At 37.2% G+C, this 57,671-nt stretch carries 48 protein-coding genes and 2 tRNA genes (1 of these 50 running past the window's edge); 26 read left to right on the plus strand and 24 right to left on the minus strand.

Annotation, left to right across the window (positions count from 1 at the left end):
* The first annotated feature begins 196 nt into the window (after nt 1-196).
* Nucleotides 197-2,653, plus strand: coding sequence for a helix-turn-helix domain-containing protein (locus G525_RS0115840; RefSeq protein ID WP_027127026.1), 2,457 nt, complete (start codon nt 197-199; stop codon nt 2,651-2,653).
* Between the two features lie 70 nt (nt 2,654-2,723).
* Here the strand turns inward: G525_RS0115840 and G525_RS0115845 are convergent, their stop codons facing one another.
* Nucleotides 2,724-3,866 carry an acyl-CoA dehydrogenase gene (locus tag G525_RS0115845; protein WP_027127027.1) on the minus strand — a complete coding sequence of 381 codons (1,143 nt, stop codon included), beginning with the start codon at nt 3,864-3,866 and terminating at the stop codon, nt 2,724-2,726.
* Nucleotides 3,867-3,957: 91 nt separating this feature from the next.
* On the opposite strand from G525_RS0115845, the gene G525_RS0115850 reads away from it, so the two are divergent.
* From G525_RS0115850 to G525_RS21225, 8 genes are all read left to right on the plus strand, one after another.
* Nucleotides 3,958-5,022 (plus strand): anhydro-N-acetylmuramic acid kinase, encoded by a 1,065-nt coding sequence (locus G525_RS0115850; protein WP_027127028.1) that lies wholly within the window; start codon nt 3,958-3,960, stop codon nt 5,020-5,022.
* Between the two features lie 206 nt (nt 5,023-5,228).
* Nucleotides 5,229-5,924 (plus strand): MotA/TolQ/ExbB proton channel family protein, encoded by a 696-nt coding sequence (locus G525_RS0115855; protein ID WP_027127029.1) that lies wholly within the window; start codon nt 5,229-5,231, stop codon nt 5,922-5,924.
* Nucleotides 5,925-6,057: 133 nt separating this feature from the next.
* Nucleotides 6,058-6,450, plus strand: a complete 393-nt coding sequence (locus tag G525_RS0115860) for an ExbD/TolR family protein (RefSeq protein WP_027127030.1) — start codon at nt 6,058-6,060, stop codon at nt 6,448-6,450.
* Nucleotides 6,451-6,495: 45 nt separating this feature from the next.
* Nucleotides 6,496-7,377, plus strand: a complete 882-nt coding sequence (locus G525_RS0115865; RefSeq protein WP_027127031.1) for an energy transducer TonB family protein — start codon at nt 6,496-6,498, stop codon at nt 7,375-7,377.
* The gene (locus G525_RS0115870) at nt 7,378-8,598 is read left to right on the plus strand and encodes a bifunctional folylpolyglutamate synthase/dihydrofolate synthase (protein ID WP_027127032.1); all 1,221 of its coding nucleotides are present in this window, start codon (nt 7,378-7,380) and stop codon (nt 8,596-8,598) included. It begins immediately after the preceding gene.
* 60 nt (nt 8,599-8,658) lie between these two features.
* A tRNA-Val gene (locus G525_RS0115875) sits at nt 8,659-8,733 on the plus strand.
* 41 nt (nt 8,734-8,774) lie between these two features.
* Nucleotides 8,775-8,849: transfer RNA gene (locus G525_RS0115880), tRNA-Val, on the plus strand.
* A gap of 203 nt (nt 8,850-9,052) precedes the next feature.
* Nucleotides 9,053-9,745 (plus strand): phage integrase SAM-like domain and Arm DNA-binding domain-containing protein, encoded by a 693-nt coding sequence (locus tag G525_RS21225; RefSeq protein ID WP_035479941.1) that lies wholly within the window; start codon nt 9,053-9,055, stop codon nt 9,743-9,745.
* 83 nt (nt 9,746-9,828) lie between these two features.
* Here G525_RS21225 and istB read toward each other — a convergent pair whose 3' ends face one another.
* From istB to G525_RS0115915, 6 genes are all read right to left on the minus strand, one after another.
* Nucleotides 9,829-10,560: an IS21-like element helper ATPase IstB gene (istB, locus tag G525_RS0115890; RefSeq protein WP_027127033.1), complete on the minus strand. Its 732-nt coding sequence runs from the start codon at nt 10,558-10,560 to the stop codon at nt 9,829-9,831.
* Between the two features lie 11 nt (nt 10,561-10,571).
* Complete coding sequence (istA, locus tag G525_RS0115895; RefSeq protein ID WP_027127034.1) at nt 10,572-12,116, minus strand: IS21 family transposase; 1,545 nt, start codon at nt 12,114-12,116, stop codon at nt 10,572-10,574.
* A gap of 155 nt (nt 12,117-12,271) precedes the next feature.
* Nucleotides 12,272-13,120: an endonuclease/exonuclease/phosphatase family protein gene (locus G525_RS21230; RefSeq protein WP_211222942.1), complete on the minus strand. Its 849-nt coding sequence runs from the start codon at nt 13,118-13,120 to the stop codon at nt 12,272-12,274.
* A gap of 21 nt (nt 13,121-13,141) precedes the next feature.
* Nucleotides 13,142-13,996, minus strand: a complete 855-nt coding sequence (locus G525_RS0115905) for an endonuclease/exonuclease/phosphatase family protein (RefSeq protein ID WP_027127035.1) — start codon at nt 13,994-13,996, stop codon at nt 13,142-13,144.
* Nucleotides 13,996-15,735 (minus strand): RagB/SusD family nutrient uptake outer membrane protein, encoded by a 1,740-nt coding sequence (locus G525_RS0115910; protein WP_027127036.1) that lies wholly within the window; start codon nt 15,733-15,735, stop codon nt 13,996-13,998. The genes G525_RS0115905 and G525_RS0115910 overlap by 1 nt, the downstream gene beginning before the upstream one ends.
* An 11-nt stretch (nt 15,736-15,746) precedes the next feature.
* Complete coding sequence (locus tag G525_RS0115915; RefSeq protein ID WP_245577810.1) at nt 15,747-19,010, minus strand: SusC/RagA family TonB-linked outer membrane protein; 3,264 nt, start codon at nt 19,008-19,010, stop codon at nt 15,747-15,749.
* A 431-nt stretch (nt 19,011-19,441) separates the two neighbouring features.
* On the opposite strand from G525_RS0115915, the gene G525_RS0115920 reads away from it, so the two are divergent.
* Nucleotides 19,442-19,660, plus strand: coding sequence for a hypothetical protein (locus tag G525_RS0115920; protein ID WP_027127038.1), 219 nt, complete (start codon nt 19,442-19,444; stop codon nt 19,658-19,660).
* A gap of 429 nt (nt 19,661-20,089) precedes the next feature.
* Nucleotides 20,090-20,236, plus strand: coding sequence for a hypothetical protein (locus G525_RS22415; protein ID WP_169514454.1), 147 nt, complete (start codon nt 20,090-20,092; stop codon nt 20,234-20,236).
* Between the two features lie 97 nt (nt 20,237-20,333).
* On the opposite strand, the gene G525_RS0115935 is transcribed toward G525_RS22415, so the two are convergent.
* Both G525_RS0115935 and gldJ read right to left on the minus strand, forming a co-directional pair.
* Nucleotides 20,334-21,620 (minus strand): UDP-N-acetylmuramoyl-tripeptide--D-alanyl-D-alanine ligase, encoded by a 1,287-nt coding sequence (locus G525_RS0115935; RefSeq protein ID WP_027127040.1) that lies wholly within the window; start codon nt 21,618-21,620, stop codon nt 20,334-20,336.
* A gap of 64 nt (nt 21,621-21,684) precedes the next feature.
* Nucleotides 21,685-23,361: a gliding motility lipoprotein GldJ gene (gldJ, locus tag G525_RS0115940; protein ID WP_035479926.1), complete on the minus strand. Its 1,677-nt coding sequence runs from the start codon at nt 23,359-23,361 to the stop codon at nt 21,685-21,687.
* A 326-nt stretch (nt 23,362-23,687) separates the two neighbouring features.
* On the opposite strand from gldJ, the gene porU reads away from it, so the two are divergent.
* The 8 genes from porU to G525_RS0115980 all read left to right on the plus strand — a co-directional run bounded on the left by porU (nt 23,688) and on the right by G525_RS0115980 (nt 34,753).
* A complete protein-coding gene (gene porU, locus G525_RS0115945) occupies nt 23,688-27,548 on the plus strand; it encodes a type IX secretion system sortase PorU (protein ID WP_027127042.1) in 3,861 nt (1,286 codons plus the stop codon).
* A gap of 62 nt (nt 27,549-27,610) precedes the next feature.
* A complete protein-coding gene (porV, locus tag G525_RS0115950; RefSeq protein ID WP_027127043.1) occupies nt 27,611-28,813 on the plus strand; it encodes a type IX secretion system outer membrane channel protein PorV in 1,203 nt (400 codons plus the stop codon).
* 98 nt (nt 28,814-28,911) lie between these two features.
* Nucleotides 28,912-29,394 (plus strand): cytidine deaminase, encoded by a 483-nt coding sequence (gene cdd / locus G525_RS0115955; RefSeq protein ID WP_027127044.1) that lies wholly within the window; start codon nt 28,912-28,914, stop codon nt 29,392-29,394.
* 202 nt (nt 29,395-29,596) lie between these two features.
* Nucleotides 29,597-30,595, plus strand: coding sequence for a pyruvate dehydrogenase (acetyl-transferring) E1 component subunit alpha (gene pdhA, locus G525_RS0115960; RefSeq protein WP_027127045.1), 999 nt, complete (start codon nt 29,597-29,599; stop codon nt 30,593-30,595).
* 3 nt (nt 30,596-30,598) lie between these two features.
* Nucleotides 30,599-32,287 (plus strand): pyruvate dehydrogenase complex dihydrolipoamide acetyltransferase, encoded by a 1,689-nt coding sequence (locus tag G525_RS0115965; protein WP_027127046.1) that lies wholly within the window; start codon nt 30,599-30,601, stop codon nt 32,285-32,287.
* Between the two features lie 150 nt (nt 32,288-32,437).
* The gene (locus G525_RS0115970) at nt 32,438-33,436 is read left to right on the plus strand and encodes a M28 family metallopeptidase (protein WP_027127047.1); all 999 of its coding nucleotides are present in this window, start codon (nt 32,438-32,440) and stop codon (nt 33,434-33,436) included.
* Nucleotides 33,429-34,112 carry an SDR family NAD(P)-dependent oxidoreductase gene (locus tag G525_RS0115975; RefSeq protein ID WP_027127048.1) on the plus strand — a complete coding sequence of 228 codons (684 nt, stop codon included), beginning with the start codon at nt 33,429-33,431 and terminating at the stop codon, nt 34,110-34,112. Before G525_RS0115970 ends, G525_RS0115975 begins: the two co-directional genes overlap by 8 nt.
* Entirely contained in the window at nt 34,112-34,753 is a 642-nt protein-coding gene (locus G525_RS0115980; protein WP_245577811.1) for an HAD family hydrolase, read from the plus strand. Before G525_RS0115975 ends, G525_RS0115980 begins: the two co-directional genes overlap by 1 nt.
* 33 nt (nt 34,754-34,786) lie before the next feature.
* Here the strand turns inward: G525_RS0115980 and G525_RS22715 are convergent, their stop codons facing one another.
* The 6 genes from G525_RS22715 to G525_RS0116010 all read right to left on the minus strand — a co-directional run bounded on the left by G525_RS22715 (nt 34,787) and on the right by G525_RS0116010 (nt 39,361).
* Nucleotides 34,787-34,918, minus strand: a complete 132-nt coding sequence (locus G525_RS22715) for a hypervirulence associated TUDOR domain-containing protein (protein ID WP_245577812.1) — start codon at nt 34,916-34,918, stop codon at nt 34,787-34,789.
* A 206-nt stretch (nt 34,919-35,124) separates the two neighbouring features.
* Nucleotides 35,125-35,709, minus strand: a complete 585-nt coding sequence (locus G525_RS0115990; RefSeq protein WP_027127050.1) for a YceI family protein — start codon at nt 35,707-35,709, stop codon at nt 35,125-35,127.
* Between the two features lie 109 nt (nt 35,710-35,818).
* Complete coding sequence (locus tag G525_RS0115995) at nt 35,819-37,087, minus strand: hypothetical protein (RefSeq protein ID WP_027127051.1); 1,269 nt, start codon at nt 37,085-37,087, stop codon at nt 35,819-35,821.
* Nucleotides 37,088-37,119: 32 nt separating this feature from the next.
* Nucleotides 37,120-37,707 carry a YceI family protein gene (locus G525_RS0116000; protein WP_027127052.1) on the minus strand — a complete coding sequence of 196 codons (588 nt, stop codon included), beginning with the start codon at nt 37,705-37,707 and terminating at the stop codon, nt 37,120-37,122.
* Between the two features lie 455 nt (nt 37,708-38,162).
* On the minus strand, nt 38,163-38,456 hold the full coding sequence (locus tag G525_RS0116005) for a chaperone modulator CbpM (RefSeq protein ID WP_027127053.1): 294 nt from the start codon (nt 38,454-38,456) through the stop codon (nt 38,163-38,165).
* Nucleotides 38,453-39,361, minus strand: a complete 909-nt coding sequence (locus G525_RS0116010; RefSeq protein ID WP_027127054.1) for a DnaJ C-terminal domain-containing protein — start codon at nt 39,359-39,361, stop codon at nt 38,453-38,455. The genes G525_RS0116005 and G525_RS0116010 overlap by 4 nt, the downstream gene beginning before the upstream one ends.
* A 213-nt stretch (nt 39,362-39,574) precedes the next feature.
* Between G525_RS0116010 and G525_RS0116020 the strand changes: the two genes are divergently transcribed.
* From G525_RS0116020 to G525_RS0116030, 3 genes are all read left to right on the plus strand, one after another.
* The gene (locus G525_RS0116020) at nt 39,575-40,186 is read left to right on the plus strand and encodes a SprT-like domain-containing protein (protein ID WP_027127055.1); all 612 of its coding nucleotides are present in this window, start codon (nt 39,575-39,577) and stop codon (nt 40,184-40,186) included.
* A gap of 130 nt (nt 40,187-40,316) precedes the next feature.
* Nucleotides 40,317-41,396 (plus strand): mannose-1-phosphate guanylyltransferase, encoded by a 1,080-nt coding sequence (locus tag G525_RS0116025; RefSeq protein ID WP_027127056.1) that lies wholly within the window; start codon nt 40,317-40,319, stop codon nt 41,394-41,396.
* Nucleotides 41,397-41,407: 11 nt separating this feature from the next.
* The gene (locus G525_RS0116030) at nt 41,408-42,880 is read left to right on the plus strand and encodes a DUF389 domain-containing protein (protein WP_027127057.1); all 1,473 of its coding nucleotides are present in this window, start codon (nt 41,408-41,410) and stop codon (nt 42,878-42,880) included.
* A 157-nt stretch (nt 42,881-43,037) separates the two neighbouring features.
* On the opposite strand, the gene G525_RS0116035 is transcribed toward G525_RS0116030, so the two are convergent.
* A complete protein-coding gene (locus G525_RS0116035; RefSeq protein ID WP_027127058.1) occupies nt 43,038-43,805 on the minus strand; it encodes an ABC transporter ATP-binding protein in 768 nt (255 codons plus the stop codon).
* On the minus strand, nt 43,805-44,542 hold the full coding sequence (locus G525_RS0116040; protein WP_027127059.1) for an MlaE family ABC transporter permease: 738 nt from the start codon (nt 44,540-44,542) through the stop codon (nt 43,805-43,807). The genes G525_RS0116035 and G525_RS0116040 overlap by 1 nt, the downstream gene beginning before the upstream one ends.
* A 114-nt stretch (nt 44,543-44,656) precedes the next feature.
* Here G525_RS0116040 and pafA point away from each other — a divergent pair, with 114 nt between their 5' ends.
* From pafA to G525_RS0116055, 3 genes are all read left to right on the plus strand, one after another.
* Nucleotides 44,657-46,324 carry an alkaline phosphatase PafA gene (gene pafA / locus G525_RS0116045; RefSeq protein ID WP_027127060.1) on the plus strand — a complete coding sequence of 556 codons (1,668 nt, stop codon included), beginning with the start codon at nt 44,657-44,659 and terminating at the stop codon, nt 46,322-46,324.
* A gap of 28 nt (nt 46,325-46,352) precedes the next feature.
* A complete protein-coding gene (locus tag G525_RS0116050) occupies nt 46,353-47,132 on the plus strand; it encodes a DNA/RNA non-specific endonuclease (RefSeq protein ID WP_157491956.1) in 780 nt (259 codons plus the stop codon).
* Between the two features lie 68 nt (nt 47,133-47,200).
* The gene (locus G525_RS0116055) at nt 47,201-48,244 is read left to right on the plus strand and encodes a S41 family peptidase (RefSeq protein WP_027127062.1); all 1,044 of its coding nucleotides are present in this window, start codon (nt 47,201-47,203) and stop codon (nt 48,242-48,244) included.
* A gap of 99 nt (nt 48,245-48,343) precedes the next feature.
* On the opposite strand, the gene G525_RS0116060 is transcribed toward G525_RS0116055, so the two are convergent.
* The 3 genes from G525_RS0116060 to gcvP all read right to left on the minus strand — a co-directional run bounded on the left by G525_RS0116060 (nt 48,344) and on the right by gcvP (nt 53,629).
* Nucleotides 48,344-49,528: a glycosyltransferase family 4 protein gene (locus tag G525_RS0116060; RefSeq protein WP_035479935.1), complete on the minus strand. Its 1,185-nt coding sequence runs from the start codon at nt 49,526-49,528 to the stop codon at nt 48,344-48,346.
* A 1-nt stretch (nt 49,529) separates the two neighbouring features.
* A complete protein-coding gene (locus G525_RS0116065) occupies nt 49,530-50,588 on the minus strand; it encodes a 3-oxoacyl-ACP synthase III family protein (RefSeq protein ID WP_027127064.1) in 1,059 nt (352 codons plus the stop codon).
* Between the two features lie 191 nt (nt 50,589-50,779).
* Nucleotides 50,780-53,629: an aminomethyl-transferring glycine dehydrogenase gene (gene gcvP / locus G525_RS0116070; protein ID WP_027127065.1), complete on the minus strand. Its 2,850-nt coding sequence runs from the start codon at nt 53,627-53,629 to the stop codon at nt 50,780-50,782.
* A 187-nt stretch (nt 53,630-53,816) separates the two neighbouring features.
* Here gcvP and G525_RS0116075 point away from each other — a divergent pair, with 187 nt between their 5' ends.
* Nucleotides 53,817-54,647: a UbiA prenyltransferase family protein gene (locus G525_RS0116075; protein WP_027127066.1), complete on the plus strand. Its 831-nt coding sequence runs from the start codon at nt 53,817-53,819 to the stop codon at nt 54,645-54,647.
* A 239-nt stretch (nt 54,648-54,886) separates the two neighbouring features.
* On the opposite strand, the gene G525_RS0116080 is transcribed toward G525_RS0116075, so the two are convergent.
* From G525_RS0116080 to G525_RS0116090, 4 genes are all read right to left on the minus strand, one after another.
* Nucleotides 54,887-55,444, minus strand: a complete 558-nt coding sequence (locus G525_RS0116080) for a sigma-70 family RNA polymerase sigma factor (RefSeq protein ID WP_027127067.1) — start codon at nt 55,442-55,444, stop codon at nt 54,887-54,889.
* A 42-nt stretch (nt 55,445-55,486) separates the two neighbouring features.
* Complete coding sequence (locus tag G525_RS21890) at nt 55,487-55,897, minus strand: DUF1731 domain-containing protein (protein WP_051209980.1); 411 nt, start codon at nt 55,895-55,897, stop codon at nt 55,487-55,489.
* A gap of 63 nt (nt 55,898-55,960) precedes the next feature.
* The gene (locus G525_RS21895) at nt 55,961-56,212 is read right to left on the minus strand and encodes a Rossmann-fold NAD(P)-binding domain-containing protein (RefSeq protein WP_051209981.1); all 252 of its coding nucleotides are present in this window, start codon (nt 56,210-56,212) and stop codon (nt 55,961-55,963) included.
* A gap of 156 nt (nt 56,213-56,368) precedes the next feature.
* Nucleotides 56,369-57,671: the 3' portion of a M3 family metallopeptidase gene (locus G525_RS0116090; RefSeq protein WP_027127068.1), read on the minus strand. Its footprint extends 734 nt past the window's final position; 1,303 of the gene's 2,037 nt are visible here — the last part of the coding sequence; the start codon falls outside the window, past its right edge; the stop codon is at nt 56,369-56,371.

Raw genomic sequence — 57,671 nt, forward strand, 5'->3', positions numbered from 1 at the left:
GTACTGCATCTCGTGGGAGAGTAGGTCGCCGCCTTTTTTTGAGAGTCCCTTCATGGCAACATGGAGGGACTTTTTTTGTTTGTAGGGGTCAGGGGGCGTCATACACCATTTCAATAATGATTTCATTTAATCCGAAAGTACTTTAAATACACCTCAATTTTGTGTATTTTCAATGGCTGATACCAAATAGCGTAGAATGGATGAAAATAGGGATATTGAGTTAGCCTGGAATTTTGTGAACAATACCAATCAAAGTATTTTCTTGACAGGAAAAGCAGGTACAGGTAAAACTACTTTTTTACATAATTTAAAGCATAATTCTTTAAAACGTATAGTAGTTGTAGCACCAACCGGAGTGGCTGCAATCAACGCCAAAGGCGTCACCATTCATTCCTTTTTTCAATTGCCGTTTGGCCCCATCTTACCTGATGCTAATTCCAACACGTCCTCTGGTTTCAATAAGAAATTTAGTAAAACCAAGATCAATATTATAAAATCGATGGATTTATTAATTATTGATGAGATAAGTATGGTGCGCGCTGATGTATTGGACGGCATTGATAAAACCTTGAAGCGCTTTAGGAATAGAAATAAAGTTTTTGGAGGCGTACAAGTATTGATGATTGGAGATTTACAACAGCTTTCTCCCGTCATTAGAGAGAATGAATGGCAACTGCTAAAGCCCTATTATCAAACTGGTTATTTCTTTAGTAGTATTGTCTATCAGAGCTGTAATGCCATAACCATAGAACTCAGACACATCTACAGACAGGAAAATCCCAAGTTTATTGAGATTCTTAACGAAATCCGGAATAACACCTTATCACCAGCTTCTGCAGAGGAACTCAATAAAAGGTATATCAAGGATTTTAAACCCGATCCAAAGGAGGGTTATATAGCATTGACTACCCATAATAATAGAGCAGAACAGGTAAATAGTGCTGAACTAAAGTCTTTAACCACCAAATCATCTACGTATAAGGCGAAGATTTCAGGAAAGTTTCCCGATCATGCCTTTCCAAATAGCGAAGAACTAATTTTGAAAGTGGGCGCTCAGGTGATGTTTATCAAGAATGATAGCACTCCTGAAAAGCGCTATTTTAATGGGAAAATAGGGAAGGTCATTTTTTTGGATAAAGATGAAGTCGTCGTAAGATGTCCAGAAGATGAATTTAATATTAATACCACTAGAGAGGAATGGGAGAATATCAACTACTCTGTCAATGCTGAAACAAAGGCGATAACGGAAGATAAAATTGGCTCGTTTACACAAATGCCTTTACGTTTAGCTTGGGCTATTACGATCCACAAAAGCCAAGGCTTGACCTTTGAAAAGGCCATAGTGGACGCCCAAGGTGCCTTTGCGCATGGACAAACCTATGTGGCTTTAAGTAGATGTAAATCCTTAGAAGGTCTCGTGCTAAAAAGTAAAATTGATTCGAGCCAAATCATCAATGATCAACAGGTCAGTTTATTTACGCAATCCTCAGCTGAAAATCAACCCGATGAGCAAACGCTACAGTTGGCTAAAAAAGTCTTTCAACTCGAATCCATTCAGGACATATTTGATTTTTATGAATTCTTATATCCTATAAATCGTTTGTTGGACATCTATTATAAAAACCGAGGCAGCGTTCAAGGAAATGTGGAGGCTCCATTGATTTCTATAAAAAATGCGATTACTAATTTCTTAAAGCTAAGCAATAGTTTTAGTCTTCAATTGCATCAAATCTCAGATGATAAAAGTTTACCTGAAACCAATAGTTTGGTTCAAGAGCGATTTAATAAAGCCATTGCCTATTTTAAATCTGAAACTGAAAAAGGGATTGTAGAGGGTTTAAAAGCTTTCAGTTTTTCAACAGATAATAAAGGCATTGAAAATGATCTTATTAAAATTTTGGATACCATCGAAGAACTTGTTACGGTCAAACTCTCTTTTTTTAATGGTTTGGCTGAAGGTTTTTCAACGCAGAAGTTTTTGGAATTGAGGGCCAAATCAATATTCTTGACTAAGGAGAAACCAAAGAAGTCAAGAGCATCCGTAATTGATGGTACGGTTAATATTGAATTATTTGAATTGCTAAGAGAATTAAGAAATGAAATTGCGAATGAAAATGACTTGATTCACTATCAGGTCTTCACACAAAAAGCATTATATGAGATATGTGAAGTGCTTCCCGTCAATAAAAAGCAACTATTAGAAATCAATGGTTTTGGTAAAGTTAGGGTAGATAAATATGGTAGTCAGATACTCGAAGTCATAAAGGCCTATTGTGAAGAGAATGATATTGAAACTGATGAGTCTATTGTTTTGGAAAAGTCTCCAGAACCCAAAAAGAAAACGGCAAAAGTTGGATCTGATAAGATATCCTTAGAATTATTTAAATCTGGGAAAAGCGTTTCCGAAATTGCTGCAGAACGTGAGCTTGCTGAAACAACAGTTTTTGGTCATTTATCAAAATTTGTGGTGTCAGGTGAAGTCAAAGTAACGGATTTAATTTCAGAAGTACATTTTAAAGAACTGACGGAACTCATCCCAAAACAATCTTTCGAGAGTCTTTCAGAACTAAAAGGTAAACTTGATCAGAAATATAGCTATTCTGAAATAGGGTTAGTTTTAGACACTATTAGGGAGGAGGATAAGGATCTTTAGAAACTTTTCATTTATCATAAAAAAAGACCCAACCTATGTTGAGTCTTTTATTGAATTATGATTTGGAATTTTATTCTTTTATTAGATTTCTAGAAATGACAATCTTCTGTATCTCCGAGGTACCTTCATAGATCTGGGTAATCTTGGCGTCGCGCATCAAGCGTTCTACGTGATATTCCTTAACAAACCCGTTGCCTCCATGAATCTGGACTGCTTCAACTGTATGTTCCATCGCCACTTTAGAGGCAAATAATTTGGCCACAGCACTTGATACATCATAATTATTACCTTGATCTTTATCCCAAGCCGCTTTCATCACTAAATGGCGTGCAGCTTCAATATCCACATACATATCTGCTAATTTAAACGCAATGGCTTGGTGATTACAGATTTCCGTTCCAAAGGCTTTCCTCTCTTTTGAATATTTTAAGGCCAATTCATAAGCACCGGCAGCAATTCCTAAAGCTTGAGCGGCAATACCAATGCGTCCACCCGAAAGTGTTTTCATTGCAAATCTAAACCCTGCGCCATCTTCCCCAATTCGGTTTGCTTTCGGTACTTTTACATCGTTAAATTGTAAGGTATGTGTGTCACTGCCCCTAATTCCTAATTTGTCCTCTTTAGGACCAATATCAAATCCTGGAGTACCTTTTTCAACAATAAATGCATTGATACCGTGTGAGCCTTTATGCTTGTCCGTTTGTGCAATTACCAAATACACATCAGCGCGTCCACCACTGGTAATCCAGTTTTTAGTACCATTTAAAATGTAATGGTCACCTTTTTTTATTGCTGTAGTTCTTTGTGAGGTCGCATCACTTCCTGCTTCAGGTTCGCTTAGACAAAAAGCACCCAAAAATTCGCCGGTAGCCAATTTTGTGAGATACTTTTGCTTTTGTTCTTCGTTGCCAAATCTTTCTAAACCATAACATACCAATGAATTATTTACCGATACAATCACCGAAGCTGAGGCATCTATCTTAGATAATTCCTCCATGATCAGTATATAGGAAATGGTATCCATTCCACTGCCGCCATATTTTGGGTCAACCATGATTCCCAAAAAGCCCAAGTCTCCCATTTTTTTGACCAATTCTTTTGGAAACTGTTGCTTGTTGTCGCGCTCAATAACCCCAGGAAGAAGTTCCGAATCGGCGAAATCACGAGCTGCGTCGCGAATTAATTTATGTTCCTCTGTTAGCGTAAAATCCATAGTATAAGGTAATTGTTGATTTGTTAGAAAATGAATGCAAAGATAAGGTTTTACTACTATTTTTTCAATTTGAATAGCTATTTTTACACTTATGAATAAAAATCACTACAACGTTATAGGCGTGATGTCAGGTACATCCTTGGATGGGATTGACCTAGCCCATTGTTCTTTTACATACAGCAACCAATGGAATTTTGAGATATTGGAGGCAGAAACTTATGCATATTCCTCAGATTGGGTATGGAAATTGAAGAATTTGGTAACATTGACCAAGGCCGAATTAGTAGAATTGGATGAGGATTATACAATTTTTTTAGGAGAGACCATTCTTCAGTTTATTCAAAAGCATAAACTTTCCGGGTTAGATGCCATTTGCTCTCATGGGCATACAGCATTACACCAACCGGAAAATAGGCTGACCTATCAAATTGGTAATTTGCCAAATTTAGCAACCTTTTTAGATGAAACCGTAGTGTGTGATTTTAGGGTTGCTGATGTAGTTTTAGGTGGTCAAGGTGCGCCTTTAGTACCAATAGGCGATAAGTTGATGTTTTCTCAATATGAATTTTGTTTAAATTTAGGCGGGTTTGCAAATATCTCAACGGAAATTAGCGGGAAGCGAATCGCCTATGATATTTGCCCTGTGAATATTGTACTGAATCATTATGTAAGTGATTTAGGTTTAGATTATGATGATGCGGGGAAGATAGCGGCCTCCGGGACTATTGACCAAGCCTTGCTACAGGAGTTGAATGCTTTGAGCTTTTATGAAATCGCTTATCCAAAATCTTTAGGATTGGAATGGGTCAAAACAGAAATTTTCCCACTAATTGATGAACGCAATTTGGATACCAAAGATACTTTAAGAACTTTTGTCGAGCATATCACAATTCAAATTTCACAGGTCATCAATTCAAAAAATAATGCCTCAGTGCTCACGACTGGAGGAGGTGCATTTAATGATTTTTTAATGGAATGCCTGTCCGATAAAACTTCCAATGTTATTGTAATCCCCGAAAAAAAACTAATTGACAACAAAGAAGCACTCATTTTTGCATTTTTGGGCGTTTTAAAACTTCGCAATGAAAACAACTGCTTAAGTAGTGTGACAGGGGCATTAAATGATCATAGTTCAGGTAAAATTTATTATCCTTAAAATTATTGCAAATTTGATTCATAGCGATGCTTAGTTTTTTATATTTGTCACGAAAATTAAACGCGGTAACAGCGCTTTTTTGTTCTACATACAATACATCTTAAGCGCCTTACGATTAATGTCTACTAGAACACGAATAAAAAATATACTTAAGTTCAGTTTTGAACGTTTACACACTTATTAATTCAATTTTAATAAATTTTAATATGATATTACAGAGTACTATTCAAGATGGAGTGGAACTTGTTCCAGAAGCAGAATCAGTTGAAAAAACATTGTCCATAATTGAATTGATAAGTAGTGGAGGAACTGCGGGAATTATCATCATGGCCCTTTTGTTTGTGTTGTTGGTTTTTGCAATATATATTTATTTCGAAAGATTATTTGCTGTAAAGGCAGCATCTCAAATAGATTCAAATTTCATGAATCAAATAAAAGATCACGTGTCCAATGGAAAAACAGATTCTGCCCAGATTCTATGTGCCCAAGTCAATACGCCAGTATCTCGATTAATCAATAAAGGGATCAGCCGAATCGGCAAGCCTTTGGAAGACATTAGTACGGCTTTGGAAAGTGCAGGACGATTGGAAGTTTATGAATTGGAAAAAAACGTGAGTGTTCTGGCTACCATTTCGGGTGTAGCGCCAATGATTGGATTCTTAGGTACTGTTATTGGAATGATTTTATCCATCTTTGAAATTGCAAACGCGGGCGGTCAAATCGACATCAAACTTTTGGCAGACGGACTCTATACAGCAATGACTACCACTGTTGGTGGATTGATTGTAGGTATCGTCGCCTATATGGCCTATAACCATTTGGTAGTTAAAACAGATAAAGTTGTGCATCAGATGGAGGCCAACTCATTAGAGTTTTTAGACCACTTGAACGAACCGATTTAATTCAGTCTGTAGTTGATAATCTTTAGTTCTCAAATGCGGGAAGGTTAAGTTGGAAGCCTAATTTATTGGCACTTGCCTGCTGAGCAGACATGAGAAGGCATTAGAAAAATGATAATTTGAGTAATACTTAATTATGAATATAAGAGGAAGAAATAAAGTAACACCAGAGTTCAATATGTCGTCAATGACAGATATTGTTTTCTTGTTATTGATATTTTTTATGTTGGCATCTACATTGGTAACGACTAATGCTATTGACATCTTGCTACCTAAAGCTGGTGGGAAAACGGAAAATAAAAAATCGGTCGCTGTAAGTATTACCAAAGATTTAAACTATTATATCGATCAAAAGTTGGTTGGGGAAAGTGTTTTGGAACTTGAATTAAAGAATGTTCTCGCCAATCAGGAAGAACCTACCATTGTTTTAAGAGCTGAAAAATCCGTTGCTGTAGAGAATGTCGTTAAGGTAATGGACATTGCCAACAGAAATAAATTTAAGGTGATATTGGCGGTTAAGCCTAATTAAGGCCTATTTCACCTGCATTGGAATTTGTAGATTTTATAAAATGAAATGAAATATCTGAAAACCAAACATGAACGCAATTCAGCAAAACTCACCACACTTATTGTGGTTATTCTGCTGTTGCTATTATTTGTGATGGGGCCTCCCTATATGGATCCGCCATTGGAATATGGGATTGCAGTCAATTTTGGTGATTCAGAAGTAGGCAGTGGCGCTGTACAACCGCTTAAACCTGTTAAATCAGAACCCAAAGAGGTGGTCACTGAACCGGTGGTAAAGGAAACGAAAGTTGAAGAAGAAAAGACAGAACCTACAAAATCAGAACAACCAGCTGAAAAAGTATTGACGGAAGACAATTCTGAAGCTATTGCCATGAAAAAACAAAAGGAGGCTGCAGATGCCAAGGCAAAAGCGGATGCTAAAGCAAAGGTAGAGCGCGTGCAAAAAGCAAAGGAAGCTGCCGAAGCTAAAAAACGGCAGGAAGAAGCTGATAAAAAGGCTAAGTTGGATGCCTTGATTGGCGGAGTTAAAAAATCGGAGGGTAAAACCACCGGTGGCGAAGGTGATGATGCTAAACCAGGGGATAAAGGCCAATTAGACGGCGATCCATATGCTCCGAGCTATTTTGGACAACCTGGTACTGGTAGTGGGGGCAGTGGCGGTGGTTACGGATTAAACGGCCGAGGCAAACCTTCAAATAGTAAAGTCGTACCTGATTGTGATGAAGAGGGAAGGGTCGTGGTAGAAATCCACGTGAACAGAGACGGCCGGGTTGTAAATGCCATCCCTGGAAAAAAGGGAACTACAGGAAATATATGCCTCTATGAAGCCGCCCGAAAAACGGCGCTCACCTATAAATGGCCAGCCGATCCAAAGGCGCCATCTACCCAAGTAGGTTTTGTGAAAATCGATTTTAGCGTTACTCAATAAATGACCTATCAAGATACAGTCAATTGGATGTTTCGGCAGTTGCCAATGTATCAAAACCAAGGCAAGACAGCTTATAAAGCCAACTTGGATAATACTCTGCAGTTAGCTGAATATCTTAAGCATCCCGAAAATAACTTCAAAAGTATCCATGTGGCCGGTACCAATGGGAAAGGTTCGACGAGTCATATGTTGGCGTCCATTTTACAAGAATCGGGTTACAAGGTTGGCCTCTATACGTCTCCACATTTAAAAGATTTTAGGGAGCGTATTAAAATCAATGGCAATGAGATAAGTGAGGACTTTGTTGTAAAATTCATCCGCAATCACCAATCATTTTTTGAAACACATGCGTTGTCATTTTTTGAAATGACAGTCGGAATGGCTTTTGACTATTTCTCTAAAGAAAAAGTGGACATCGCTATTGTTGAAGTAGGGATGGGAGGACGGTTGGATTCTACAAATATCATTACGCCAGAGCTGTCTGTTATTACAAATATTGGGTTAGATCACACCCAGTTTTTAGGAACGACGTTAGAAGTCATCGCGTATGAAAAAGGTGGAATCATAAAGACTAATGTGCCGGTGGTTATAGGAGAAACGCAACCAGAAACAGCTCCTGTTTTTAAGAAGCTTGCTGCCCAACGTGATGCCGATATCTTTTTTGCAGATCAGATAGAAGCTTTACAAGATTATAACTCCGACTTAAAAGGCGCTTATCAGAAGAAAAATAAGGAGACAGTGCTGGCCGCAATACATATCATTCGTGAAAAGTCGTTCGAAATATCAGAGGAATCACTTAAGAACGGCTTTCAGTTTGTTATAAGGAACACAGGACTGAATGGGCGTTGGCAAATTCTGCAGGAAGAACCAAAGATTATTTGTGATACAGCGCATAACGCTGAAGGTTTAAAATATACCATGGACCAATTGTTAGAAGAGCGATATGTACAGTTGCATATGGTGTTTGGGGTTGTAAATGACAAGGATGTAACTTCCATTTTATCTTTATTGCCTAAACATGCTATCTATTATTTTTGCCGACCTAATATTCCGAGAGGATTAAATGCAGAAGAGTTACACAATATTTTTGTTGCGAACGGATTTAAAGGTGCCGCTTATGGTAGTGTTAAAGACGCGTTAAGTGCAGCAAAACAATGTTCTACAAAATTAGATGTGATATATGTAGGTGGCAGCACCTTTGTTGTAGCAGAAATAATTTAAAATTTTTATTAAAAAGCTTTTGGGATATCAAAAACTAATCTATATTTGCATCCCGTAATAGGGCGATTAGCTCAGCTGGTTCAGAGCACCTCGTTTACACCGAGGGGGTCGGGGGTTCGAACCCCTCATCGCCCACTAAAGTTCATACATTGTATGGACTTTTTTTATAAACAGCAGGTCCATTAACTCAGCTGGTTCAGAGTGTCACGTCGACAACGTGGAAGTCACTGGTTCGAATCCAGTATGGACCACTTTTATGGTATTTTTGTAAATTATAATATATGTAATTGTTTGATTTACAGGTAAATACATTTTAATAGTTGTTAAATGATTTGATTTAACATCAAAGTTTAGGTGACCTATTCGGTTAGCTCGAATTATTATCTTTTAGGTTTTAATTCTATTATACGTATGGTTTGACTTTCGTTTTTAATGAATATTTAAAAAACGAACTATGCGAACATCAAATTTATCAATTACGTTCTGGCAGAACGTATCAAAGAAGAAATCTGGCAATGCGCCATTATATGCCAGAGTCACTGCAAATGGCATACGTTTAGAGATCAGTTTGGGTAAGTCCATTCCTATTAAGTCATGGAGTAAGACTACAAAAAAAATGATTGGTAGATCAAGCGACAGCCAGCAGGTCAATGCCCATATTGACCAAGTTTACTTTAAACTTTTAGAATGCCAACGGCAATTAAACCTTGAGGGAAAGGTCATAACAGCCAGTGCGATTAAAACCTACTACTACAAGGAGGGCAACGATCAAAAAACTTTAGTTGATTTAATAAACTACCATCAAAGGATTATGGCAAACGTCATTAAGCCGAGTACTCTAAGCCATTATTTTACCACAGAAAAATATTTGCTTGAATTTTTGGAATGTTCCATGAAATCAAAAGACGTAAATTTAATTGATATATCATTTGAATTCATCAGTGAGTTTGAATGCTTTCTTAGAAAAAAAAGCAAATTGAATCATAACGGCGTTATGAAACACTTGACAAGGTTGAAGAAGCTGATAAATTTGGCTATCAAATTAGATTGGTTGGTAGGAAATCCATTTGTTAATTTTAGCATAAGATTTTTAAAGACGGAACGAGACATTCTTAACAAAAATGAATTGGCCGTCATTGATGGATAGGACGGACAAAGTGAACCACACGCAGCGGATGAAAGTGAGCATATCAAAGTAAGTGCTCAAAATCGATTCATTTGTGGTTAAATTTAGTGATTATCTTTTAATTTTTTGCGCATAGATTCTCCTTTTATATCTATTCTATGAGCTGTGTGCACAAGGCGGTCCAAAATAGCATCTGCAATGGTCTGTTCCCCAATAATTTCATGCCATGCTTCAACCGGTAATTGGGAGGCAATGATGGTACTGTGTTTACCGTGCCTGTCCTCTATAATTTCCATAAAAGAATGCCTGTTGATACTATCCAGTGCTTTAAGTCCAAAGTCATCCAAGATGAGCAGATCCTGTTTCTCTAGCTTATTGATTTGCTTTAAATAGGAACCATCGGCTTTTGATGTTTTTAGCATGGTAAAGAGTTTATTGGTATTAAAATACATCACTTTGTAGCCCAATGAACATGCTTGGTGACCAATTGCCGATGCCATATAACTTTTCCCTGCACCTGTACTTCCCGTAATGAGCAGATTCTGTTTTTGTGTTATAAAATTACAACTGGAGAAGCGTTGTATTTGATTTTTATCTAAACATCTTGAAGCATCATAATCGATAGCTTCCATAACGGCACTATATCTAAAATGTGCCGCTTTTGTCAATCGCTCTATCTTTCGGTTCTGCCGGTCATCCCATTCACTTTGGATGAGATACGCAACTAGCTCATCATTGGTATAGGTAATGTTCTGTGGTGACAAACTCCCGTCGAAGGCTCTATACATACCGTATAGCCTTAACTGTTTCATGTGCTCTAATGTCTGTGCGTTCATTGTTTATGGTTTTATTTATAATAATTACTGCCTCTAATGTTATTGTGACTGGGGATATCCGGTTGCTGTTCGACATCTTCATTTAAAGTGTCCCATCCGTTTTTAAGGATGCGTTCTATAATGTTATAGTTGTGCGCACCATAATCCAGAGCGCGTTTGCAGGCATTGTCCAGTCGTGCATTGCCCACTTTTTTTGTAAGATGCAATATGCCCAGACAGGATTTATAGGATTGCTCGGGATGTTGTTTTTTGTCGAGTATTTTAATGATGAGTTCTTTGCAGTGATCTCCTATCTGGTCAGCCCAGGCAATAAATTTCTCACTGCTCCATTCACTGACAAAACGGTGTTGAGAAGGCATGTGCTCCTTTATGGAGGTGTACCCGTATTTTTGTTTTGTTATTGAATGGACCGTGAGCAGCTCCTGCTGATGGTAGACCTCTACAGTACTATCTGAGTAAATAACCTTGACCCGCTTTCCGATATGCTGATAGGGCACGCTATAATAGTGTTTATCCTTTCCGAAGTAAATATGACTGTTTTTATGGACCGTTGCGTTTGCAGAACGTTTGATCTCATAGCATTTTGAGGGGAGTGCCTTGAGTTGGTGTTTTTCAATCTCTTCAAACAAAGAATGGCGTGAGTACTCCCGACCTCTAAATGACATGTTGTTATGTAATTTAAGCTGTTCCAGTATGGCTTTGTTGAGTTTTCGCCTATTATGGAACATCTGGTTGCGTAATGGTGCAAATACACGGGTATATATAATCCGTACAGCATTTTCAACAATGGCCTTGTCCCTCGGCATATAGGCTCTAGTGGGCAATACTGCCGTTTTGTAATACGCTGCAAAGTCGGCAAAGTCTTCATTTACCTTGGGCTCGTACCGGCTGCCCGTGGTCACAGCAGCCCTTAAATTATCAGGGACTAAAGCCTCGGGTACTCCGCCGTAAAACCAGAGTGCATTTTCAACGCAGGCCATAAAATCTTCTTTCTTTTGGCTCTCACAGGCTTCTACATACGTGTATTGACTGCTGCCCAAAACGCAGACAAAGACCTCCAGGTCTTGTATTTCTCCTGTGTGACGGTCCACAATGGAGAGCTTCTTTCCCGTAAAATCGATGAAGAGCTTGTCGCCAGCTTTATGGGAAAAGTGCATCACTGGAGACACCTCTTTCGCCCACTCCCGATACCAATATCTAAACTGGGTGATCTTGAAGCCATCTGGGTGTTTGCCATAATATTCTTGCCAGAGCAGTTCTTTGGTAACTCCAGTTTTCCGAAGCTCCTTATCAAAATAAGGGAAGTATTTTTCTAGGGTCAGTAACTGTGGGCTCTTTTCTTTTTGATCGGATTTAAAGAGGTTGTTCAGCTCTTCAAGTGTCATAGCAGACACTTCGTAATTCGTAAGCTGATAACGCTTGAAAAAGTCAATGTACTTGGTAATGGTACTACGTGAAAGTCCTGTGATTAGACTTGTCTTGCGCTTGCTGACACCTTCGCTGTAGAGTTTAAAAATCTGTTTTATTTTTCGCATATCTATTTGTGTATTTGCCATGACCTTTTTAATTAAAAAGGTCGGAAAACCTGTACAAATAGAATCGATTTTTAGTGGTTCACTTTCATCCGCTGTAGGTGGTTCACTTTGCTCCGCTGAGCTATGCTCACTTTAATCCGCTGGAGGTGGTATACTATGCCCGTTGTTTGCACTACTCACATTTTGAATAACTTATGAAATTCGAGTATTGCCAATACCGGTAAATGATCTGAAGCATAGTGCTCAGACACGACACTATGTTTTTTAATTTTAAAAGCTGTTTTGGGTTTAAAAGCTATAAAATCAATTGCTTTTGTTGGGTTGATAACAGGTATTGTAGGTAAACATAATTCACAGGTACGGGTGAATTTTTGATCAAAAACTTCAATTACCTGACTTTTTTCAACAGCATTGAAATCTCCTGCAATAATTATGGGTATTGATTCCTTCTGTGTGATTTCAATGATTTTATGAACTTGAAGCAGTCGGTTTGTATGGTCCTTCTCAGAATCAAGATGGGTGTTGGCAAACCAAATTGATTTGCCATCCGGCAACTTAATTTGAGACATCGTTAAAATACGAGGTTCGCCAGTTCTTTCGGGACTTGAAGGAAGATGATAAATCTGAGACTTCAGAATGGGAAACTTAGAAAGAATTGCTAATCCATACGCTCCATTTTGAAAATCTATTGCTTTTCCAAAAAACACGTGAAACCCTAAAGCTTCCGCAATTTGCTCAGCTTGATTTCCAAAACCTGAACGTTCTGTATTGGAATCTACTTCCTGTAGAGCTACCAGGTCTGCTTTGCTATTTTTAATTACGTTAATAATAGCAGGAAGATCAATTTTGTCTTTTATAGATGGTGGGTTTGCATGATGGATGTTATAGCTTAAAATTCGCAGTTCATTACTGATTTCAGTATTTAATGAATCCTGTGCATGTAGTTTCGAGAAATCTGAAATGAGGACCATCATAAAGACTGTCCCCACTATTAAATTTTTAACTTTTGAATTCTTTGTAATCATAGTATATTTAGAGTTTTATGTCTAATCAGAAATCTTAACTTTAGCAATGACTGGAAAATGGTCGGATATAAATTGGTCACCGCGTTGGGCATCGAGGATTTGTATGCTTAAGGGTTTTACAGCGCCTTTATAAAATATATAATCTATTCGATCTTTAGAACTTTTACCTTTTACATTCCAGCCATTGGAACTGTATTCAGGACCATATACGCGGTCCTTGTCTAGAGTGAGATAGGGATCATACAAATTATGTTCTAAAAGAATTTTAATAGGCTCACTCTTGGGTGCGCTGTTAAAATCACCAGTAACTAGAACAGGTTCTGTTTTGGCAATGCTTGTTATTTCTTCAGATAATAGCTTGGCACTTTCTATCCGGGCATTTTTACCCCGATGATCAAAATGCGTGTTGAAATGATAAAAGATTGTGCCTGTAGCTTTATCTTTAAACCAAGCCCAAGTGACAATGCGTGGCAATGCAGCATCCCAGCCTTTTGAAGCGACTTGCATTGGCGTTTTTGAAAGCCAAAATGTATTATGGTCCAGGAGTTCGAACCTCTCTTTTTTGTAAAAAATTGGAGAAAACTCTCCTTTATTACCCCCTTCACGACCAATACCAACATAACTATAAGTTGGTAAAAGTTGTTGCATATCTATAACTTGTGTATGTGTGACTTCCTGAGCACCTATAAGGTCAGAATCAAAAAAACGGATGCTATGTGTAAGCCATTCTTTGCGATTCTCCCAGACATTTATGCCGTCCTCAGCACTGTTGTATCTAACGTTAAAAGAAACTACGGTAATTTCAGTGTGCTGTTCTTGAGAAATTGCACCGCTGGTTACCAGCAGTGCAAAAATTATATAAATTAGTTTTTTCATTATTTCCAACCTGGGTTTTGTTCAAGATTTGGGTTCAACTGTAATTCTATACGAGGAATAGGATATAGGTAATCTTTATTTTCATCAAACGTTCTATTATTATAATCAGGATGTGGATCAATTAGACCATTCGCATCAAGTGTGAAATCAGAACCCAATTTATAATATTGTACACCACTTATAGGGTCTGATGGTTTCTCGCCTTCATATAAAACAACATTAAGCGTGCCATCACCTGTAAGATCGTAAGATCCTGCCCCTGGAAAATATAAACCGCGAATTGGCTGGGTCAAAGTTTGTCCAGCTCTCCAACGCACCACATCATCCCATCTAAAGTTTTCCATAAAAAGCTCAATACGTCTTTCACGTCTGATTTCTAAAATAACCCCCTTGTTTACACCTAGTACCCCCGGATATTGTGATGCCATAAAATTATCTGGTAAATTATTGGAAGCATCAAGGCTAAGATTGGGCATATTGACCCGTTGTCTCAGTAAATTAATGGATGTGTCCAAATCTTCCTGAGAAAGGCGACCTAATTCAGCTAAAGCTTCTGCATGATTTAATACGACCTCACCAAAACGATAGATAGGTAAATCAGTGATTGATTGCCCGTTTGTATCGTAAACAGGTTCTGTAACGTATTTAATAATTTGATACCCTGTAACAGTTGCTCCGAGATTTGGCGCAAGTGGTGTGTTTTGACCTTTTCTTGTATAACCTGGTGTACGAATGGTTTGAGCTAAACGGGGGTCTCTGTTTTGCACTTCTTCTGTAAATGATAATTGATTATATCCCGAAAGATCAGTAAATCTGGTGCCATCCGCATTAAGATAACTGTTTACAAGATCTTTTGGTATGCCAGGACGCCCATAGGAACTGGTAGTGGTATAATAATTAACATTGTGTCCTATATTAAGGTCCTCAGAATATGTTCGGGCTAATATAACCTCCACACCATTGGCGTCGTGAGAATTAAAAAGTTCAGCATAATCTTTATGTGGATTACCTGTAGCAAATATCATATAGGGAGAATTGTGGATTAATTCTTGCGAAGCAGCAATGGAGGCTTGCAAGTATTTCTCATAACCATCCATTCCTCTGTATTTGTTATAGGTGCCTTCATAAAGACCTACACGGGATTTTAGTGCCAGTGCAGTATACTTTGTTACTTCAAATGTGTTTTGCTCTTCTTTTAAATTTTCAATTGCCCAATCAAGATCTACCAGAATTTTATCAACTATAAACCGACGGCTATCTCGAGGTTTAGTCAAGGCTTCGATGTCATCAGCTAAAATGGGCTGATCATACCAAGGAAGCTCTCCAAAACGTTGCAGTTTATCAAAGTAAAATTGAGCTCTAAAAAAACGAGCGACACCACCATAGTGTGCTTTGGCCTCTTCGTCGTCGCACTTTTCATATTCTTGAAGAAAAAAATTAATATCCCTAAGGTATTGCCAGTTCCACCCACCACCAGAAGTTGGTACGAGACGAGTGCCACGCATTTCATCACTTAATTCGGTTTGTATAATATTATCTGTAGTGGCCTCTCCATTGTATATTGAAGTACTAGGCCACATTCTATAAAAACCATTTGTGTATAGTTGAAGATCACTAGGTGTATTGAAAAATGTTTCAGCAGTAATTTCAGATAAGGGCTGCTTATCTAAAAAATCATTACTGCAAGAATTTATGTTGAAAGCTATAAATATTCCGATAATAATATGTTTAAAATTCATTGTCTGGGTTTTTAAAATTTAAGAGAAATACCTAAAGAATAGGTTTTTGAGAACGGGTTAGTCTGGGCTGTACCTCTATTTGTTGAAGGTGATGGACTATTTAAATTTACAGATGCGCTTGCCGCTTCTGGGTCAATATATTCAGTTAAAGGAGAAAAGGTGAGCAAATTTTCACCACTAAAATAGATACGTAATTTAGTAGCAGATTTTGAAATGATTCCGTCAGGTAGGGTATAGCCTATAGTCAAATTTTTAAATCTCAAATAGGCGACACTTTGCAAATACCGGTCATTAACTTTCTCAAGAGAGCCTCCTAAGGCGATATAGCCATAATTTCTTGGGTAATACGCATCTGGGTTTTCAGGACTCCAAATTTGATTTGCTAAATCTTTTCTTATAAATGAATTATAAGGTCTGTTATAAGGTCCCCAAAATATTCTGGAATCTGAATTCGGATACCAATCCTGCTTACCAACTCCTTGGAAAAACATGGATAAATCGAAACCTTTCCATTCTGCACTAGCCAAGAAGCTATAGAGGTATTGCGGTGCGGAGTTTCCAATAATTTTGCGGTCTCCCGGATTGTTAACAGTATTTTCTCCTTCTCCTATATAGCCATCCCCGTCTAGATCGATGTATTTAACATCACCAGGTTTTAGTCCGCCACCTGCAGAGATACGGTTTGAAACAAAGCTTTGATCTGCGTGATTTGCTATTTCGTTTTCTGTTTGAAAAAGACCGTCAATCTTATAGCCCCATAATTCGCCTATTGTCATTCCTTCATAAAAATCTACTAGGCTTAGATTAGGGTTGTCAAAATTTGTTATTTTTGTTTTAGAGTTAGATAAATTACCTGTTAATGAGTAGGAGAATGGATCTTTTGCCAAAATAAAAGAATCTGTATATGTCAATGAAAGTTCGAAACCTTTAGTTCTCAAATCTGCTGAGTTTTCCAACGGAGATCCCGTTCCTAAAACGCTTGGTAGTGTAGCGCCTGGAGAGAGCATGCCGTCTGTGTCCCTTTGAAACCAGTCAAATGTTGCAGAAAGTTTATTGTCTAAAACACTTATGTCTATACCTAAATTCATAGTGCTTACCTTTTCCCAGGTAATTTCTGAAGGGTTTAAAGCAGGAGATTCGATGTAGTTTAATTGACTTCCGTTTAAAACATAATTGTAAAGGCCATTTGGTAAGGTAGGAAAGTATGCGTAATTGTCAATATTTTGATTTCCTAAAGAACCATAAGATGCCCTAAGTTTAAATTGATCAAATGTATTTCCTGTGACATCTTCAAAGAATTGTTCTTTATTGATTAACCATGCTGCAGAAGCAGAAGGAAAAAAGCCCCAGCGATAATCAGTGGGAAACCTTGATGTGGCATCATATCTACCATTAAGTTCTAGCACATATTTATCTTGATAATCATAAGATAGTCTGTAAAACAAGCCTTGCAATGCCCATTCAGATGCACCTCCTGACACCGCGGGATTTGATGTAGCTAAACCCCAGGAGTTTAAATCATTAGAAATCAGATTTTGTTTGCTGCCTGAAATGCTGTTAGTTACATAAGTTTCCTGATTGAATCCAAGTGTAACCTTTAAGTTGTGGTCTCCAAAATACCCCCTATATTCACCATACACGTTTAGGGCATCAAACTTACTTTCTGTGCGATATTCATTTAAATAGTCATTACCCATGAGCTCTATTTGCTCAGGATAAATGGAGTAAGGGATTCTCGTTGATCGCTGATACCGACTAAAGGTGTTTCGTCTTATAGCGTAATTGGCATTTAATGTTAACCCATTTAGAGGTTTTATCTCAACGGAAGCGATATTGCTGAACTCATTATTGAAAGTTTGCTGCTTTGTAGTTCCTTGCAATAAGCCAGCATAAACACCATCACCTATAGTGTAATTATTTAATTCTGTACGCCACAAGGCACCGCCATCAGGATTTACAGGAACATAGGACGGTAGGGCATGCACCCAAATTAGACTATTCCAGATATTACGGTAGTTGCCATATTGACTTCCGCTGTGCTCAAGATCTTCTGAGCTATTGTATTGCATGTTGTTTGAGAACGATAGCCATTCTGAAGCTTTAATATCAACTTTACCTCTTAAATTGTATTTGTCATAAGTGTCTTCTTGAACTTTTAGGATTCCTGTAGATTTAAAATTTCTGTATGAAAAATAGGCTTTTACTTTTTCAGAACCACCAGCAATAGAAGTTGTATAAATTTGCGTGGGATATTTTTTTCTGAAAAATGTATCCCACCAATCTGTTTGTCCATAATGAATGTATTGATCTTTACCATTTCGTTGATCAATTACAACACGTGCTAATGAAGGGTTCTGAGAAACTTCGTAGAGCGCCTGCATGTCTTTTTCTGTGTAACCTGTGTAAGAAGCCCCACTATTATTTCTAAAAGCCTCATCCACTATAGAAACTGCTTTAAAGGGATCGGTTAAAAAATCAGTATTCATAGTAGGTGAATTGATAGCGGTAGTCACTCCAAAATTAACCCGTACGTTCCCTTTATCGCCATTCTTTGTCGTTACCAACACCACACCAAAAGCACCTCTTGCTCCGTAAATTGCTGCCGCTCCTGCATCTTTAAGCACACTGATGGATTCAACATCGTTGGGGTTTAAATTGCTTAAATCGCCTTCAATTCCGTCAATTAAGATTAAAGGGGTACCTCCGTTAATAGAGGTAAAACCTCTGATATTGATTCGCGGTTCAGAGCCCATTTTACCAGTGCTTTGTGTTACGTTTAAACCAGGGCTTATGCCTTGTAGACTAGTGCTAACGTCAGCAACAGGTCTTTCATCAATATTTTGGGTATTAACTGTGCTAACAGCTGTGGAGAGTTTTTCACGACTTGTCTTGCCATAACCTATTATTACAACTTCATCCAGTGTACTGTTCTCCAGCTCCATTTGAATTTGTAGTGGGTTTAAACTTGTAATCATAAGCTCCTTGGTTTTAAAGCCGATATAAGAAATTTTAATTGTAATTGGCAACTCAGTTAGAGTAAGGTTGAAATGTCCATCAAAATCTGTTGAGGTTCCATTTGTAGTATTTAATTGGGTAACGGAAGCTCCTGGTAGTGGCATCCCTAAGTCATCTAGAACTACGCCTTTAAGTGTTTGTTCAATAATTGTTTTGGAAATCGAGTCAACTGAATGTGTGATATAATGTGTTTCAGATTTTGCTGAGGTAGTGTTAAGCAATAAAGAAATAATTAATAAAAAGGAAATTGAATTTTTCAAATAGATTAAAATTTTTCGTAATTTGTATTTCATGATAATAGAACTATGAATTTATACTGTAGTTTTATTTTAAAGAACCCGTTTCTGTTGTAGCAGAAGCGGGCTTTAAATTATTAGACTGGCTCAAATTTGTTTTTTAATCTTATATGAAGGGTTTTAAATTAGAAGATTATTTTTTTTTGACAAATTAAGTGTGAATCATTTGGCTGTGGATTACCAAACTATTAAGTAAATGTTAATAGTTGAATACATCAATTATCAGCTTTTATAAGCTATTAATATTACATTGCTTTAGGGTATTTATATTATAAATAACAAGATCTAATGCAACAATGTTAGCAGAGTGATGATGGTCAACAAGATTAAGTAAGTAGTCGGTATAAATTTTGGAGATGAAACAGGTTTATTAATCCATTTCATTTTATTTATCAATGAATGATTTTATTTGTAATTTTGAATTTTCGAAATCAGCCCATACGTTCAAAAAGGTGACCTATTCGGTTACCTTGGAAGTTTTTGATATTGCAAAGCCCTTGTTTTCAGGGCGATGTGTCCACTGGTTCGAATCCAGTATGGACCACATCAAGCAGAATCCTGATGCGAGAGCATCGGGATTTTTGTTTCCTGAGAATCCCAAGTCAAACACTTGAGGATTCTCAGGAAACAAAAAAAATACGAAGGGCGCTGCTGAGCGCACGGGATTGTATTTGCAGGAGTGGTTTTATTCTGGCTCAACTTCTGGCTCAACGCAGTTAATCCATTGCAAATCTCAAGTCCAAGACTTATCAGTGAATTAAACATTAAATTAGATTACTCAGAAGTTTACAGAACGCTGTATATGTCCGCCGACTTTGAAGAGACCCAAAGTGATACTGTGAAAGCGTTCACCTTAAGCGTGCTTATAAAACTCAAAAGAATCAAACTCAAAGGTTGCTAAAAATATCTTTTAACAATGATGACTCGTGCTGCGTTTATTTGTAATGACATAGATTAATAGCTGTGTATTGAAAATACGGAAAAGACGTAACTTTGTTTAATCTTTACATTACTTTTGATAAGGATTACCTAAAGCACCCATCATGCCAAAACCCAAAGGTCAGAAAAACGCTAAAAACAAAGCCAAGCATACCAAGCTTCTTGATAGGAAAATTAATAAGCAAAAAGCTGATAAAGAACTTCGAAAAGAACGACTTAAGGCCATTATCAAAAAGGCGAATCCGTCATAATTGAGCTTTTCATAAAAAATTTCCGAACAATCTAAATTTGTTTGGAATAGGCAATGTTATTCGCTTTCCCAGATAAACTATAATGAACTAGTCTAGGTCATGACAAAAGCTCTAAAATGCGTTCCAGAGCCATTCCACGCGACCCTTTAATCAGCAGAAATGAATTTGTAATACGATTGTTTTGAAGCTTGAATTTTAAATGGTCAAAAGTTTCAAATTTTTCTATGTTTCTTTTTTTGACATTCGTTTTATAAAAATTCTTACCCACTAAATGCACTTTCCCAAAGACGTTTTTTTCAAGATAATCTACAATTACCTGATGTTCACTTTCCGCAGTTTCACCCAATTCAAACATATCCCCTAAGAAGATTATTTTTTCTCCTTGTTGCAATTGATTAAAATTTTCAAGAGCCGCCATCATACTTGTGGGATTGGCGTTATAAGCATCCATGATAATTGTATTGCTTCCTTTTTTAAGAATTTGCGATCGGTTATTGGTAGGTATGTAATTCTCAATGGCGCTGATAATCTGTTCCGAGGCCACTTTAAAATAAGAACCTATGGCTACTGCTACAGCAATATTATTAAAATTGTATGTCCCTGTCAGTTGACTTTTAATAACAGAATCATTATAGTTTAGGGTTACATAGGGTTGAGAGTCGATGATTTTTAATTTGGTGTCCGAAGAGGTGAGGGACCCAAATTTATGGATATGCTGATAATTTAAAGTTTGTTGTACCTGGGTAGCATCGTTGTCATTGACGAATATAGTTTTCTTATGAGCCATTAAATAATCATACAACTCGGATTTTGCTTTGATGACCCCTTCAAGACTCCCAAAGCCTTCAAGATGTGCTTTACCAAAATTGGTAATCAGTCCATAGTCAGGATTGGCGATGGTGCACAAAAATTCAATTTCGTTGGGATGGTTAGCACCCATTTCTACTATTCCAATCTCGGTATTTCCATTCATGCCTAACAAGGTTAAAGGAACACCAATATGGTTGTTTAGGTTGCCAAGCGTTGCGGTCGTTTTATATTTCTTAGACAACACCGCATTGATTAATTCTTTGGTAGTGGTCTTCCCATTACTTCCCGTAAGCGCAATTATAGGAACCCCCAATTGATTTCTGTGAAATGCGGCAAGTTGCTGTAAACTCTCTAGGACGTTTTCTACTAAAATAATCCGTTCATCAATGGCGTAGGCTTCTTCGTCAACCACGCAATATTTTGCGCCAGATTCCAAAGCGTGCTTGGCAAATTCATTTCCATTAAAATTGTCTCCTTTTAAAGCGAAAAAAATACTGTCTTTTTCAATTTTTCGAGTGTCGGTACTTACTGATGTGCATTGTAAAAAATGCTGATAAAGTGCTTCTATAACCATAAAATAAATGTAATAAAAAAGTCCTAACGTTTAGTTAGGACTTTTTATATATTTTAGTTAAATACTATTGTCTTGTTTTCTTATCGCTTCCTTTTGATTTTGAACCAACTCTAGACATCGCACATCTAAATCCGATATAATCAGTGGCCATATCTTGTGGGAAATAACGACGTTGCGCCGGATCTATCCAATAAGCTCTGTCTTTCCACGATCCACCTTTGTAAACTCTTACATTATCATTGATCAAAGATGTTCTGTCGTTAGATTTGTCGTATGTTCTAACAAGGGCGCCTGTTGAATCAGTAATAACTGAATGATCAGGAGAGTTATACATTTGTCGCGTTTCAGATTTATCAGTAGCATCGTCGTCGCTAAAATTATCACTATAATGACGTGATGATCTTCTGTCTCCATCTCTGAAGTTTCTGTTATCACTAGTGTCAAAATTTGTTCTTAAGTAAGAATCTTCAGTGTCAATTGGTACTTGCAGAATTCCTCCCGGTAAGTTTCTAGCTACTACTTGTCCATTGCTTAAAGTGTCATAAACAATATCTTCAGAAGTGACTACTTTTACGGTACCATCTTCATTGATTGCATTTTTTGTATAAACGTTACCTCGGTAATAGTTGAAGTCATTAAATTCGTCATCAACAATTGGTCGATAGACATCGGCCACCCATTCTGCAACGTTACCAGCCATATCATAAATTCCAAAATCATTTGGTAAATATGATTTTACAGCATTGGTAATATCAGCACCATCGTCAGACCAACCTGCAATTCCACCATAATCACCTTTACCTTGCTTAAAGTTAGCTAATTGGTCTCCTCTAGTTCTTCTTTTGCCAGAACGTGTGTATTGACCACTCCAAGGATATTTTTTTCTACCGCGAATTGTGTTGTAATTTCTTAATTCATTCAGACCAAGCGCTGCATATTCCCATTCAGCCTCAGAAGGTAAACGGTATTCAGGAGATATGATACCAGACTCTCTCTTAGCATACACATTAATAGGGTTGCCTTCAGCATCGGTTTGCTGTCTTCTTTTTCCACCTTCTAATACATCAGCATTACCACCATAAGTAGAACTTGGAGAATTGATATAGGTATCCGTATTGAAATTGGCATCAGCATTCACGTCTGTCAAACGGGCATCTCTTTTTAGATAGCCAGCTTGTTCCAGATACAACTCATTAACTCTATCGGTTCTCCAATTAGCAAATTCAACAGCTTGGATCCAGCTTACACCAACAACAGGATATTCTCCATAACCAGGATGACGTAAATAATTTTCTGTCATCATTTCGCTATAACCTAGACGGTTTCTCCAAACTAAAGTATCTGGTAAAGCACCTTGATAAATCAATTTGAAATTAGGATCATCTGGTGGATATACACGTTTAATCCAATCCAAATACTCTAAGTACATTTTGTTGGTCACCTCAGCTTCATCCATGTAAAATGACTGAACGTGTTGTTGACTTGGAGTATTGTTCCAATCGTGCATCGGATCATCCTGCACTTTACCCATGGTAAAGGTGCCTCCTTCTACAAAAACTAAACCTGGAGAGGTTTCTTGTTCTTTGAAATTGGTGTTGTATTGAAATCCTCCATTCTTATCATTGATTTTCCATCCAGTGGCTCTGGACTCGTTTGAAGAAGATCTTTTACATCCAACCATTGCTAAAGAGAACATTAGGGCCAATGCAATCCTTATATTAATGATGTTTTTCATATCCATACTTTTAAGTAAGCTGATTAAATTTAGTGACGCAATATAGTAATTAAAGAGAAATTAACAAGCGTTTTTTATAAATAGATTAAAAAAAACTTGCATTTCATCCCTTTTTTTGAACACAACATCGGATTTTTGGTGGTTTTATCGATGTATTTAGTGTTTTAATAACGTCGTAAGAATTTTAATATTGTGGTAATTTTGAAGAATAATTTTGGCCTTTATAATATGAATGACCTGCTGCCGTTATGAATTCAGGTTATTTTAGTCTTTTGGTTGATGATAATAGTGTTAAATTGCAATAATTTTCTGAAAAAGATTTATAAAAACTAATGAGAATAAAGTTACTATTACTATTTGTTTTAACATCATTTCTAAGTTTTTCCCAAGAGAAGCGTTTTGACATTAATTGGGATGGTACTGTTGTTTTAGAAACCGCCTCATCATCTCTGGTCGTACCTTCTTTTGATAAGGATAACTTTAGTTTTGATACTTCTATGGGGATAATGTTTTTTGCAGAATGGACATCGGAAGGAAAAATAAATGAAAACTCGGTGAGCCTTACCAATGTCACTTATGCCATTATTTCCGCCAATGATTTGAAATCCGTTCCTCCAGAAACAATTCCAATAGCTCCAAAACTACATTTTGAAAATACTGTAGCAAGAGATAAAACGCACGCGTATCTTGAAGTGACACCTATTATAAATGACAACGGTGTCTTTAAGAAGATCACTTCATTTACCATTTCATATAATATATCGGCCAATAGGTCTGTCTTCGGATATCCCAATCAAGTCAATGCCATTAGTAATTCAGTGCTGAGCTCTGGAAGTTGGTACCGATTTTATGTGGACAAATCGGGCGTGTTTAAATTATCGAAAAGCTTTTTAAATGCCTTGGGTGTCAATACCAATTCTGTAGATCCGCGTACCATTAAGATTTATGGAAATGGAGGCGCCATGCTGCCATTACCCAACGCCGAACCCTATCCTGTAGACTTGACGGAAAACGCCATAAAATTTATGGGAGAAGAGGATGGGGAGTTTAATAATGATGATTATATCTTATTTTATGCTGAGGGCCCCATAGGTTACAATGCAGATAGTAATACTAATTATAATGTGTTTACTGACAAAAGCTATTATTATGTGAATGTAAGCGGAGGTGTTGGTAAGCGCATACAAACTATGGCACAGCCCGCAAGTGCCTCAACCTATGTGGTCAATACCTTTCATGATTACCAGTTTCATGAAGTGGATGAGATTAATATTGTGCGGGTTGGAAGACGTTGGTTTGGCGATCGATTTGATATCGAAACCGAAAAAGAGTTTGAATTTAAATTTCCGAATTTAATTACCTCTGAACCAGCCCATATTAAGATTTACGCAGCATCTACCTCTGAAGCACCATCAAGCATGGAGGTTAAAGTGAACTCAAATGTTGTGGCAAATTTTAATTTTGCACCCATTAGTTCTCCCGTCTTAGCAGATGGAAAGTTCTTTAATAATAAGGTCACACTCACCTCACCCGAAGTTGTTGTGAATTTAAACTATAATAATTCAGGAAATCCAACAGCCCATGGCTATTTGGATTATATATCCATTGAAGCCACTCGTGGTTTGAGTTTTGAAGGAGAGCAATTCATATTTAAAAACAATAAGGTGGCAAATACACCTGGTATTGTAGAGTATAATTTGACCAATGCCTCCTCCGTTTCAGAGATTTGGGATATCAGCAATAAATATGAGGTGGCCAGTGTCTTAAATACCAACCAGAATCCAGTCTTAAATTTCAAATCGGTTTCAGGAATCTCCAAAAAATACCTGGCGCTGACACCTACTGATTATTATGAGCCTTTAAGGGATGGTAAAACAATCGTCAACAATCAAAATATTAAGGGCACCATTTTTAAGGATGAACAAGGCCAGTTTAAAGATATTGATTATCTGATTGTCTCCCCAAATAATTTTGTTTCTCAGGCTGAACGATTGGCACAAATAAATAGACTGCAGAACAATCTTAATGTAAAAGTTGTGACGCTTGACGAAATCTATACCGAGTTCAGTTCAGGAAATCAAGATGTTGCTGCAATCAGGAATTTGGTGCGTTATATCTATCACAATGCCAGTTCACCAGACAAAAGGTTAAAATATTTGTGTCTGTTTGGTGATGCTTCTTTTGATTATAAGGATAGAATTCCAAACAACACCAATAATGTGCCGTCGTGGCACTCTGTGGATAGTTTCAGTTTGACTAACGCATTTGTCTCAGATGATTTTTATGGGATGATGGATAGTAACGAAGGCGATATGGGGAATTCCAATAAGTTGGATATTGCCGTTGGGAGAATTTTGGCAGAGACCCCACAGCGTGCAAAAGAAATGGTCGATAAAATTGACCTGTACTATAAAGATGCTTCTTATGGGAACTGGAGGAACAATGTTGTAGTGATGTCTGATGATGTAGATGTTGCTTGGGAGCGTGTTTTACAGGAAACAACAGACGAGATCGGGCAGAACATAACTGCTGAAAAACCATTTTTAAATGTCGTAAAGATCCATTCAGATGCTTATCAGCAACAGGCTTCGGCAAGTGGAGAGCGCTATCCTGCGGCAAATAAAGCAATTAAGGATGCCCTTGAAGTGGGGGCATTGGTCGTTAATTATTTTGGTCATGGCGGTGAGGATGGATTGGCCTCTGAACGTATTTTTGATAAAACGGATTCACAGGAAATCAGAAACACTTGTAAGTTTAATTGTTTTGTGACGGTGACTTGTGAATATACACGATTTGATAACCCATTTCGGCCAACGGCCGGAGAATATACCTATTGGAATACTGACGGCGGTGCGATTGGACTGATTACAACCACACGGCAAATATTTGTGAGTGTGGGGGTCACCTTTAATGTAAAATTGGAAAAGTATCTTTTTGGGTTCGGCTCAAATGACTACCCAACAATGGCCGAAGCTTTGCGTCTCACAAAAAATGACCCTACAATCTCTGGAATTCAACAACGGCGTTTAGTATTTTTTATAGGCGATCCTGCCATGAGGCTCGCTTTTGCCAAACCAAATATTCAGCTCACGAAAATCAATGATGTTCCTCTTGGTCACACCAATGACACTTTAAAGGCCCTTAGTAAAGTGAAAATGTCTGGAGAGGTTTTAGATCCTGCAGGAAATTTAATGACGGGTTATAATGGTGTTCTTACGGCAACTATTTTTGATAAAAACATAGAGCGTCAAACACTGGCCAATAATAATATCCGTGAGAACGGGCAATTGATAAAAATGGACTTCTCCACTTTGGGCGAGAAAATATTTATAGGACAAGCTACGGTTAGCAATGGTGTTTTCGATTTTGAATTTGTAGTTCCTAGAGATATTGGCGTACCTGTTGGAAAGGGAAAAGTCAGTTTTTATGCAAAATCAGATACCCCTTTGCAAGATCAGGCAGGTTCTAACTTTGAGGTTTTGGTTGGAGGAATTAATGAAAATGCCGAAACAGATAACACAGGACCTGTTGTAAAACTCTATTTCAATGACGAGAATTTTGTGTCTGGCGGTATTACCAATGAAACACCTACACTCTTGGCAAAGCTTGAAGATCCTAATGGCATCAATACGGCCAGTGGTATTGGACATGATATTGTGGCTATTATTGACGGTGATGAAACCAATCCTTTTGTATTGAATGACTATTATAAAGCTCAGGTAGATGATTATACCAAAGGAGAGGTGTCTTATCCTTTTCGTGATTTAGAACCTGGATTCCATACGTTAACACTCAAAGCTTGGGATGTATATAATAATTCTGGGATTTCTGAAATTCAGTTTGTGGTCCACGATAAAGATGAAGAATTGCAGATAGAAAATGTACTCAATTACCCGAATCCCTTTATAAATTACACAGAATTTTGGTTCAACCACAATAGTTCGCAACCTTTAGACGTTTCTATACAAATATTCACCATTTCAGGTAAACTCATAAAAACCTTAAATAGTCAAACCAATGCAGGCGGATGTTGTAATGAAGGTGTTTCGGCACTATCAAGAGATATCGTTTGGGATGGTCGCGATGATTTTGGCGATAAGATCGGAAAGGGAGTCTATATTTATAAACTAAAAGTAAGATCAAATCAACTAAATAAGCAAGTTGAGAAGATTCAAAAACTTGTAATACTTTAATAATCAATTATATTTGCTACATACATGGCTGTCACAGCGCCTTGTATAATACTAACAACCCTATGAAAAAATACATATTAGCTTTTATCTCCTTAATCATTTATAATTTTTCTTTTGCGCAAGAAACGGTCATATTTGAAAATCAGTCCTCAGTTATTACTACGGCAGTTCCTTTTTTATTCATTGCATCTGATGCTCGCGCCGCAGGTATGGGTGATATTGGGGTGGCGACTTCTGTGGACGCCTTTTCCCAACAGTGGAATCAGTCAAAATACGTTTTTTCCGAGGCTAAATCAGGAATAGCAGTAAGTTATACGCCCTATTTGAGTAAATTAGTGAATGATATTTTCTTAGGAAATGTCACCTATTTTAACAGGATTTCAGAGCGTAGTTCTTTTGCGGCAAGTTTCAAATACTTTAGTTTGGGCGAAATTGAATTGGTGCAGGATGAATTTTCTGAAGCCCTAATAGCACAGCCGAATGAATTGGCCATTGATGCCTCTTATTCTTTAAGATTGGCCACGCAATTTTCTATGGCAGTTGGATTACGCTATTTACGTTCTGATTTAAAAATTCAAGCCTTGGACAATTCAGCAGAAGCAGGAAGCTCTGTAGCTGTCGATATTTCTGGGTATTATCAAAGTGAAGAAGAGGCGTATAATAGCTTTAATGGAAGAACACGCTTAGGTTTTGCCATTCAAAATTTAGGTCCAAAAATTAAATATGATGACGGCGGAAGAGAAAACTTTTTGCCTACCAATTTAAGGCTTGGAGGCGGTTTCGATTTTATATTTGATGAGTATAATACTTTGGCGCTAACAGCAGAAGTGACAAAATTATTGGTACCATCTCCACCATTATATGGATATGATGAAACTAATGGGATTCCTGGTCAGCAACTTGATGAGGAGCCTACTTATATTGTAAAAGGTAAATCTCAGGATGTTGGTTTTCTGAAAGGTGTTTTTCAATCTTTTGGTGATGCGCCGGGAGGATTTAGTGAAGAGTTGAAAGAGTTTACTTGGGCCTTGGGAGCAGAATATCAGTATCAAGATTCTTTTGCATTTAGAGCAGGTTACTTTAATGAAAGCGATGATAAAGGCGCGCGTAAGTTTTTTGCATTAGGTGCAGGTTTTAAATATACTACCATTAATATTGATATGTCTTATTTATTCTCCGCTTCAAAAATTCAAAGTCCGTTGGAAAATACCTTGCGTTTTTCCCTAACCTTCAATTTTGGTGATGGCGAGTATAGAGAATACTAGAAGGTTTTTAAATAAATTAATAAAAAACTATTGCTATTCTAAAGCAATAGTTTTTTTGTCTAAAAAAGTGTCGTATTTTTAAAATTATAAAAGAATCTATGAAGGAAATTAAAATAGAATCCCTGCTTAATGTTTATGATACTTTAGAAGAGCTTCCTCGGGATGTTATTGCTTTGATGAAAAAGGCTATGGAAGCAAGGGAAAGATCCTATTCGCCATATTCTAAATTTGGGGTTGGGGCGGCACTTCTGCTCGAAAACGGTGAAATCATTACAGGAAGCAATCAAGAGAATGCATCTTATCCGTCTGGCCTATGTGCAGAAAGAACTGCCATTTTTTATGCGGGGTCGCAATTTCCTGACGTTGCCATCAAAAGAATGGCGATTATTGCGGGATCGCGATTAAAAACTACTGATAAACCAATTCCACCTTGTGGTGCCTGCCGACAATCTATTGCGGAATATGAGGTAAAGCAAGATGCGCCTATTGAAATTTATTTTATGGGTGAAAAGGGAAAAGTAGTGCGGTCACATTCTTTGGCAAATCTGCTGCCTTTGGTGTTTGATAAAACCGTTCTATAACGATTTCGTAGAAATTTTACGATTTTCGGTTTTTTCATTACTGCTTTATGTGTTACTTTTGTTATCCGTTTAGTGAAGGACAATTTTTGAATATTTGAGAAACGAACCAAAAGTTGATAGCTGAAATAATCTCGCATTTGAGATGTTCAGTTCTCTAAATTATAACGATTTATAAATTTGATTTTTTTAGAAATTATTTTGGATGGAAAAGATAACTAAGGAGGTTTACCTCAAATGGTATGAAGACATGTTGTTTTGGAGAAAGTTTGAAGACAAACTTGCTGCGGTATATATTCAACAAAAAGTAAGAGGTTTTCTTCATTTATATAACGGACAGGAAGCTATTTTAGCTGGTGCATTGCACGCCATGGACCTGACCAAGGATAAAATGATCACTGCGTATCGTAATCACGTTCAGCCAATCGGAATGGGTGAAGATCCTAAACGTGTTATGGCGGAATTATACGGCAAAGCCACAGGAACTTCTCAAGGTCTTGGTGGATCTATGCATATTTTCTCTAAAGAACATCGCTTTTATGGCGGTCACGGAATCGTAGGGGGACAAATACCTTTAGGTGCTGGGATGGCCTTTGGAGATAAATATAATGGAATCAATGCCGTGACACTTTGTTGTTTTGGTGATGGTGCTGCACGGCAAGGATCTTTGCATGAATCTTTCAATTTGGCAATGCTATGGAAACTACCAGTGGTGTTTGTTTGTGAAAACAACGGTTATGCCATGGGTACTTCAGTAGCACGTTCTGCAAATCATACCGATATTTGGAAATTAGGTTTGGGTTATGAAATGCCTTGCGGACCTGTTGACGGAATGAATCCGGTAAAGGTTGCCGAAGCTTTTGATGAAGCTATCCAACGTGCTAGACGCGGTGACGGTCCAACATTTTTAGAGCTTAAAACTTACCGCTATAGAGGACACTCAATGAGTGATGCGCAACACTATCGAACAAAGGATGAGGTGGCAGAGTATCAAAAAATTGATCCTATCACGCAAATTAAAGATGTGATTCTTGAAGAGAAATACGCCACTGAAGAAGATCTTAAGAAAATTGATAAAAGTGTCAAGGAGCGCGTAGCAGAATGTGAAAAATTTGCTGATGAATCTCCTTATCCTGAGAAAAGTCTCATGTATGATGCAGTTTATGAGCAGGAAGATTATCCATTTATACAACACAAAATATAAGCTATGGCAGAAGTAATAAATATGCCGCGTTTGAGTGATACCATGGAAGAAGGAACTGTGGCAACGTGGTTAAAGAAAGTTGGAGATAAGATTGTTGAAGGTGATATTTTGGCTGAAATTGAAACAGATAAAGCCACAATGGACTTTGAATCTTTTTATGAAGGCACCTTGCTTTATATTGGTATTCAAGAAGGAGAAACTACTAAGGTTGATGAATTGTTAGCTATTATTGGTGAAGAAGATGAAGATATTTCGGATCTGATCAAAGGGGGTTCTTCGGATAAAAAGGAAGAACAATCCGAAGATGACTCTGACGCTGATGACTCTAAAGAAGATGACTCCGAAGAAAATGATGATAAAGCATCTGATTCTGACGACAACGACGATTCTTCAGACTCTGAAGATTCAGAGGATTCTGGTGAATTGCCAGAAGGTGTTACCGTTGTGACCATGCCACGTTTAAGTGATACCATGGAAGAGGGTACGGTAGCAACATGGCTCAAAAAAGAAGGCGATCAGGTTGAGGAAGGCGATATGCTTGCTGAGATCGAAACGGATAAGGCAACGATGGAGTTCGAATCTTTTCAATCCGGAACCTTACTTTATATAGGACTACAGGAAGGTGAAAGTGCCAAAGTAGACGCTTTATTGGCTATTATAGGTCCGGAAGGAACCGACGGTGCAGCCATTGCCAAAAAATACTTATCAGAAGGTTCTGATAAGAAAAAGGAAGCTCCTAAAAAGGAAAGTTCTAAGTCTGACAAAAAGGAAGCGACTAAAGCACCTGTAAAAGAAGAGAAAAAACAAGCTTCGACCTCAACTTCAAGCTCAGATTCCAGTCGCGTATTTGTGTCACCTTTGGCTCGAAAAATGGCTGAAGAAAAAGGAATCGACTTGTCGCAAGTAAAAGGGTCTGGAGAAAACGGGCGCGTTGTTAAGCGTGATATTGAAAACTTCACCCCTGGAGCAAGTTCTCCAGCTTCAGTTGGTAAATTTGTACCTTCTGGTCAGGAAGATTTTGATGAGAAACCAAATTCGCAAATGCGTAAAGTGATTGCGAAACGTTTGGCTGAATCTAAATTTACCGCACCACATTACTATTTGAACGTCGAGTTTGATATGGCTAATGCCATTGCTTTTAGAGAGCAATTCAACTCTATTCCGGATACGAAAATTTCATACAATGATATGATTGTTAAGGCCTGCGCCTTGGCCTTAAAAATTCACCCTCAAGTTAATTCGCAATGGTTCGCTGATAAAATGCGCTTAAACAATCACGTGCACATTGGCGTAGCGGTTGCTGTTGAAGACGGTTTGGTGGTGCCGGTAGTGAAATTTGCCAATGAGCAGACTTTGCCCCAAATTGGAGCAGCGGTAAGGGATTTTGCAGGACGTTCAAGAACCAAGAAATTAACGCCTCAAGAAATGGAAGGAAGTACTTTTACAGTTTCTAACCTAGGCATGTTTGGTATTGAAAGTTTTACATCCATCATCAATCAGCCAAATTCAGCTATTTTATCAGTGGGAGCCATTCTTGAAAAGCCGGTGGTAAAAAATGGACAGGTTGTGGTTGGCAATACGATGAAACTTTCTTTGGCATGTGATCATAGAACGGTGGATGGTGCAACTGGAGCAGAGTTTCTTCAGACCTTAAAAGGATTTATTGAAAATCCAGTCACCATGTTAATATAATTGTAAAGTGATTGATTTTGTCGAAATGAGCTTCTATCTTGCTGAATTCAAAATCAATCAATGACTATTAAAATGAATCATTAAATATTTAAAAATCCTGTTTCAGTCTATTGAAACAGGATTTTTTCATTAAATAAAATACTAAGTGATATGAAACATATTCTTGTAATCAGTGCGCTCTTAATAATCGTTTCCTGTAAAACCAAGACCAAAGAGCTTCCTGAAAACACCAATAATGACCTTGCTTTGATGGAGCAAACGTCAGAAGCACCAACGTTGAATTTTGTAACCAGTGCGGAAGTTAAAGAAAGTGTGTCCTATTTGGCTTCAGATGAATTAAAAGGTCGTGCAACGGGTTCAGAAGGCATTGAGAAGGCAGCAGTTTATATTGAGAATAAGCTGAAATCCTATAATGTTCAACCTTATTTTGAAACTTATCGAGATCATTATAAAGCAAAAGGAATGGAGGCCACTAATGTTGTGGGGTATATTGAAGGTAATGACCCCGATTTAAAAAATGAATTCATCATTCTTGGTGCACATTATGATCATATTGGCGTTGTGAAAGCTGTGGACGGCGACTCCATTGCTAATGGCGCCAATGATGATGCTTCAGGTGTGGCGGCAGTTTTGGCTATGGCACGATATTTCGCCACTAAGAAAAATAATAAGCGCAGTATTCTATTTACGTTGTACTCTGGTGAGGAAATGGGATTATTGGGATCAAAGCATTTAGCGGATCGTTTAAAAGAACAGAACATAAATCTCTACACCATGATCAATTTTGAAATGATGGGCGTGCCTATGGTTGATAAGGATTATGACGCCTATTTTACAGGGTTTGATCTTTCTAATATGGCTACAAAGATGAATGACTATGTAGATTTTAAGTTGTTGGATCAATTACCGAAGGCTAAAGAGTTTAAATTATTTTACCGCTCTGATAATTATCCATTTTATAAAGTGTTCAATAAACCTTGTCATGCCATTTCTACCTTTGACTTCACTAATTTTGACCATTATCATAAAGTGGGGGATGAAGCTGAATTAATGGATTACGAATTTATGGCCGATTTGATAAACAAATTGATTCCTGCTTTTGAGACTATGAGCAACACACTAACCCAGGAAATTAAAATGCATGAGTAAACATATCATTATTACAGGAACAAGTAGAGGAATTGGTTATGAATTGGTAAAACTGTTTGCCAAACAAGGCCATCACGTTTTGGCATTGTCTAGAAACGATGGCCCTGTAAAAGCCTTGAAATTGAAAAATGTACATGCATTTTGTTTTGATTTGGGAGATGCAGAAGCCTATCAAAAGGTAGAAAACTATATTTCAGAATATTGGACTCATGTAGATGTACTGATCAATAATGCTGGGAAAGTTCTAAATAAGCCTTTTGCAGAGACAACGGTCAGTGATTTCGAAGAAGTATACCGTACCAACGTATTTGGGATGGCTGAACTCACCCGAACCTTAATCCCATTTATGACAAAAAACAGCCATGTAGTTACTATGAGTTCTATGGGTGGTGTGCAAGGAAGTATGAAATTTCCGGGACTTTCAGCGTATAGCTCTAGTAAGGCCGCGGTGATTACTTTAACTGAACTGCTTGCTGAAGAATATAAAGACTCTGGAATTTCATTTAATGTGCTGGCACTTGGCGCCGTCCAAACTGAAATGTTGGAAGAAGCTTTTCCAGGTTATAAAGCACCGATTTCTCCAGAGGAAATAGCAGATTATATTGTTGACTTTTCCTTAAAAGGCCAAAAGTTTTATAATGGGAAATTACTTCAAGTGTCTAATTCAACTCCTTAATGATGTCTAAGTATAAATGCGTTATTTTTGATTGTGATGGCGTTCTGGTAGATAGTGAACCAATTGCTGGACAGGTTTTGGTGGAAATGGCCAATGAATATGGCGCTAATATCGATTTAAATTATGCCTTAAAAAACTTTAAGGGTACTTCAATGCAACAGTGCTATGAGCAAGTGGCTGAGTTGGCTACTCAAAGATTACCAGATGATTTTATGCCAAATTTCAGAGAACGCAGCTTCGAATCGTTTAAAAAAAATATTCAGCCTGTAGAAGGTGTCACTGAGCTGCTAAAAAATCTTCATATTCCGTTTTGTGTGGCGTCTAGTGGTCCTGAAAATAAGATCAGGCTCAATCTAGAATTAACCGGATTATTGCCTTTTTTTGAGAATGCTATTTTCAGCTGCTTTGCATTAAATAAATGGAAGCCAGATCCTGCTGTTTTTCTTTGGGCTGCAGAAACCATGGGTTTTGATCCTAAAGATTGTGTGGTTATTGAAGACAGCATGAGCGGTGTAAATGCCGCTAAAAATGGTGGTTTTGATGTGTTTGGCTTTACGGCTCATGATTATAATAATGAACTTGAAGGCAACGCCACTTTAACTTTTAACAACATGTCAGAGGTTTTAAGTTTATTACGATAAATGCTTAAAACTCAAACTTGTAACACACGCAATTTAAATTTTAGTCAGCGCTGAACCTTTATGAGCTGCAATATGGTCGGTTTTGTCACTTTTAATTTCATATTGCGGATCATCTTTGCTGGCGTGATGGGTATAGCCCTTATAATCAAAATCCGAATGGTGCACTTATGTGATTTTTCCTGAGACATGTCCTGCTTCGGAATTCCATTTGATATGATCTCCAACTTTAAATGTTTTCATGATATTTTTTATTAAAATTAATAGTAAGTATTAGATAAGTATTAGAATGGTCTGCCAGTTGTCCATAGGCTTCTTTAAATGTCTTAGACATGCTGTCGTTAGGTTGACATTTGGTTTCATCAAATTATCTTTTACAACTCTTTAATTGCCAAATTGAAATTAATTTCAATCTCGTCTGAGACTACCACAAGTCCAAACATTTTTTTGGGTGCTATAAGATCAAAATCTTTAATATTCAATTTAAGACGGCCCGAGATCAACCAATCTTGCTCTTTGTAGAATTTTGTTTCCATATGGTAATCATGTTTTAACCCGGCAATTTCAATCTCCACTAAAGCAACGGCTGAATGTTCTTGATTAGGTTTTAACTTGATTTCTTTTAATCTAAGTATAATCTCAGGATAGACCTCTGATTGTAGTAAATCGTGAAAATCGCTATTAATTCCTTTTCCGCCGCAATCAAATCCATTGTTCTCTAAAATTAACATCGATTCTTCAAATTTGATGAGGTCATCAAAATTCTCATATTGAATTTTTATTGGCGCATCAAGATTATGGATGTTGTATTGACATATAAAATCCTTGACGTTACTAGTGCCTTTGATGAACAATTCGCTTTTTGAAGTGATTCGGACGAACTTACTGTTTCTGATGGTGTTTAACTTGGAAAAAGAAACCAGCAGTAGAAATGGTAAAATAAAAAGTAATCTTTTCATACGTCTGTTGATAATACAATTACAAGATATTAATAAAAAAACAAACCCCAATAATTTAGCATTTGACTAAATTTATGAGGTTTGCAATTACTAAAACTAACTCAATTTGTTAGAAACTAATTACGGCCTCAGCCATTAGTCCATTAAATTTTCCTTCGTTGAAGATGCTTGAAGTGCTGTAGCCATCATACTTTTGATTGACATATTCCGCTTTAAGAAGAATATTTCTTGTAATAAACCAACCGGCACCTACTTGAAATCTTGAGATGTCTACGTCACTGCCACTGACATCTTCAGAATCTACTTGGTTGTAACGCGCTCCTAAGTAAAAATTTTCGGTGCTACCAAAGCGGTAGATCAACTCTGCAGCGTACTGATTAGCTGTTCTTTTTTCAGTTTCAGCATTTGCTTTACCTTTAGCTGACTCTAAGGTTCCGAAGAACTCTAAGCCTTTATATTTTACGAAGGGATTAAACATGAAAGCCGTAATCTGGTTGCTTAATTTTGGGTCATAACGTCCTGATCTAAAATTTCCTGCTGTTGTTGCATTCGTGTTTTCAAGGACTAAATAATATCTAGAACCCGCTCTATCTGCACTATAAAGGTATGAGTTGGCCACTTTACCAGTATTATAGAGAGATCCTGTCAGCCTTACACGAAGATCATCATTAATTTGTTTGTCGTAACCTAGCTTTGCTAAAAATGAAGCACCTCCAGTATCAGGTTTGTCAACAGACTGATTCAATTTACCGTTGGTGAAACCTACCATTCCAATGAATCCATTTCTTCGGTAGTACACTTCAGCACCTACTTCTGTCGTAAATCCGTCCATAATTAAGTTGCCTACAAAAGGGTTATAAATGGCTTGCGCATTATCAGATCTTCTAAAATGTGCATCACCATAGTTGTTTTCCATGTGTCCCACTTTAATGGTAGAGTATTTCATTATGTTTTCAAGAAAGCCTTTTTCTATAAACTCAAGTTTATCGATTTGGAAATACCCGCCTTTTACATAAGGTTCTGGATGGTGACGAGAAGAAAGGTAGGTACGTAAATGCATTCTAATGCCGTCATATAGTGCTACATCCAAATCAAGGTTTGCTGTTGCCAGGTTGAAATTTGAACCGATGTCAATCAACTCCACCGCTCCAGAGTTTTCATGGTTAAGTGCTTGAAACTGAAGTGTAGATGAGCCTCCAATTCTTACTTTTATGCCATCAAATGTGGAAATGGTATCTTTAGGAGCCTCAAAAACATTAATTCCTGCTTTGTCAGGTTCTCTATAATTATCAAGACTTCTGTTGTTTTTTTGAGCGTAGGTAGTAACTCCTGCAAGAAGTATTACTGCAATTGCTGAGTTTTTGATAAGTGTTTTCATTAGTATAAGTTTTAATTAAATTTTGAATCTTTTTATTTGGTTAAGATGGTATTGAATTTTATGGTTACCTCGTCTCCAGTGGTAATAGTTCCTAAAAGTGCTTTTGGTGGATCTATCCCAAAATCAGTCATTTTGAAGGCTTTTTCACCTTTTAGGGTCACTTTGTCTGAAGATGTTGAGAGGTCAAAATTCATTTTCTGTTTTTTAGTTGCGCCAGCTATGCTTAAATTTCCAGTGACTTCTACTTTATAAGTGTTAGTGCCTGAAGTGGTGATGGTATTAACTTCAGTCAGTTGAAAAGTGATGCTTTTATGCTTGTTCGTCTTTAGAGCTTTGTAGGTGTTCTTGTCCATTGATCCTTTACCACTTTTAAGGCTTTCAGCAGTTACCTCAAAAGTCAATTTTTCAATTTTTAAATCGGTTGTGACATCTAGACCAATTTGTCCTTTTTGTTGTTCGGCATCAATGTCCCAATCATGTAAACTAGAAGTTCCTGAAACCGTAAGTTTTGAGGCCTGATTATTTAAAGTGTAAGTTTGTGAGTAAACTTCTGGCGTTGATAAGATGAGCATACACAAAAGGCTCAACATAGATTTAGTGATGGTTTTGATAGTAATCATAATAGTATGTTTTAATATTATGATACAAAGTTGGGTATTAAATAGAGCTTAACCGATGATAAATATCATGGTTGAAAATTGACTATCTATTTTAATTTTTTGGTAAGAAATTGGAATGTTTGGGATGGGATGAGAAGAATCACAGAAGACTGATTTACTAGTAATTAAAAGAAAATATTTTTAGTTAGATTTTTTTAGGATTGATATAGAGGAAATTCTAAAAATAAAAAAATTTAATTTTTAAACGGAACTTCGTAATGATTAGTCCTAGTTGCTAATCGAAATAGGATTTATATTGATAGTTTTCAGAATAAGGAGAACCTTAGATTAAATTTTTAAGTTTCCTCAATGTATAGAAAAGATATTTTTGAGCATTACCTGCTGATTGTGAGGTGGAATGCCCAAGAATAATGAGGTCTTAATATTAGAGATGCTTTGTTGTAGCCCTATAAATATTAATCTTCAAAAATCCGTAATCTGTTTTTAGCAGCCGCCAAATCCTCTTGCAGCTCTTGAATTTTTTCCAAAAGATTTAATACGGTATCAATGCCCTCAAAATTTATATGTAAATCTTTATGTAATCTAACTATGGATTCCAGATTTTTGATGTGATTTTGATGGATACAAGGTGATTTTTCAATAGTTGTTATTTCAATCAGCCCATATTCGTTTAAATCTTGAAAAAATGAGGTTTCCACTTTGTAAGAAGTGCATAAGGTTGCTATGGGAATATATGTTGCAGTACTCATGATTGTAAATTTTTAAGTTCATTGAACAGTGCTTTCTCTTTATCAGAAAGTTTGGTGGGCATCTCAATCTCATAAGTTATAAAAAGATCACCAAATTGACCATCTTTTTTATAGATAGGAAAACCTTTTCCTTTGAGTTTAACTTTGGTACCATTTTGAGTTTCAGGTTTCACTTTTAACTTTACTTTCCCGTCAAAAGTACGCACGGTAACTTCGCCACCTAAAATTGCAGTATAGAGATCAATTTTTTCAGTTGCGTACAAGTTGGAGCCATCTCGCTTGAATTTGGTGCTGTTGCTGATGTTGAATTGAATCAATAAATCACCATTTGGACCGCCGTTGGCACCTGGACCTCCTTTGCCTGAAATTTTGATAACCTGGCCGTTTTCAACACCGGCTGGAATCGTCAATCGAATGTTTTTTCCATTAACAGTCAGGACTCTTTTTTGTGTTTCAAAAACATCTTTAATATCTAATTGTAATTCTGCATTGAAATCCTGCCCTCTAAATCCAGCAGATCTGCCATGTCCTTGAGAGGCACCTCGACCGCCAAACATCGATTCAAAAAAATCTGAAAATTCGCTATCAGAGAAGTTGCCGCCACCAAAGTTGCCTGGTCCTTGTTGTTGATAGTGCCGTTGAGATTGCTGTTGTTGTTGTGCTTGTTCATAAGCTTCGCCATGCTGCCAATCTTTGCCATACTTATCGTATTTTTTACGTTTCTCAGGATCACTTAATACTTCATTGGCTTCATTGATTTCCTTGAATTTGTGTTCTGCGGTTTTATCATTCGGATTGACATCAGGATGGTGTTTTCTTGCTAATTTCCGATAGGCTTTTTTGATTTCAGCTGTAGTCGCTGATTTATTAAGTCCCAATACTTTGTAATAATCTATAAATGCCATTTGGTTGTGCGTTGTTGTTTAAAGATTTAAGTTTTTAAATGTCGTGCTTGCTCGATAAGAGACTTTAATCCCTATAATCATTCAATATCAAGAATTGCAGTAATAAAGGTAAACATAGAAACCTGAATGTTCTTTAACTTTCTGCTAAAGTTTTCTTTTCTAAATTTACAAAAATCTTTAAACAATCCCATCAAATCCATTACTTTTGCGTCTATGCACAATGCGCTTCAAGAATACATTCCTTATCAGGCAATTCCTGATGTTTTAGAGCTTTTAAAGCATGATAATTTGGTCCTAAAAATCAAGAATGAACGTAAAACGCGTCATGGTGATTATAGAAGTTTGCCAAACAATAAACATCAAATTACCATAAATCGTAATTTAAACCATTATCGGTTTTTGATTACTTTGATTCATGAAATAGCCCATTTTGAAGCTTACAAAAACTTTGGGAGGTACATAAAACCTCATGGTAAAGAATGGAAATACACCTTTCAAAGATTGATGTTGCCTTTTTTAAATCCAAATGTGTTTCCAAATGATTTGTTGCCACTTTTAGCAATACATTTTAGAAACCCGAAGGCCAGTAGTGACTCTGATGTTAAATTGGCATTGGCCTTAAAACAATTTGACCCTCCTAATGATAAAACCTATATTTTTGAAGTTCCAATAGGAAGTGAGTTCCGACTTTATAATGGACGCGTTTTTAAAAAAGGAGGAAAAAGACGAACACGTCATGAAGGTGTAGAGGTTGCGTCCGGAAAGTTGTATCTTTTCAATCCGAATGCAGAGGTGGAATTAGTGGACTGTTTGAAGTTACAGTAAGCACTTATAATCTAAGACTTTCTTGCGAGATGTTTTAAGTGTTTTTTGTGCCAATTTATTAGATATACAGGTTTTTGGTCAACAAAATGACCTAATTTATTTTTCATAAAAAATATAAAATTTTACAGACATGAATAGTAATTATTACGCCATATTAATGGCGGGAGGAGTAGGATCAAGATTTTGGCCCATCAGTACACAGGATTTTCCAAAGCAATTTCATGATATGTTAGGGACAGGCGATACGCTTGTTCAAAAAACCTTTAAGCGGCTTTCAAAATTAATCCCTAAAGAGAATATTTTTATTCTTACCAATGCCATATATAAAGACTTGGTTTTTCAACAATTACCTGGCGTGACTGAACGTCAAGTATTGTTGGAGCCAGCAATGCGCAACACGGCACCTTGTATTCTATATGCTTCTTTAAAGATTCAAAAGGAAAATCCTGAAGCCGTAATGATTGTAGCACCAAGTGATCATTGGATTGAAGATGAAGAGAAATTTACCAAAAATGTACAGCAGGCCTTCAACTTTTGCGAAGCGCATGATGCCCTGATGACTTTGGGTATTCAGCCAAGTTTCCCAAATACAGGGTTTGGATATATCGAGTATGAAAAAGAATCAAAAGAAGCCATAAAACCTGTTCAGCAATTCCGGGAAAAACCAGATTATGAAACGGCAAAATCATTTATCAATCAAGGGAATTTTTTATGGAATGCAGGGATTTTTATGTGGAGTGTCAAGAGTGTGATAAGGGCTTTTCAGTTTCATCAACCACAATTATTTCAATTATTCGAAAAAGGAATCAACCTCTACAATACTACAGACGAAGACCTTTTTATAGCTGAAAATTACGCAAAATCAGAAAACATCTCCGTGGATTATGCCATCATGGAAAGTTCAGAAAATGTATATGTCCTACCGGCGGAATTTGACTGGAATGATTTAGGAACCTGGGGAAGTTTATATGACCAACTTGAGAAGGATCAAAACCAAAATGCCGTAGTAAATGCGAGGACTTTGACAGAGGGTGCCTCAGGGAATATGATTAGAACTAAAGGCGATAAGATTGTAGTGGTTGATGGACTAAAAGATTATATCATTGTGGACAAAGACGAAGTTTTGCTTATATTTCCCAAATCTAAAGAACAGGACATAAAGCAAGTCCTTCAAAAAGTCAAGGATAAGTTTGGCAATCAGAACGGATAACACGTGAGTTAATGGAAGAAAATAAATTTAATTTTTCAGAAGAAGAAAAATTAGAGGAACAGGATAAAGCTGTTGAAGCCTCTAAGCAGGCCGTTAAGAAGGATGCACAAGGACTTTGGGTGAGTATTAAGCATTTTATCAGCGAATTGCTTGATTTTAGAGAGGACACTGATAGAGATGCCACCGTTACTGCTATTAAAGGTGATATTTCTTTTAAGGGAGCGACCGCTTGGATTCTCATCTGTTCTATTTTTGTGGCCTCTGTTGGATTGAATGCCAACTCTGCAGCTGTAGTTATTGGTGCCATGTTAATTTCGCCATTAATGGGTCCGATATTGGGTGTTGGTCTTTCCATAGCTATAAATGATATCGACACTTTAAAACGATCATTGATCAATTTGGTCATAATGATTGTGCTCAGTTTGGCAACCGCTTTTCTATTCTTTAAATTTTTTCCATTAAGTGAAGATACCTCTGAATTGCTGGGGCGTGTAAAACCAGATATTCGTGACGTATTGATTGCCTTTTTTGGAGGTTTGGCTCTGATTATTGCGAGAACAAAAAAAGGAACTATAGCGTCAGTTATTTTTGGTGTGGCTATTGCTACCGCATTAATGCCGCCTTTGTGTACCGCAGGATATGGACTGGCAAAGGGCAATCTAGATTATTTTTTAGGAGCCATGTACTTGTTTACCATCAATACTATTTTTATAGCTTTGGCCACATTTATAGTAGTAAAAATTCTAGGGTTTCCAATGCTCAAATATGCTAATTCAGCCAAGCGTAAACGCATCTCCAGAATTGCTACGGTGGTTGCAGTTATTGTAATGATACCTGCTATTTTCACCTTTATGGATGTATGGAGACAGAGCAAGTTTGAGAATGAATCTCGAGCATTTATCAATAAAGAGCTGGAGTCTTTACCGCATTCTGATTTTATTAAGACAAATGCAATTTTCACCTATTCGAGTGTCAAAGGAGAGCCATCTACTCTAGAGTTGAACAGTTTTGGATTGGATCAAATTCCAGAGAATACCGTGTCCATTATCAAGGGCCGTATGAAAGATTATCCAGCACTTGCTAATGCAAAACTTGTCTTTAATCAGAACCGATCTAGAAATTTGGACAACATTCGGTACATGTCGCAATTGCGCTATCGCGATTCTTTGGACTTATTGTCACAGGCTGAAAAGATTATCTTTCTTGAGGATAAAGTTAGAAAACTGGCAAAATACGAAACACTTCAAATCCCTTTTGAAGAGTTAAGTAAGGAGGTTAAAATTAACTATGAGAACATTGATAAATTATCGTATTCTAGTGTCATTTCCTCTAATTTTAAAAAATTGGATACTATTGCGGAGTTTACGGTACAATGGAATGAAAGCGTCAAAGAAGATGTGATAACCAAGGAACAGAATAAACTACACCGATGGCTCAAGCAAAAGTATAAATTGGATACTTTAGTAGTAAGAAAGGGTCGGTAAGTGCCATTAATTGAAGAGTTGATTCCTGTGGGAAAGAAAGTTGTGTTTTAAAATTTTTCATGTAAAGCCCGCAAAGGAAATATTCCTATCTGATGATGAATTTTTTGTGGAAAATGCGTAAATTAATTGAGCTGAATACGAAAAGCTTTCACCTGAACTATACATCTTCATCCAAATACATTTTTTGAACGCGTTTGAATAAGTCCGAAGAATACACAAAGTCCGTGACCGCTTCATTATCGGTTTTAAAAATATTTTTATTTGATCCTTCCCATTCTTTAAGACCGTTTTTCAAAAAGATAATCTTTTCACCAATTTCCATTACTGAGTTCATATCGTGGGTATTGATAATGGTAGTAATATCATATTCTTTGGTAATTTCTTGAATAAGATTGTCAATTACGGTAGCAGTCCGCGGGTCTAAACCAGAGTTGGGTTCATCACAAAATAAATATCTGGGTTGGTTGACAATAGCTCTTGCAATTGCTACTCGCTTTTGCATTCCACCTGAAGCTTCACTAGGAAGTTTGTTATGCGCATCATCAAGATTCACTCTTTTTAGGACGATATCAACCCTGTCGTTCATTTCACTCTTGCTCTGTTTTGTAAACATTCGCAATGGGAATTTTACATTTTCGGCGATGGTCATAGAATCAAAAAGAGCACTACCTTGAAATACCATGCCCATTTTTGATCTCAAAGTACTTTTTTCGTCGGTAGATAAGTTTGAATAATCGGAGCCGTCATAAATAATGGAACCTTCATCAGGAGTGAACAAGCCTAATAAAGTTTTTAAAAATACGGTCTTTCCCGAACCACTCTGTCCTATGACAAGATTGGTTTTGCCTTTCTCAAATTTGGTGCTTATGCCTTTGAGGATTTCGTTATCACCAAAAGATTTATGGATATTATTGACTTCAATCATTAGCTTAGCAACATTTGGGTTAATATGTAGTTTAAAAGGATAATGGCAACACTCGTCCAGACGAAAGAGGTGGTACTGGCTTTGCCCACTTCTAATGCTCCACCTGTCATATAAAATCCATGGTATGAGGGTATCGTAGCCAATAAAAAGGCGAAAACAAAAGTTTTTATAAATGCATACGCAATATGAAATGGAATAAAGTCCAGTTGTATCCCTGCAATATAATCATCTAAAGAAGCAAAACCTCCAAACACACATGCTGCCATTCCGCCAATAATTCCTAAGAATATAGCAATAGAAATCAAGAATGGATATAACATGAGCGCGACAAATTTAGGAAATACCAAATAATTTACGGCGTTGATTCCCATGACTTCCAAGGCATCAATTTGCTCAGTAACACGCATCGTCCCGATGCTCGATGTGATAAAAGAGCCAACTTTTCCTGCCATAATGATGGAGATAAAGGTGGGGGCAAACTCTAAAACTACCGACTGTCGTGTCGCGAAGCCAACCAAGGTTTTTGGTATTAGTGGGTTGGTCATGTTTAAAGCGGTTTGAATGGTCACCACACCGCCCACAAAAAAAGCAATGAATGATACTATCCCTATCGAATTGATAATCAGGTCATCAATGTCTTTAAAAATTAAATGTCGCAACACTGACCATTTGGTGGGTTTGCGGAACATTTGCTTTATCATCAAAAAGTATCGACCAATATTATGTAGGTAACTCATATTAAACTTTTAGTACTGCTAATGTAAAAAAATGACGACGTATTTTATCTTTTATTTATAATTAAGATTTTTTAAAAAAGCCGTATGTTTGATATTTAAATTCAATTTAGAAAAATGAACAATATTATCTCCAGTATCCTTATCACTTTGTTTTTTGCTACATCACTTCAAGCACAACAAGGGAGTTCTAAAAACAAGACCAGCAAAGATAACACTATTCAAACGCAACCAAAACTAATTGTGGGCATTGTTGTGGATCAAATGCGCTATGATTATCTCACAAGATTTTATAGTAAGTATGGAGAAGGCGGTTTTAAGCGGATGATAAATGAAGGATTCAATTGCAAAAACAACCATTTTAATTATGTGCCAACTTATACGGCACCCGGGCATGCTTCAGTTTATACAGGAACGACACCTAAATATCACGGCATTATTGGAAATAATTGGTACGACAAGGAGATAAAAAAATCGGTTTATTGTGCTGGTGATGATAGTGTGCAATCAGTTGGTACCGCGCATGATGCTGGTAAAATGTCGCCAAGCAGGATGAAAACAACCACGTTTGCCGATGAAAATAGACTTTTCACGCAATTACGAGGGAAAACCATAGGGATTGCGCTTAAAGATAGAGGTGCTATACTTCCGGCAGGCCACACTGCAAACGCCGCATATTGGTTTCATGGTGCTGACGAGGGCCGTTGGATAACAAGTACATTTTATATGAATGAATTGCCACAATGGGTTCAAAATTTCAACAATTCAAAACAAGCAAGTTCCTATTTTAAAGTATGGAATACCTTATATGATATTTCAACCTATACCGAAAGCGCAGCAGATGAAAACACTTTTGAAGGCGGTTATAACGGTAAGGAAACAGCAACATTTCCTTATGATTTGATGGCTCTAAAAGAAAAGAATTCTGGATATGATATTCTTAAGGCAACACCTTACGGCAATAATTTGACAACTGACTTTGCGCTTGCGGCAATTGATGGTGAATCTTTAGGAAAAGATGAATTTACAGACGTATTGGCTGTTAGTTATTCAAGTACAGATTATGTTGGCCATAATTTTGGAGTGAGTTCAAAGGAGGTTCAAGATGCTTATTTACGATTAGATCAGGATTTAGAGCGTTTGTTTAATGGTTTGGATGCTAAGGTAGGCAAAGGCAATTACACAGTTTTCTTAACTGCAGATCATGCTGCTGTTGAGGTGCCGTCTTATTTAGCGAGTTTAAAAATTCCTGCCGGATATTTTAGTGGCAAAGCATTTAAAGACCAGTTAAATGCTTTTTTAAAGACGACCTATAATACTGAAGATCTTATAGAGAACTTTAGCAATAACCAAATTTTTCTGAATAGAGCAAAAATTTCTGAAATGGGACTAAAGCTTGCAGACGTTCAGCAAAGTATTGCCAATGAGATTATTTCATACCAACATATCGATAAGGTTTACACAGGCCAATCAATGATGAAAACTTCTTTTTCAAGAGGGATAGAAGAATTGATCCAAAATGGTTATAATCAAAAACGTTCCGGTGATGTGATTTATGTGTTTGATCCTGCGGTTCTATCCTATAGTTTGACGGGATCTTCCCACGGGACTGCCTTTAATTATGATACCCACGTACCACTTTTACTTTTCGGAACAGGTATCAAACATGGCCATACCTACAAGAAAACAAATATTACCGACATTGCCCCAACAATGTCTGCCGTGTTAGGCATTGGGTTCCCAAGTGGTTCTTCAGGTCAGCCCTTGGAATTTGTTTTAGAATAGCAATTTGACTAAAAAAAATCTTTATGGCATGATTGCTATACTCCTCGTGCTTGGAGTATATGGTTACGAATTTTTTTTAAACGAAGAAGAATCTTTAAGAATTATAAAAGAAGGCGGACGGGTCAAATCAGACACCAATGCCTTCTTTTTGCCTTCCAGCACCACTGGGCAGGTGATACATCATCAAAGGTATTCGCTTTCTTATAGTGAGCCTCATGAGCAAGCGGAGTGGGTGGCTTATGAGCTTAAAAAATCACACCTTTCAAAATCGAATTTTAAACGCCCCTATTTTGAAATTGACCCCGCTGTAAAAACGGGTGCAGCAAGTTGGCGTAACTATAAAAACTCGGGATATGATCGGGGGCATTTATGTCCCGCTGGAGACAGAAATTACAATCAAAAAGCGCACGACGAAACATTTTTAACTAGTAACATCAGTCCGCAGAATCATGAGTTTAATGCAGGTATTTGGAATAGCTTAGAGCAAAAGGTTCGCGATTGGGCACGCAAATATGATGGGGTTTATGTGGTTGCTGGGGGCGTTTTAAAAGATAATTTAGCTACTATCGGAAATGAAAAAGTAGCGGTCCCTGAACATTTTTATAAAATTATATATGATCCGAATAATCAAAAGATGATTGCTTTTTTAATGCCAAGTAAAGATTCTAAAGAGCCATTGTGTAAGTTTGTAGTTCCAGTGGATTCTGTAGAGGTACTCACTGGGATTGACTTTTTTCCACAATTGGAAGACGTATTGGAGAATAAATTAGAAGCTATGAGTACTTATTATGGTTGGAGTTTTAATTGATTTTTAAACGGGTTGAAACGTTAGAAGTGGTTAAAATGCAGAAACCAATAAAACAGATGTCTAAATATATGAAAAGAACATTTTTAATAATCTTTACCGTAGGTCTATCTCTTAACGTAATGGCACAAAATCAACAAACATCACAAGACAGTATAGAAATATTTTATGATGCTTTATTTAGGAATCTGCAAAAGCAATATCTGTTTAAAAAAGATGTCGATTGGCGCAAAGTTAAATCTGAAACTCACCAAAGTTTAACAAAATACGCCGACTTTCAAAGTTCACTTAATGAGTTAGAAAATTTGTTTGTGAAAATTGGAGCCACACATTGTAAAGTACGCTATAAAGAAAATCAATATTCAATTCCATTTCAAATCGCTCCAAATCTTTTAAGTGAACAATTGAAAGAGAAATTTTCAACAAAACAAGATTTTGAAGCGAAAATAATTGACGGAAAATATGGATATATATTAATGCCTGAAATTTCCCCTTCAGATTTTAGTCCAGAATATACGCACACGCTTGCTCAGCCTTTATATGATCAAATTTTCGAATTAAAAAGTAACAATAAATTAGATGGATGGATTATAGATTTAAGATTGAACACTGGAGGTAATGCAGAACCCATGTTGCTATCATTATATGATTTTTTAGGAGATAATACTGTTTGGGGTTCATTAAATGTCAAAAAAAGGCAAACAACTACTTATAGTTTAGATAAAGGAAATTATATCTTTCATATTGATAAAAACCCTTTTAAACAATCGTATATAAATCCAAAAGGGGAATTATTGGTTAAAACAAAAGTGGCGGTTATCACGAGTGCTATTACAGCGAGTTCAGGAGAAATAACGGCTTTGGCTTTTAAAGCAAGACCAAAAACTATTTTGATTGGAGAAGCGACATCTGGTTATACAACAGGAAATATGAATGTTGATTTACCTTTTGAATCTTTATTGATTTTAACAACCTCTTTTGACAGTGATAGAAATGGTAATTATTACGATAAAATTATTCCAGACATTCTTGTTTCAAAACAAGATAATTTTGACGACTTACTTTTAGATGGAAATATTCAGAAAGCTATAACATTTATATCGGGAAAAGAATAATAAGTTAACTAAGGGATAAATTAAAGGAAGTTCATTTATTTATAATTGAGATGTCTCTTAGATCCCGTAGCGAAGCGGTCTTGAACTCATTTTCAGATTTTACTCGTTATAAATCTCCAAAAACGCTTTGTCAGCATTCTTCTGATAAAGCTCAATCAGTTTTTCTTTACCATTTGAGCCCAAGGTCTCCCGAAGCGTTTTGCTTTCAATCAGTTTTTTTATGGCAGCTTTAAACTCTTCCTTGGTTTCATAGAGTAATCCGCAGTCTGAAGCTTCAATAAGCTCCTGCTGTGCTTTGCATTTTGTGGCCAAGATGGGGATTTCGCCATACATATACTGAAATAATTTATTGGCAACACCCGAATCATGCTGGGCATTAACCTGAAAGGGCGCCAAACCAATCGTAATTTTTTTCAGATAGGCCGGAAGGTACTTCATATCCGTCCATGGCATATAAGTGAGATACTTGTTTGCAATTGGATGATTGACATAACTGAGAAACACGTCTTTATCTGCTTTATCAGTAGGTCCTATGATCAACGTGTGAAATTCATTTCCCTCTTCCAAAAGTTCTATAATCCATGGTAGAATATCGATAATGCCACGGCGTTTCGCCACGACGCCAAAATAGAATAGCGTCGGTAAATTTGAATGAAACGGTACAGAATACTCGTTTTTTTCAAAGGTTTGAAAACTGTCAAAATCAGGCATATTTGGATGCGTATATATCGTTTCTGGTTTTAAAAACGAAAATCGCTTTATTAAATCCTGCCTAAAGGAATTGCTCAATACGATAATATGATTGGCAAAGTTTAAGTATTCACCTTCCTTATCGTACCATTTTTGGGGTTGGACTACATATTTTCGCCATCCTTTTATGGCCCATTGATATGAATTTATTGCGGCGGGATAGTTCTCGTGAAGGTCTAAAGTTAAGGGGATGTCACGCTTTGATTGCAGAATACCTTTTTTAGCTGCTTTGGCCAAATAGAGATCGTGCACATGTAGTGCATCTAACTTATTTTCGGATATGAATTTGGTAATATTTTTTTGCCATAACCGTTCGTACAGCTTAAAATTTGTACTCAAAAGCACAAAGAGATCTCTAATTTTTCTAGGGATCTTAACTCGTGTTACTTGAAAATCTGGATAGGTTTTATAAGTCTTTCCAAAATCAAAGCAGAGTACAGCTATCGTGTGGCCTTCCTCTAGAAGTAAACGGATTTCCTTTTGGACACGATGGTCATGATCAAACTCATTATCTACAACAACGCCAATAGTCATCCTAATATTGATAAACTATCGAATTGATATGCATACCGCCACCTACACTGGCAAACATGATGATATCGCCTTTGCTCAGCGTTTGATTTTTCAACTTATTTTTTCTGACCAAATCAAATAAGGTAGGAATGGTTGCAACAGAGCTATTTCCCAATTCGTGTATGCTCATCGGCATGATGCCCTCAGGGATTACAGTGTCATAAAGCTTATAAAAGCGTTTTAGTATCGCTTCATCCATTTTCTCATTGGCCTGATGTATAAAGATCTTTTTCACATCTTTAATGTCTTTGCCGCTTTTATCCAAACAGGCTTTCATAGCCAAAGGCACATTGGTTAGTGCAAATTCATATATTTTTCTTCCGTCCATTTTGATATAACGGGTATCCTCACACAAATCTTTATTATTGGAGTTGCCAAAGTATAAATAATAGGCTTCATCATAGGTAAAACTTCCAGTTTCATGGGCCAAAATCCCGCCTTCTTCGTCTGTTGCCTGAACAATGGTAGCGCCAGCACCGTCACTATAGATCATAGAATCTCGGTCATGTTTGTCCACTACTCTTGAGAGTGTTTCAGACCCAATAACCAAACATTTTTTCGCAATACCGGCCTTTATGAAAGCATTTGCCTGAATAACGCCTTCAATCCACCCCGGACAGCCAAAAAGGATGTCATAAGCAACACATTTTGAGCTTTTAATTCGTAAACTGTGTTTTACACGAGAGGCTAAACAAGGCAATGCATCCGTTTGAATCGTGTTATGTTTAACATCACCAAAGTTATGTGCCATGATGATATAATCCAATTCTTCAGGATCTATATTGGCATCAGCAATGGCTTTTTCTGCAGCAAAAAAAGCAAGGTCAGAGGAGGTTAAATGGTCTGAAGCATAACGGCGCTCGTCAATACCAGTAATTGCTTTGAATTTTTCAATGATGACCGAATTGGGATGCTTTAAACTTGAGCCGTCGGTATTTAGAAAATGATGTTGACTGAAGCTTTCGTTTTTTTCGATGCTACTTGGAATGTAGCTACCGGTGCCAGTAATCTTTATTGCCATTTGTTTTGAAAATTTGTTCAATTCACTAAATGTACTTAATATTCGTTTTGGTCAACACTAATTCAAGTGTTTATTGATGATTTTTGCCAAATTATCAAAAATATACCACATAGAAATAAAAATTAATAGAAAAGCGCTCATTTAATATTTTAAAGAGCGCTTTTGGTAATAATTATACTGGTTTAACAGCACTATGCTTCCATATATTCTTCAATCGGCGCACATGTACAAATTAAGTTCCTGTCACCATAGGCATCATCTACGCGTCTAACGGATGGCCAAAATTTGTTGTCACGAATATATTCTAACGGATATGCAGCGGTTTCTCTGGAATATGGGAAATCCCACTGACCGGAGGTCAGCATCGCTAAAGTATGTGGTGCATTTTTAAGCACGTTATTTTGATCGTCTTTTGAAGCATTGTCAATTTCCTTTCTGATAGAAATCATGGCGTCACAGAAACGGTCCATTTCGTCTTTGCTCTCACTTTCAGTAGGTTCAATCATCAGCGTTCCAGCCACTGGAAAGGACACTGTTGGCGCATGGAATCCATAATCCATCAAACGTTTTGCGATGTCACTAACTTCAATGCCATTTTCTTTAAAAGGCCTACAATCTACAATCATCTCATGGGCGGCGCGTCCGCGTTCTCCAGAATATAAAGTGTCAAACTGACCTTGCAGACGTTGCTTGATATAATTTGCATTCAATATGGCTGTTTGTGTCGCTTTTGTCACGCCTTCAGCACCCAACATTTTGATATATCCATAAGAGATCAAGCATACCAAAGATGATCCAAAGGGTGCTGCTGAAATAGCAGTGATTGCTTTGTTGCCACCAGTTTTGATAATTGGGTTGCCTGGCAAAAATGGCACTAATTGTTCTGCAACACAAATAGGGCCAACACCTGGACCACCACCACCATGAGGGATGGCAAATGTTTTATGTAAATTAAGATGGCATACGTCTGCACCAATGTTTCCAGGATTGGTCAAACCAACCTGAGCATTCATATTGGCGCCATCCATATAGACTTGGCCGCCATTATCGTGGATAATTTGTGTGATTTCCTTGATGGCAGATTCATAAACCCCGTGGGTAGATGGATAAGTAACCATTAAACATGAGAGGTTATCTTTATGCTTAAGCGCCTTTTCACGCAAATCGTCCACATCGATATTGCCTTCCTCAGTAGATTTTGTGACGACCACCTTCATTCCGGCCATAACGGCACTTGCTGGATTGGTACCATGTGCAGAAGATGGAATCAAACAAATATTACGATGGCCTTCGTTGCGAGACTCATGATAGGCTTTGATTACCATTAAACCTGCAAACTCACCTTGTGCGCCAGAATTTGGTTGTAAAGAAGTGCCAGCAAAACCGGTAATTTCAGTCAGTTGGTCCTCTAATGCTTTTAGAACGATATGATAACCTTCAGCCTGCTCAACGGGACAAAATGGATGAATAGTACCCCAATTTGGCCAACTTAATGGTAACATCTCTGCGGCAGCATTAAGTTTCATCGTACAAGAACCCAACGCGATCATGGAGTGGTTCAAAGACAAGTCCTTGCGCTCCAGCATTTTGATATAACGCATCAACTCCGTTTCTGAATGGTGCTTGTTGAAGACATCCAAAGTTAAGAACTCTGATTGACGTTGTAAATTCTCTGAAATGGAATTGGCCTCTTCAATGGCTGTTAAGGTAACCGTATCCTTTTGACGGTTCTCAGCAAAAATGGCAATAATTTCATTGGCATCTTTTAGGGAAGTCGTTTCATTAATTGAAATCGTTACAGTATCTGCATTAGGATAATAGAAATTAACTTCATGGCGTTCCGCTATCTTTTTGATGTTTTCAGCGTTTGCTTCAACTTTAAGCGTGTCAAAAAATGAGGTGTTTTTTTGTTTGTACCCCAATTGCGTTAAAGCATTTGCCACACCTGAAGCCGTATTATGAACTTTGGACGCAATAAATTGAAGACCTTTTGGACCGTGATAAACAGCGTACATTGCTGCCATAACGGCTAATAGTACTTGCGCGGTACAAATATTAGATGTGGCTTTGTCACGTTTAATATGTTGCTCACGGGTCTGTAATGCCATGCGTAACGCTCTGTTGCCGTTCATGTCTTTGGTTACTCCAATGATACGTCCTGGCAAATCACGTTTATAGTCTTCTTTAGTTGCGAAATAGGCAGCATGAGGACCGCCATATCCCATTGGTATTCCGAAACGTTGCGTTGTTCCAACTACCACGTCAGCACCAAATTTACCTGGAGCTTCCAATTTTACCAAACTTAAAATATCAGCCGCAACTGCCACTTTTATTTGATTGGCATTGGCTTTTTCAATGAATGACTTGATATCGCTTACCAATCCGTCTTTTCCCGGGTATTGTAAAATGGCCCCGAAGAATTCTGATGAAAAACTGAATTCCTCTTCATTCCCGACAACTAATTCAATGCCAATAGGAGCAGACCGGGTTTGCAACAAAGACAAGGTTTGCGGTAAAATGGCGTCAGAAACAAAAAATTTGTTAATGTTGTTTTTCTTTTGATCACGATCACGAACAGCAAATAGTAATCCCATAGCTTCAGCCGCGGCTGTGCTTTCGTCAAGTAGCGAGGCATTGGCAATTTCCATTCCTGTCAAGTCTGTAACCATGGTTTGGAAGTTCAGAAGCGCTTCCAAACGTCCTTGGGCAATTTCAGCTTGATAAGGCGTATAGGCCGTATACCATCCCGGATTTTCCAAAACGTTACGTTGAATAACGGCAGGAACAATGGTGGGGTGATAACCTAATCCAATATAAGATTTAAAAATTTTATTCTTTTTCGAAAGCTCATGAATATGGTTATTATATTCGTACTCAGACATTGGCGCGTCAAGATTCAATCCGTTTTTCAATCGGATATTATCAGGAAGTGTCTCATAGATCAATTGATCTAAGTTTTCAACTCCAATGGCTTTGAGCATTAAATTTTGGTCATTTTCGTCTGGACCAATATGGCGAAGAGCAAAACTGTTTGTATTCATTAAGATAGTGTTGTGTTAGATTCCCGTCTTTGCGTGAAATTCAAATTTTTAAGCACTTTAAATTTGTGGATTCAAAGGTCTTTTTTCCAACCGCGAATTTACGGAATTATTGACCATTTTTAGTTAACGAAATCTAAAGTTTTTAACCAATTGAACGTCTTATTAACACAATGCTTATTTTTGTAAGATGAAGCGCATAAAGCCTTTGTTTGATTTTTACATCAATAGTAGCACCCATGTAGCCTTGGCGGTGTTTTCTATGACCTTTGTGAGTCTGTTGGAGCTTAATTTGCCAACCGATTGGCCCTTGTTGTTGTTTGTGTTTTTCTCTACAATTACAGGTTATAATTTTGTGAAGTATTTCGGGATGGCAAGGTTTCATCATCGGCAACTGGCAAGGTGGTTGAAAATTATTCAGGTATATTCTTTTATTTGTTTCCTGTTAATGCTTTGGTTTATGTTTCAACTAACAACCAAAACGATGCTTTATATTATTATTTTTGGGGCCATTACATTTTTATATGCCATTCCTTTTTTACCAAAACGATTTTTTATGGACCAACAAAAAAATCTTAGAAACATTGGCGGTGTAAAAGTATATGTAATTGCCTTGGTTTGGGCTGGGGTTACGGTTCTGCTTCCTGTTTTAGATAATAACGCATTCTTTTCTATCGATGTTTGGATTACAGCCGCCCAACGATTTGTTTTGGTCATGCTCTTGATGTTGCCTTTTGAAATTAGGGATTTGCAATATGATAGTTTGAAATTGGCCACAATTCCTCAGAAAATTGGAATAAGAAATACCAAAATAATGGGCGTTATGGGAGCGATTGTTTTTTGTGTGTTGGAGTTTTTTAAAGAGGAATTGAATCAGAAGTTGATTGCATTAACCTTTGTAGTGGCATGTGTTACTTTGCTTTGCATTGTTTTTTCCAATAGGAAAAGAAGCAATTATTACAGTTCTTTTTATGTCGAAAGCGTGCCTATCCTGTGGTTGATCCTACATTTCGTTTTTTAGCTGTTCGTTCAGACGGTCTTCAATAAGTTTGCGCTCGCTGTAGTGTAAACATTCCAATTTGGATGATTTTAAAGTTTTGGTCAACTTTGTGTTCCGGTTGACGTAGAGTCTCGTGGTGCGACACCAAAGGTATCTGAAGCTAAGTTTGACTTTTTCCCACAAGGTAGATTCACGATATTGCGATTTATCGCAGATATGAAATGCTTCTTCTTTTGAAATTAAAAATGATCTTGACATTGCTATGATTTAAACCAGTTTTTCTCCATGCATTCAGCCATTGCAATCCGTGCACGATGAATAATGACCCATAAGTTAGACGCAGTGATGTTTAGTTCATTACAAATAGTTTCTGTTTCATAATTTAGGATGGTTTTCATTTTGAAAACGGTTGCTTGTTTTTCCGGTAGTTTATCCAAACAATTATAGATAGCATCACCTAATTCAGAGTTTTCTAGAATTTCTTCAGCATTTAAATAACCTTCATCCTCTACACGTTCTTCAAGCCAATCTCCTTCATTCTCGTCGGTATTATAAGTCATTCTGACTTCAGCTTGACCTTTCTTCGAATTTATCTTTCTATAATAATCAATGATTTTTCGTTTTAGGATCGAAATAAGCCAAGTGCGCTCGGTCGCCTCTCCTTTAAAATTTTTCATTGACTTTAAACCTGCGAAAAACGTATCTTGAAGTATATCTTTTGCAATTTCGCGGTCATTGACACGCGTTATAGTATAATTAAAGAGGTAATCCGAATAGCGCTCAATCCACTTTTTCGGGTTAAGTTGATGATTTGGCATTTGTTTTCATAGCGATTTGTATCAAAAATAAGTAATTAAAATTTAATTATTCAGCAAATCAGATAAAGCGTTTTGAATGTTTTTGTGTTTAAAACTGAAATTATTATCCAATAAACGGTTGGGAACCACATTTCTGCTTTTTAGAATAAGCTCCGTTTCTGTGCGGATAATTTGCGCTCCAATATTTAAAAGCCATTCAGGGTGTGAGATTCCAATTGGGATTTTTAATGTTTTTCTTAGGGCAGACATTAAAGTGTTATTGTCCGTTGGTTGCGGGACGCAAAGATTAAAATTTCGGGAAAGGTTGGTGTGGTCAATTAAAAAATCGACAGCGTTTGCAAAATCCTGTTCATGGATCCAACTTACTTTTTGATTGCCTGAGCCCTGTTTGCCGCCAAGTCCATATTTGGTCAATGTTTTCAACGGGATAAGCGCACCGCCTGTTTTGCCCAAAACGATGGCTGTACGAAGTGCTATCTTCCGGGTCTTTGGATTTGAAATGGCGTAGAAGGCATGTTACCATGATTTTGCAATGTTCATGGAGAAATCATCACCAATTATTCCTTGTTCCTCGTCGTTTCCATAGTCTAAAGAGCCTTCGTAAATAGTTGAAGTTGACGCATTTATCCACAACTTTGGAGGCTGTTCACACAAGTTGATGGCTAGTCCCAAAACATGTGTGGCGTCTATTCTTGAATCGTTGATTAGTTTTTTGTTCGTTTCGGGGTATCTGCAGTCCACTGATTTCCCGGTGAGATTAATCAGCACGTCAGCGTTTCCTAAAACTGTAGTCCAATCGCTTAGTTCTTCAGCATTCCAATAGACGTCGTTCTCACTTTTTGGATGTCTGGTCAGTATTCTGACCTTATAGCCAATAATTTATCAATTCTAGAAGTCTATCTCGTTAGAAATGTCGATAAATAACTATTTTATAGGTATCAATCCAGCACGTTTTAACAATGCTTCAGGTTGAGGTTCTTTACCTCTGAAACGTTTGTAAAGCACCATTGGATCTTCGATACCGCCTTGAGATAACACGTTCTCCATGAATTTTGTGGCAACTTCTTTATTAAAAATGCCTTTTTCCTTAAAGAATTCAAAAGCATCGGCATCCAGTACTTCAGCCCATTTGTAGCTGTAGTATCCTGAAGAATAGCCGCCTTGAAAAATATGGGAAAATGAAGTGCTCATACAATTTTCCTTGACATCAGGAAATAATTTTGTGTCTTCAAATACTTTTAATTCGTGGGTTTTAACATCAGTAATTGCTGTAGGATCGGCCCCATGCCAGCTCATGTCTAAAAGACCAAAACTGATTTGTCGCATGGTTTGCATCCCTTCATGGAAAGTAGATGAATCCTTAATTTTTTGAACAAAATCCATGGGAATCACTTTTCCCGTTTGGTAATGTGTTGCAAACAATTCCAATGCGTCTTTTTCATAACACCAGTTTTCAAAAATCTGACTTGGTAATTCAACAAAATCCCAAAACACACTTGTGCCCGATAAACTCGGATACGTGGTATTGGCCAACATGCCGTGAAGTGCATGTCCGAATTCGTGAAATAGGGTGGTGACTTCATTAAAAGTTAAGAGTGAAGGCTTCGTTTTGGTAGGTTTAGTGAAATTACACACTATAGAAATGTGTGGGCGCTCATTGGTGGTCTCTTTTATAAATTGAGGTTTGTAGCTGGTCATCCAGGCGCCATTCCGTTTTCCTGCCCTTGGAAAAAAATCGGCATAAAAAATGGAAACCAAATCGCCCACAGTATTGGTTACTTTATAGGTAAGCACATCTTCATGGTATTTGTCTATGGTGGTAATTTCTTCAAATTCCAGTCCGTATAACTTTTGAGCCACTTTAAAAGCGCCATTAATGACATTCTCCAATTTAAAATAGGGTTTTAGCTTTTCGTCATCCAGATCAAAGCGTTCTTGTTTTAATTTTTCGGCGTAATATCCAGAATCCCATTTTTCTAAACGATTGATCTTGTCTTTGTTACGGGCAAATTCCTGAAGTTCCTCAAATTCTGCTAATGCGGCAGGTTTTGCCTTAGCTAAGAGTTCTTCCAAAAAGGCCTCTACTTTTTGCGGTGTTTTTGCCATACGCTCTTCTAGAACGAAGTGGGCATGGGTTTTATAACCGAGCAATTGTGCACGTTCAAAACGTAATCTGGCAATTTGAAGAACATTGTTTTGATTGTCTAGCGCATCTCCTTTAAATGCT

It is taken from the genome of Gelidibacter mesophilus DSM 14095 (assembly GCF_000423005.1).
GTDB lineage: Bacteria > Bacteroidota > Bacteroidia > Flavobacteriales > Flavobacteriaceae > Gelidibacter > Gelidibacter mesophilus.

Coding starts and splice junctions, on each gene's coding strand:
- G525_RS0115840 (WP_027127026.1), top strand. CDS start 197: ATGGATGAAAATAGGGATATTGAGTTAGCCTGGAATTTTGTGAACAAT.
- G525_RS0115845 (WP_027127027.1), bottom strand. CDS start 3,866: ATGGATTTTACGCTAACAGAGGAACATAAATTAATTCGCGACGCAGCT.
- G525_RS0115850 (WP_027127028.1), top strand. CDS start 3,958: ATGAATAAAAATCACTACAACGTTATAGGCGTGATGTCAGGTACATCC.
- G525_RS0115855 (WP_027127029.1), top strand. CDS start 5,229: ATGATATTACAGAGTACTATTCAAGATGGAGTGGAACTTGTTCCAGAA.
- G525_RS0115860 (WP_027127030.1), top strand. CDS start 6,058: ATGAATATAAGAGGAAGAAATAAAGTAACACCAGAGTTCAATATGTCG.
- G525_RS0115865 (WP_027127031.1), top strand. CDS start 6,496: ATGAAATATCTGAAAACCAAACATGAACGCAATTCAGCAAAACTCACC.
- G525_RS0115870 (WP_027127032.1), top strand. CDS start 7,378: ATGACCTATCAAGATACAGTCAATTGGATGTTTCGGCAGTTGCCAATG.
- G525_RS21225 (WP_035479941.1), top strand. CDS start 9,053: ATGCGAACATCAAATTTATCAATTACGTTCTGGCAGAACGTATCAAAG.
- istB (WP_027127033.1), bottom strand. CDS start 10,560: ATGAACGCACAGACATTAGAGCACATGAAACAGTTAAGGCTATACGGT.
- istA (WP_027127034.1), bottom strand. CDS start 12,116: ATGGCAAATACACAAATAGATATGCGAAAAATAAAACAGATTTTTAAA.
- G525_RS21230 (WP_211222942.1), bottom strand. CDS start 13,120: ATGATTACAAAGAATTCAAAAGTTAAAAATTTAATAGTGGGGACAGTC.
- G525_RS0115905 (WP_027127035.1), bottom strand. CDS start 13,996: ATGAAAAAACTAATTTATATAATTTTTGCACTGCTGGTAACCAGCGGT.
- G525_RS0115910 (WP_027127036.1), bottom strand. CDS start 15,735: ATGAATTTTAAACATATTATTATCGGAATATTTATAGCTTTCAACATA.
- G525_RS0115920 (WP_027127038.1), top strand. CDS start 19,442: ATGAATGATTTTATTTGTAATTTTGAATTTTCGAAATCAGCCCATACG.
- G525_RS22415 (WP_169514454.1), top strand. CDS start 20,090: ATGCCAAAACCCAAAGGTCAGAAAAACGCTAAAAACAAAGCCAAGCAT.
- G525_RS0115935 (WP_027127040.1), bottom strand. CDS start 21,620: ATGGTTATAGAAGCACTTTATCAGCATTTTTTACAATGCACATCAGTA.
- gldJ (WP_035479926.1), bottom strand. CDS start 23,361: ATGGATATGAAAAACATCATTAATATAAGGATTGCATTGGCCCTAATG.
- porU (WP_027127042.1), top strand. CDS start 23,688: ATGAGAATAAAGTTACTATTACTATTTGTTTTAACATCATTTCTAAGT.
- porV (WP_027127043.1), top strand. CDS start 27,611: ATGAAAAAATACATATTAGCTTTTATCTCCTTAATCATTTATAATTTT.
- cdd (WP_027127044.1), top strand. CDS start 28,912: ATGAAGGAAATTAAAATAGAATCCCTGCTTAATGTTTATGATACTTTA.
- pdhA (WP_027127045.1), top strand. CDS start 29,597: ATGGAAAAGATAACTAAGGAGGTTTACCTCAAATGGTATGAAGACATG.
- G525_RS0115965 (WP_027127046.1), top strand. CDS start 30,599: ATGGCAGAAGTAATAAATATGCCGCGTTTGAGTGATACCATGGAAGAA.
- G525_RS0115970 (WP_027127047.1), top strand. CDS start 32,438: ATGAAACATATTCTTGTAATCAGTGCGCTCTTAATAATCGTTTCCTGT.
- G525_RS0115975 (WP_027127048.1), top strand. CDS start 33,429: ATGAGTAAACATATCATTATTACAGGAACAAGTAGAGGAATTGGTTAT.
- G525_RS0115980 (WP_245577811.1), top strand. CDS start 34,112: ATGATGTCTAAGTATAAATGCGTTATTTTTGATTGTGATGGCGTTCTG.
- G525_RS0115990 (WP_027127050.1), bottom strand. CDS start 35,709: ATGAAAAGATTACTTTTTATTTTACCATTTCTACTGCTGGTTTCTTTT.
- G525_RS0115995 (WP_027127051.1), bottom strand. CDS start 37,087: ATGAAAACACTTATCAAAAACTCAGCAATTGCAGTAATACTTCTTGCA.
- G525_RS0116000 (WP_027127052.1), bottom strand. CDS start 37,707: ATGATTACTATCAAAACCATCACTAAATCTATGTTGAGCCTTTTGTGT.
- G525_RS0116005 (WP_027127053.1), bottom strand. CDS start 38,456: ATGAGTACTGCAACATATATTCCCATAGCAACCTTATGCACTTCTTAC.
- G525_RS0116010 (WP_027127054.1), bottom strand. CDS start 39,361: ATGGCATTTATAGATTATTACAAAGTATTGGGACTTAATAAATCAGCG.
- G525_RS0116020 (WP_027127055.1), top strand. CDS start 39,575: ATGCACAATGCGCTTCAAGAATACATTCCTTATCAGGCAATTCCTGAT.
- G525_RS0116025 (WP_027127056.1), top strand. CDS start 40,317: ATGAATAGTAATTATTACGCCATATTAATGGCGGGAGGAGTAGGATCA.
- G525_RS0116030 (WP_027127057.1), top strand. CDS start 41,408: ATGGAAGAAAATAAATTTAATTTTTCAGAAGAAGAAAAATTAGAGGAA.
- G525_RS0116035 (WP_027127058.1), bottom strand. CDS start 43,805: ATGATTGAAGTCAATAATATCCATAAATCTTTTGGTGATAACGAAATC.
- G525_RS0116040 (WP_027127059.1), bottom strand. CDS start 44,542: ATGAGTTACCTACATAATATTGGTCGATACTTTTTGATGATAAAGCAA.
- pafA (WP_027127060.1), top strand. CDS start 44,657: ATGAACAATATTATCTCCAGTATCCTTATCACTTTGTTTTTTGCTACA.
- G525_RS0116050 (WP_157491956.1), top strand. CDS start 46,353: ATGATTGCTATACTCCTCGTGCTTGGAGTATATGGTTACGAATTTTTT.
- G525_RS0116055 (WP_027127062.1), top strand. CDS start 47,201: ATGAAAAGAACATTTTTAATAATCTTTACCGTAGGTCTATCTCTTAAC.
- G525_RS0116060 (WP_035479935.1), bottom strand. CDS start 49,528: ATGACTATTGGCGTTGTTGTAGATAATGAGTTTGATCATGACCATCGT.
- G525_RS0116065 (WP_027127064.1), bottom strand. CDS start 50,588: ATGGCAATAAAGATTACTGGCACCGGTAGCTACATTCCAAGTAGCATC.
- gcvP (WP_027127065.1), bottom strand. CDS start 53,629: ATGAATACAAACAGTTTTGCTCTTCGCCATATTGGTCCAGACGAAAAT.
- G525_RS0116075 (WP_027127066.1), top strand. CDS start 53,817: ATGAAGCGCATAAAGCCTTTGTTTGATTTTTACATCAATAGTAGCACC.
- G525_RS0116080 (WP_027127067.1), bottom strand. CDS start 55,444: ATGCCAAATCATCAACTTAACCCGAAAAAGTGGATTGAGCGCTATTCG.